Annotated in this window: 55 protein-coding genes and 2 tRNA genes (2 of these 57 cut by a window edge); 32 read left to right on the top strand and 25 right to left on the bottom strand. The window is 60.8% G+C overall.

Going from position 1 to position 57,118, the window contains the following annotated elements:
• Window positions 1-671 carry the 5' portion of a redox-regulated ATPase YchF gene (gene ychF / locus Q390_RS0106820; RefSeq protein ID WP_027995389.1) on the bottom strand. The gene continues 421 nt to the left of window position 1, outside the view, so 671 of the gene's 1,092 nt are visible here — the first part of the coding sequence; its start codon is at window positions 669-671; the stop codon falls past the left edge of the window.
• Between the two features lie 109 nt (window positions 672-780).
• On the opposite strand from ychF, the gene Q390_RS0106825 reads away from it, so the two are divergent.
• From Q390_RS0106825 to Q390_RS0106915, 20 genes are all read left to right on the top strand, one after another.
• Window positions 781-1,908 (top strand): FAD-dependent monooxygenase, encoded by a 1,128-nt coding sequence (locus Q390_RS0106825; RefSeq protein ID WP_027995390.1) that lies wholly within the window; start codon window positions 781-783, stop codon window positions 1,906-1,908.
• A gap of 35 nt (window positions 1,909-1,943) precedes the next feature.
• A complete protein-coding gene (locus Q390_RS0106830; RefSeq protein ID WP_027995391.1) occupies window positions 1,944-2,684 on the top strand; it encodes a DsbC family protein in 741 nt (246 codons plus the stop codon).
• Between the two features lie 5 nt (window positions 2,685-2,689).
• Window positions 2,690-4,519: a M61 family metallopeptidase gene (locus tag Q390_RS0106835; protein WP_027995392.1), complete on the top strand. Its 1,830-nt coding sequence runs from the start codon at window positions 2,690-2,692 to the stop codon at window positions 4,517-4,519.
• A gap of 58 nt (window positions 4,520-4,577) precedes the next feature.
• Window positions 4,578-5,357, top strand: a complete 780-nt coding sequence (locus Q390_RS0106840; protein WP_027995393.1) for an enoyl-CoA hydratase — start codon at window positions 4,578-4,580, stop codon at window positions 5,355-5,357.
• Between the two features lie 24 nt (window positions 5,358-5,381).
• Window positions 5,382-5,458: transfer RNA gene (locus Q390_RS0106845), tRNA-Met, on the top strand.
• Between the two features lie 195 nt (window positions 5,459-5,653).
• The gene (gene miaB, locus Q390_RS0106855; RefSeq protein ID WP_027995394.1) at window positions 5,654-6,985 is read left to right on the top strand and encodes a tRNA (N6-isopentenyl adenosine(37)-C2)-methylthiotransferase MiaB; all 1,332 of its coding nucleotides are present in this window, start codon (window positions 5,654-5,656) and stop codon (window positions 6,983-6,985) included.
• 232 nt (window positions 6,986-7,217) lie between these two features.
• A complete protein-coding gene (locus Q390_RS0106860; RefSeq protein ID WP_027995395.1) occupies window positions 7,218-8,369 on the top strand; it encodes a methyl-accepting chemotaxis protein in 1,152 nt (383 codons plus the stop codon).
• A 9-nt stretch (window positions 8,370-8,378) separates the two neighbouring features.
• Complete coding sequence (locus Q390_RS0106865) at window positions 8,379-8,747, top strand: response regulator (RefSeq protein ID WP_027995396.1); 369 nt, start codon at window positions 8,379-8,381, stop codon at window positions 8,745-8,747.
• Complete coding sequence (locus tag Q390_RS17810) at window positions 8,744-9,091, top strand: STAS domain-containing protein (RefSeq protein WP_051603096.1); 348 nt, start codon at window positions 8,744-8,746, stop codon at window positions 9,089-9,091. Before Q390_RS0106865 ends, Q390_RS17810 begins: the two co-directional genes overlap by 4 nt.
• The gene (locus tag Q390_RS0106875) at window positions 9,081-11,282 is read left to right on the top strand and encodes a chemotaxis protein CheA (RefSeq protein WP_027995397.1); all 2,202 of its coding nucleotides are present in this window, start codon (window positions 9,081-9,083) and stop codon (window positions 11,280-11,282) included. Before Q390_RS17810 ends, Q390_RS0106875 begins: the two co-directional genes overlap by 11 nt.
• 73 nt (window positions 11,283-11,355) lie before the next feature.
• Window positions 11,356-14,226: a methyl-accepting chemotaxis protein gene (locus Q390_RS17815; protein ID WP_084153821.1), complete on the top strand. Its 2,871-nt coding sequence runs from the start codon at window positions 11,356-11,358 to the stop codon at window positions 14,224-14,226.
• 11 nt (window positions 14,227-14,237) lie between these two features.
• The gene (locus Q390_RS0106885; RefSeq protein WP_027995398.1) at window positions 14,238-14,807 is read left to right on the top strand and encodes a chemotaxis protein CheW; all 570 of its coding nucleotides are present in this window, start codon (window positions 14,238-14,240) and stop codon (window positions 14,805-14,807) included.
• Between the two features lie 24 nt (window positions 14,808-14,831).
• Window positions 14,832-15,641: a CheR family methyltransferase gene (locus tag Q390_RS0106890; RefSeq protein ID WP_027995399.1), complete on the top strand. Its 810-nt coding sequence runs from the start codon at window positions 14,832-14,834 to the stop codon at window positions 15,639-15,641.
• 2 nt (window positions 15,642-15,643) lie between these two features.
• A complete protein-coding gene (locus Q390_RS17820) occupies window positions 15,644-16,177 on the top strand; it encodes a chemotaxis protein CheD (RefSeq protein WP_245606875.1) in 534 nt (177 codons plus the stop codon).
• Window positions 16,174-17,244 carry a protein-glutamate methylesterase/protein-glutamine glutaminase gene (locus Q390_RS0106900; RefSeq protein ID WP_027995400.1) on the top strand — a complete coding sequence of 357 codons (1,071 nt, stop codon included), beginning with the start codon at window positions 16,174-16,176 and terminating at the stop codon, window positions 17,242-17,244. The genes Q390_RS17820 and Q390_RS0106900 overlap by 4 nt, the downstream gene beginning before the upstream one ends.
• A gap of 69 nt (window positions 17,245-17,313) precedes the next feature.
• Window positions 17,314-17,697, top strand: coding sequence for a bacteriohemerythrin (locus Q390_RS19065; protein WP_051603098.1), 384 nt, complete (start codon window positions 17,314-17,316; stop codon window positions 17,695-17,697).
• A gap of 508 nt (window positions 17,698-18,205) precedes the next feature.
• Window positions 18,206-18,613 carry a hypothetical protein gene (locus tag Q390_RS19900; RefSeq protein ID WP_156949848.1) on the top strand — a complete coding sequence of 136 codons (408 nt, stop codon included), beginning with the start codon at window positions 18,206-18,208 and terminating at the stop codon, window positions 18,611-18,613.
• Entirely contained in the window at window positions 18,592-18,906 is a 315-nt protein-coding gene (locus tag Q390_RS19070; RefSeq protein ID WP_156949849.1) for a hypothetical protein, read from the top strand. The genes Q390_RS19900 and Q390_RS19070 overlap by 22 nt, the downstream gene beginning before the upstream one ends.
• Window positions 18,903-19,481: a transposase gene (locus Q390_RS19075; RefSeq protein ID WP_169737267.1), complete on the top strand. Its 579-nt coding sequence runs from the start codon at window positions 18,903-18,905 to the stop codon at window positions 19,479-19,481. Before Q390_RS19070 ends, Q390_RS19075 begins: the two co-directional genes overlap by 4 nt.
• A gap of 373 nt (window positions 19,482-19,854) precedes the next feature.
• Window positions 19,855-21,117, top strand: coding sequence for a porin (locus Q390_RS0106915; protein WP_027995401.1), 1,263 nt, complete (start codon window positions 19,855-19,857; stop codon window positions 21,115-21,117).
• A 424-nt stretch (window positions 21,118-21,541) separates the two neighbouring features.
• Here Q390_RS0106915 and Q390_RS0106920 read toward each other — a convergent pair whose 3' ends face one another.
• The 19 genes from Q390_RS0106920 to ffh all read right to left on the bottom strand — a co-directional run bounded on the left by Q390_RS0106920 (window position 21,542) and on the right by ffh (window position 36,738).
• The gene (locus Q390_RS0106920) at window positions 21,542-21,856 is read right to left on the bottom strand and encodes a phage head closure protein (protein WP_027995402.1); all 315 of its coding nucleotides are present in this window, start codon (window positions 21,854-21,856) and stop codon (window positions 21,542-21,544) included.
• Window positions 21,853-22,128 carry a head-tail connector protein gene (locus Q390_RS0106925; protein ID WP_027995403.1) on the bottom strand — a complete coding sequence of 92 codons (276 nt, stop codon included), beginning with the start codon at window positions 22,126-22,128 and terminating at the stop codon, window positions 21,853-21,855. The genes Q390_RS0106920 and Q390_RS0106925 overlap by 4 nt, the downstream gene beginning before the upstream one ends.
• A gap of 8 nt (window positions 22,129-22,136) precedes the next feature.
• Complete coding sequence (locus Q390_RS0106930; protein WP_027995404.1) at window positions 22,137-23,639, bottom strand: terminase large subunit; 1,503 nt, start codon at window positions 23,637-23,639, stop codon at window positions 22,137-22,139.
• Window positions 23,636-24,097: a hypothetical protein gene (locus tag Q390_RS0106935; RefSeq protein ID WP_027995405.1), complete on the bottom strand. Its 462-nt coding sequence runs from the start codon at window positions 24,095-24,097 to the stop codon at window positions 23,636-23,638. The genes Q390_RS0106930 and Q390_RS0106935 overlap by 4 nt, the downstream gene beginning before the upstream one ends.
• Window positions 24,094-24,549 (bottom strand): HNH endonuclease, encoded by a 456-nt coding sequence (locus Q390_RS19080; protein ID WP_084153811.1) that lies wholly within the window; start codon window positions 24,547-24,549, stop codon window positions 24,094-24,096. Before Q390_RS19080 ends, Q390_RS0106935 begins: the two co-directional genes overlap by 4 nt.
• Window positions 24,546-25,748, bottom strand: coding sequence for a phage portal protein (locus Q390_RS0106945; protein ID WP_027995406.1), 1,203 nt, complete (start codon window positions 25,746-25,748; stop codon window positions 24,546-24,548). The genes Q390_RS19080 and Q390_RS0106945 overlap by 4 nt, the downstream gene beginning before the upstream one ends.
• On the bottom strand, window positions 25,745-26,305 hold the full coding sequence (locus tag Q390_RS17840; RefSeq protein ID WP_051603101.1) for an HK97 family phage prohead protease: 561 nt from the start codon (window positions 26,303-26,305) through the stop codon (window positions 25,745-25,747). The genes Q390_RS0106945 and Q390_RS17840 overlap by 4 nt, the downstream gene beginning before the upstream one ends.
• A gap of 3 nt (window positions 26,306-26,308) precedes the next feature.
• Window positions 26,309-27,523, bottom strand: a complete 1,215-nt coding sequence (locus Q390_RS0106955; RefSeq protein ID WP_027995407.1) for a phage major capsid protein — start codon at window positions 27,521-27,523, stop codon at window positions 26,309-26,311.
• Between the two features lie 246 nt (window positions 27,524-27,769).
• Window positions 27,770-27,970: a hypothetical protein gene (locus Q390_RS0106960; RefSeq protein ID WP_027995408.1), complete on the bottom strand. Its 201-nt coding sequence runs from the start codon at window positions 27,968-27,970 to the stop codon at window positions 27,770-27,772.
• Window positions 27,967-28,299 (bottom strand): TubC N-terminal docking domain-related protein, encoded by a 333-nt coding sequence (locus tag Q390_RS0106965; protein ID WP_027995409.1) that lies wholly within the window; start codon window positions 28,297-28,299, stop codon window positions 27,967-27,969. The genes Q390_RS0106960 and Q390_RS0106965 overlap by 4 nt, the downstream gene beginning before the upstream one ends.
• On the bottom strand, window positions 28,300-29,679 hold the full coding sequence (locus Q390_RS17845) for an AAA family ATPase (protein ID WP_425423937.1): 1,380 nt from the start codon (window positions 29,677-29,679) through the stop codon (window positions 28,300-28,302).
• Window positions 29,676-30,134 (bottom strand): CHC2 zinc finger domain-containing protein, encoded by a 459-nt coding sequence (locus Q390_RS0106975; protein WP_027995410.1) that lies wholly within the window; start codon window positions 30,132-30,134, stop codon window positions 29,676-29,678. The genes Q390_RS17845 and Q390_RS0106975 overlap by 4 nt, the downstream gene beginning before the upstream one ends.
• Complete coding sequence (locus Q390_RS0106980; RefSeq protein WP_027995411.1) at window positions 30,134-30,553, bottom strand: hypothetical protein; 420 nt, start codon at window positions 30,551-30,553, stop codon at window positions 30,134-30,136. The genes Q390_RS0106975 and Q390_RS0106980 overlap by 1 nt, the downstream gene beginning before the upstream one ends.
• A gap of 9 nt (window positions 30,554-30,562) precedes the next feature.
• Window positions 30,563-30,772: a helix-turn-helix transcriptional regulator gene (locus Q390_RS0106985; protein WP_051603120.1), complete on the bottom strand. Its 210-nt coding sequence runs from the start codon at window positions 30,770-30,772 to the stop codon at window positions 30,563-30,565.
• Window positions 30,773-31,272: 500 nt separating this feature from the next.
• Window positions 31,273-32,193: a tyrosine-type recombinase/integrase gene (locus Q390_RS17850; protein WP_342666087.1), complete on the bottom strand. Its 921-nt coding sequence runs from the start codon at window positions 32,191-32,193 to the stop codon at window positions 31,273-31,275.
• Between the two features lie 49 nt (window positions 32,194-32,242).
• On the bottom strand, window positions 32,243-32,434 hold the full coding sequence (locus Q390_RS20630; protein ID WP_342666088.1) for an Arm DNA-binding domain-containing protein: 192 nt from the start codon (window positions 32,432-32,434) through the stop codon (window positions 32,243-32,245).
• A 206-nt stretch (window positions 32,435-32,640) separates the two neighbouring features.
• Window positions 32,641-32,728 (bottom strand) — tRNA-Ser (locus Q390_RS0106995).
• A gap of 67 nt (window positions 32,729-32,795) precedes the next feature.
• Window positions 32,796-35,096, bottom strand: coding sequence for an NADP-dependent malic enzyme (locus Q390_RS0107000; protein ID WP_037472407.1), 2,301 nt, complete (start codon window positions 35,094-35,096; stop codon window positions 32,796-32,798).
• A 268-nt stretch (window positions 35,097-35,364) separates the two neighbouring features.
• A complete protein-coding gene (gene ffh / locus Q390_RS0107005; protein WP_027995414.1) occupies window positions 35,365-36,738 on the bottom strand; it encodes a signal recognition particle protein in 1,374 nt (457 codons plus the stop codon).
• 91 nt (window positions 36,739-36,829) lie between these two features.
• Here ffh and Q390_RS0107010 point away from each other — a divergent pair, with 91 nt between their 5' ends.
• The 8 genes from Q390_RS0107010 (at window position 36,830) to Q390_RS19425 (ending at window position 48,159) form a co-directional block, all read left to right on the top strand.
• Entirely contained in the window at window positions 36,830-37,627 is a 798-nt protein-coding gene (locus tag Q390_RS0107010) for a cytochrome C assembly family protein (RefSeq protein ID WP_027995415.1), read from the top strand.
• Window positions 37,624-37,845, top strand: coding sequence for a PP0621 family protein (locus tag Q390_RS0107015; RefSeq protein WP_027995416.1), 222 nt, complete (start codon window positions 37,624-37,626; stop codon window positions 37,843-37,845). The genes Q390_RS0107010 and Q390_RS0107015 overlap by 4 nt, the downstream gene beginning before the upstream one ends.
• A gap of 50 nt (window positions 37,846-37,895) precedes the next feature.
• The gene (locus tag Q390_RS0107020) at window positions 37,896-39,572 is read left to right on the top strand and encodes a sensor histidine kinase (protein WP_027995417.1); all 1,677 of its coding nucleotides are present in this window, start codon (window positions 37,896-37,898) and stop codon (window positions 39,570-39,572) included.
• Between the two features lie 15 nt (window positions 39,573-39,587).
• Window positions 39,588-41,117: a sigma-54-dependent transcriptional regulator gene (locus Q390_RS0107025; RefSeq protein ID WP_027995418.1), complete on the top strand. Its 1,530-nt coding sequence runs from the start codon at window positions 39,588-39,590 to the stop codon at window positions 41,115-41,117.
• Window positions 41,098-41,721, top strand: a complete 624-nt coding sequence (gene ampD, locus Q390_RS17855; RefSeq protein WP_037472409.1) for a 1,6-anhydro-N-acetylmuramyl-L-alanine amidase AmpD — start codon at window positions 41,098-41,100, stop codon at window positions 41,719-41,721. Before Q390_RS0107025 ends, ampD begins: the two co-directional genes overlap by 20 nt.
• 279 nt (window positions 41,722-42,000) lie before the next feature.
• Window positions 42,001-45,960 (top strand): ribonucleoside-diphosphate reductase subunit alpha, encoded by a 3,960-nt coding sequence (locus Q390_RS20290; protein ID WP_027995419.1) that lies wholly within the window; start codon window positions 42,001-42,003, stop codon window positions 45,958-45,960.
• 206 nt (window positions 45,961-46,166) lie between these two features.
• The gene (locus Q390_RS0107040) at window positions 46,167-47,321 is read left to right on the top strand and encodes a ribonucleotide-diphosphate reductase subunit beta (RefSeq protein WP_027995420.1); all 1,155 of its coding nucleotides are present in this window, start codon (window positions 46,167-46,169) and stop codon (window positions 47,319-47,321) included.
• A gap of 199 nt (window positions 47,322-47,520) precedes the next feature.
• Window positions 47,521-48,159 (top strand): histone, encoded by a 639-nt coding sequence (locus Q390_RS19425; protein ID WP_425423938.1) that lies wholly within the window; start codon window positions 47,521-47,523, stop codon window positions 48,157-48,159.
• A gap of 90 nt (window positions 48,160-48,249) precedes the next feature.
• Here Q390_RS19425 and Q390_RS0107050 read toward each other — a convergent pair whose 3' ends face one another.
• From Q390_RS0107050 to Q390_RS0107075, 5 genes are all read right to left on the bottom strand, one after another.
• Complete coding sequence (locus Q390_RS0107050; protein WP_027995421.1) at window positions 48,250-48,987, bottom strand: amino acid ABC transporter ATP-binding protein; 738 nt, start codon at window positions 48,985-48,987, stop codon at window positions 48,250-48,252.
• 23 nt (window positions 48,988-49,010) lie between these two features.
• Window positions 49,011-49,682 carry an amino acid ABC transporter permease gene (locus Q390_RS0107055; protein WP_027995422.1) on the bottom strand — a complete coding sequence of 224 codons (672 nt, stop codon included), beginning with the start codon at window positions 49,680-49,682 and terminating at the stop codon, window positions 49,011-49,013.
• A gap of 2 nt (window positions 49,683-49,684) precedes the next feature.
• Window positions 49,685-50,443, bottom strand: coding sequence for an amino acid ABC transporter permease (locus tag Q390_RS0107060; protein WP_027995423.1), 759 nt, complete (start codon window positions 50,441-50,443; stop codon window positions 49,685-49,687).
• Window positions 50,444-50,523: 80 nt separating this feature from the next.
• Window positions 50,524-51,426, bottom strand: a complete 903-nt coding sequence (locus Q390_RS0107065) for an amino acid ABC transporter substrate-binding protein (protein WP_027995424.1) — start codon at window positions 51,424-51,426, stop codon at window positions 50,524-50,526.
• Window positions 51,427-51,596: 170 nt separating this feature from the next.
• Complete coding sequence (locus tag Q390_RS0107075; protein WP_027995425.1) at window positions 51,597-52,535, bottom strand: LysR substrate-binding domain-containing protein; 939 nt, start codon at window positions 52,533-52,535, stop codon at window positions 51,597-51,599.
• A 175-nt stretch (window positions 52,536-52,710) separates the two neighbouring features.
• On the opposite strand from Q390_RS0107075, the gene Q390_RS0107080 reads away from it, so the two are divergent.
• From Q390_RS0107080 to Q390_RS17865, 4 genes are all read left to right on the top strand, one after another.
• Complete coding sequence (locus Q390_RS0107080; RefSeq protein ID WP_027995426.1) at window positions 52,711-53,301, top strand: TRAP transporter small permease; 591 nt, start codon at window positions 52,711-52,713, stop codon at window positions 53,299-53,301.
• Entirely contained in the window at window positions 53,298-54,596 is a 1,299-nt protein-coding gene (locus Q390_RS0107085) for a TRAP transporter large permease (RefSeq protein WP_027995427.1), read from the top strand. Before Q390_RS0107080 ends, Q390_RS0107085 begins: the two co-directional genes overlap by 4 nt.
• A gap of 58 nt (window positions 54,597-54,654) precedes the next feature.
• On the top strand, window positions 54,655-55,686 hold the full coding sequence (locus tag Q390_RS0107090; protein ID WP_027995428.1) for a DctP family TRAP transporter solute-binding subunit: 1,032 nt from the start codon (window positions 54,655-54,657) through the stop codon (window positions 55,684-55,686).
• A 136-nt stretch (window positions 55,687-55,822) separates the two neighbouring features.
• Window positions 55,823-57,118, top strand: partial view of an efflux RND transporter periplasmic adaptor subunit gene (locus tag Q390_RS17865; RefSeq protein ID WP_425423939.1) — the 5' portion only. Its footprint extends 84 nt past the window's final position; the window shows 1,296 of its 1,380 coding nt (coding positions 1-1,296); the start codon lies at window positions 55,823-55,825; its stop codon lies off the right edge, out of view.

The raw sequence follows: 57,118 nt of genomic DNA on the forward strand, positions 1-57,118 counted from the left end.
TCGCGCAGGCGGTCGAGGAAGGGGTTGTTCTCAAACCCATCTTCAGCGACGTTGGCGACAAACATCGCCGGCTTGGCGGTGATCAGCGAAAACTGCTTCACCAAAGGCTGGTCTTCTTTGCTGAATTCCAGCGCGCGCACCGGGATGTTCTCGTTCAGCGCGGCCTGGCATTGCTCCAGCAAGGCCACCAGTTTGATGGCGTCCTTGTCACCCGAACGGGCGGTTTTGGTGTGGCGGTGCAGCGCTTTTTCGACTGTCGCCAGATCGGCCAGGCACAGCTCGGTCTGGATGACTTCGATGTCGGAGATCGGATCGACCTTGCCGGCGACGTGGATCACGTTGTCGTCTTCAAAGCAGCGCACCACGTTGACGGTGGCGTCAGTTTCGCGGATGTGGGCCAGGAACTTGTTACCCAGGCCTTCTCCGGTGCTGGCACCGGCCACCAGGCCGGCAATATCGACGAACTCGACGATGGCCGGCACGATGCGCTCGGGAGTGATGATTTCAGCCAGTTGGTGCAGACGCGGATCGGGCACTTCGACCACGCCAGTGTTCGGCTCAATGGTGCAGAAGGGGTAGTTTTCGGCGGCGATGCCGGCCTTGGTCAGCGCGTTGAAAAGGGTGGACTTGCCGACGTTGGGCAGGCCCACGATGCCGCATTGGAGGCTCATGGCAGGGCTTTCTAGGTTTCGGGAGACAAACCCGGCATTTTAGGCCGCTGCGCCAGCCCCCTCCTTTGCTGGCGCTCAAGCCGGCAAAGTGCCCTCCTACAATGCCGCCATGCCGCAATCCTTTGATGTCTGTATCCGCGGGGCCGGCGTTGTCGGCCGCACCCTGGCCCTGTTGCTCGCCCGCGAGCGCCTGCGCGTGGCGCTGGTTGCACCGCCGCCCCTCCCCTCTGCCCTTGCCGATGTGCGCGCCTATGCGCTCAACACCGCCTCGCGCCAGGTGCTCGAATCGCTGCGAAGCTGGCCCGACGCCGCCCATGCCACCGCCATCACGCAAATGCAGGTGTGGGGCGACCAAGGCGCCAGCGTGCGTTTTGACGCCGCCGCGCAGGGTGTGCCGGCGCTGACCTGGATTGTCGATGTGCCAGCGCTGGAAGCGCGCTTGGCCGAGGCGGTGCGTTACCAACCACAGGTGGAAGTGGTCAGCGCGCCAGTACCGGCCACACTGACCGCCATTTGCGAAGGCCGCGCCAGCCGCACGCGCGCCGAATGGGGTGTGGACTTTGACGTCACGCCCTACCCGCAGCACGCCATTGCCACGCGCCTAGTATGCGAGCAAGCGCATGGCCAGGTGGCACGTCAGTGGTTTTCGCAGGGCAGCATCCTGGCTTTTTTACCGTTGGGCGGGGCCGAGGGGAACTCTGTCGCCGTGGTCTGGTCAGTCCCTCCGGAGCAAGTGGCCGGTTTGCTGGCCTTGGACGCCGATACTTTTGCACAACGCCTGAAAGCGGCCAGCCATGGAGTCTTGGGCAGCGTGCGCCTGAGCAGTGAGCGCGCCACTTGGCCGCTGCAACTGGCGCAAGCGCGCCAATGGTGCGGTGCCTTGGCGCCCGAGCAAGGCAGCGGCAGTTGGGTGCTGGCCGGTGATGCGGCGCACAACGTGCATCCGCTGGCCGGACAGGGGCTGAACCTGGGGCTGGGCGACGTGCAGGCGCTGGCGCAAATTTTGCGTGAGCGCAGCAGTTGGCGCAGCGTCGGCGACCTGCGTCTGCTGCGCCGCTATGAGCGCCAGCGCAAGGCGGCCATCTTGCCCATGGGGCTGACAACCGATGGGTTGCAGCAATTGTTTTCTCGCCCCGAAGGTCCATTGCAGATGCTGCGCAATTGGGGCATGACCAGCTTTGAACACAGCGGCCCACTGAAAGACTGGCTTGTCCGCCGCGCCATGGGGTCGCACTGAACCGCACCCCGCACCTTCCACCCCATTGAATATCCATGAAACTGCTTCCCTCCCTGCTTGCCGCTGCCGCCGTGGCGCTGGCGTTTTCCGCCCCCGTCTCCGCCCAGGAGAGCACCATCCGCAAAACCCTGGCTGAGCGTATTCCGCAGCTAGAAAAAATCGATGAAGTACGCAGCACACCGATGTCCGGGCTGTATGAGGTGCGTGTCGGCACCGATGTGTTCTATACCGACGCCAAGGGCAATTTCTTGATCCAGGGCGAGTTGATCGATACCAAGGCGCGGCGCAATCTGACCGAAGATCGCATTGCCAAACTCAGCGCGGTGGACTTCAGCACCCTGCCCCTGAAAGACGCCTTCATCACGGTGCGCGGCAATGGCAAGCGCCAGCTGGTGGTGTTTGCCGACCCCAACTGCGGCTACTGCAAGCGCTTTGAACGCGATCTGCAAAAGATCGACAACGTCACCGTCCACACCTTCCTTTACCCCATCCTGAGCCCGGACTCGGCCGAAAAATCGCGCAACATCTGGTGCGCCAAAGATCGCAGCAATACCTGGGACGACTGGATGCTGCGCGACAAGACCCCCGCCGACGCCAGCTGCGACACCGCCGCACTGCAGCGCAACCTGGCCTTTGGCAAGAAGCACAAGATCACCGGCACACCCACACTGATCTTCAGTGACGGCAGCCGCGTGCCTGGTGCCATCGCTTCTGCCGACTTGGAAAAACGCCTGACCGACTCGGCCAGTGCTGCCAGCACCTCCAGCGCCCGCTGATCGCCATGCCCGCTCGCCACCACCCCGCCAGCGCCGTCCACTACCGCGTCGAAATCGCCGACCTGCACGCGCACCTGTTTCGCGTCACGCTGACGGTGGCGGCACCGCAGCCGCTACAGGCACTGTCTTTACCGGTATGGATTCCGGGCAGCTACCTGGTGCGCGAGTTCAGCAAAAATTTGCAGTCGTTGCGCGCCCAGCAAGGCGGCATGTCCGTGCCGGTGCTGCAACACGACAAGCAGCGCTGGCATGTCGCCTGCGACAGCACGCAGCCGCTGGAGGTGCAATACGAGGTCTACGCCAACGACCCCTCGGTGCGCACCGCCAGCCTGGATGCGACGCGCGGCTTTTTTAATGGCACCAGCCTGTGTCTGGCGGTTGAAGGGCAGATCGACCAGCCTTGCACCCTCGACATCGTTGCTCCTGAAAACATAGCTAATACCGCAGACTGGCATTGCGCTACAGGCCTTTTTTCTTTAAATATTGATGCGAGCGGCTTTGGTCTATACCAAGCGGCGGACTACGACGAACTGGTCGATTGCCCGGTCGAAATGGGCAGCTTCTGGAGCGCCAGCTTCCACGCTGGTGGCGTGGCGCACCGCTTTGTCGTGAGCGGCGCGGCGCCGTCGTTCGATGGCAAGCGCCTGCTGGCCGATGCGCGCAAGATTTGCCAAACGGCCATCGCCTTCTGGCACGGCAAGGGCAGGCCGCCATTCAAAAATTACCTGTTCCTGCTGAACGCCGTGCACGACGGCTACGGCGGGCTGGAGCACCACAATTCCACCGCGCTGATTTGCGCCCGCAGCGACCTGCCGCGCAGCAACGCACCACATACCAACGACGGCTACCCCACGCTGCTAGGCCTGATCAGCCACGAGTATTTCCACGCCTGGAACGTCAAGCGCCTGCGCCCGAGCGAGTTTCGGCACTACGACTACACGCAAGAAAATTACACCGAGCTGCTGTGGTTCTTTGAGGGTTTCACCAGCTATTACGACGACCTGTTGCTGCGCCGCGCCGGCCTGATCGACGATGCCGCCTATCTCAAGCTGCTGACCAAAGCCGCGCACCAGGTGTTGCAGGCCCCGGGGCGCCACGTACAGACCGTGGCCCAGGCCAGTTTTGACGCCTGGGTCAAGTTCTACCGCGTGGACGAGAACACGGCCAACGCCACCATCAGCTACTACACCAAGGGCGCGCTGGTCGCCCTGTGCCTCGACCTGACGCTGCGCCGCGAAAGCAATAACAACCACACGCTGGACGACGTGATGCGCGCGCTGTGGCAGCGCTGCCAGGGTGGCCCGATGGCCGAGAGCGATGTGCGCGCCGTGCTGCAAGAGGTGTCAGGCCGCTCCTTCGACGCGGAGATCGACGCCTGGGTGCACAGCACCGCCGAGCTGCCACTGGCTGAACTGCTGGCCGCGCACGGCGTCACGCTGCAAGCCGAAGCGCCGCAGCCGGCGCAGCGCCTGGGCCTGCGCGTGACAGAAAACCACGCGGTACAGATCAAGGCCGTACTGCGCGGCGGTCTGGCCGAGCGCGCCGGCATGGCCGCTGGGGACGAATGGCTGGGTATCGAGGTCGAAGGACAGGGCTGGCGGCTTCAGAAGTTGGAACAACTGGCGCTGCTAGCTGGCAACACCACCCCAGTCACTGCACTGGTCGCGCGCGATGGGCGTTTGCTGCGCCTGCCGCTGCAGCTCCCCAACCCGGCCACATCAGCCACCAGCCGCCCACGCAAAAGTCGCACCAGTGCCGCCGCTCCGGTCAGCGACACTGTGTCCCTCTGCATCACCGACGCAGCCGCCGTTCAGCGCTGGCTGGCCGCACCCTGAACAAGCGGTTTGGTGCTTGGTTATAGTGATCGATTCACAACTACAACCGGAGAACACCTTGGTCTACGAATGCATTGAAGTTCGCACTGAAGCCGAAAAAGTCGGCATCGTCACGCTCAACCGCCCCAAGCAACTCAACGCTCTGAACGACCAGCTCATGAACGAGCTGGGGCAGGCACTCCAAGCCTTTGATGCCGACGAAAAGATCGGCTGCATCATCATCACCGGCAGCGAAAAAGCCTTTGCCGCCGGCGCCGACATCGGCGCCATGGCCACTTACAGCTTTGCCGACGTCTACAAGGGCGACTACATCACCCGCAACTGGGAACAGATTCGCAGCATCCGCAAGCCCGTGATTGCTGCTGTCAGCGGCTTCGCCCTGGGCGGCGGCTGCGAACTGGCGATGATGTGCGACTTCATCATTGCCGCCGACAACGCCAAGTTTGGCCAGCCCGAGATCAAGCTCGGCGTCATCCCCGGCGCCGGCGGCACGCAGCGCCTGCCCCGCGCTGTCGGCAAGGCCAAGGCCATGGACATGGCCCTCACCGGCCGCATGATGAACGCCGCCGAAGCTGAAAGCGCTGGCCTGGTCAGCCGTGTGGTCGCCGTGGACAAGCTGCAAGAAGAAGCCCTGGGCGCTGCGCTGATCATCAGCGACTTCTCGCAAATCGCCGTCATGGCCGCCAAGGAATCCGTCAACCGCGCCTTTGAAGGCACGCTGGCCGATGGTGTCATGTTTGAGCGCCGCCTGTTCCACGCGCTGTTTGCCACGCAAGACCAAAAAGAAGGCATGGACGCTTTCGTCAACAAGCGCAAAGCTTTATTCACACACCAGTAAAAATACCCTATAATTTGCGGCTTCGGTGATATAGCTCAGTTGGTTAGAGCGCAGCATTCATAATGCTGATGTCGGTGGTTCAAATCCACCTATCACCACCAAATACCAAACCCGCACAGTGCAAGCTGTGCGGGTTTTTTATTGGGCCAGGGGTGCCCCGGTAAAATCGGCACCCTCCCCGCCTTTCCTACAGCCACTGGATACACACCATGATTCGCTGCATGGCACGGCTTCGCGCTATCTGCTCACCGCCTGGATCCTGAGCCCCGCGAAGCCGCGCAAAAGCGCTCCACACCATGACCAAAAAAGTATTTATCAAGACCTTCGGCTGCCAGATGAACGAGTACGACTCGGACAAAATGCTGGACGTGCTGCACGCCGCCGAAGGCTACGAAACCACACAAGACGTCGAAGAAGCCGACCTGATTTTGTTCAACACCTGCTCGGTGCGCGAGAAGGCGCAAGAGAAAGTCTTTAGCGACCTGGGCCGCATCAAACACCTCAAGGCCAAGGGCGTGAAAATTGGCGTCGGCGGCTGCGTTGCCAGCCAAGAAGGCGCCGCCATCATCCAGCGCGCGCCCTATGTGGACGTGGTGTTTGGCCCACAAACCCTGCACCGCCTACCTGAGCTGCTCAACCAGCGCACGCTGCAAAACCGCGCGCAGGTCGATATCAGCTTTCCTGAGATTGAAAAGTTCGACCACCTGCCACCCGCGCGCGTCGAGGGCTCCAGCGCTTTTGTATCGATCATGGAAGGCTGCAGTAAATATTGCAGCTACTGTGTGGTGCCGTACACGCGCGGCGAAGAAGTCTCACGTCCGTTTGACGACGTACTGGTCGAAGTCGCCGGCCTGGCCGACCAGGGCGTGAAAGAAGTCACGCTGCTGGGCCAGAACGTCAATGCCTACCAAGGAAAGATGGGCGACAGCGCAGAGATTGCCGACTTTGCGCTGCTGCTGGAATATGTGTCCGAGATTCCCGGCATCGAGCGCGTGCGCTACACCACCAGCCACCCGAACGAATTCACGCCGCGCCTGATTGCCGCCTATGCCGAGCTGCCAAAATTAGTCAGCCACCTGCACCTGCCGGTACAACACGGCAGCGACCGCATCCTGATGGCGATGAAGCGAGGCTATACCGCTATGGAATACAAGAGCACCATCCGCAAGCTGCGCGCCATCCGTCCGGACATGGCGATGAGCAGTGACTTCATCGTCGGCTTTCCAGGCGAAACCGAAGAAGACTTTGCCAAGATGATGAAGCTGATCGACGACATCCACTTCGACAACAGCTTCAGCTTCATCTTCAGCCCACGCCCCGGCACACCGGCCGCCAACCTGCACGACGACACACCACACGACGTCAAACTGCGCCGCCTGCACACCTTGCAAGCGGCGATCAACGCCAACATCAAGTCCATCAGCGAAAGTCGCCTGGGCACGGTACAGCGCCTGTTGGTGGAAGGAGCTTCCAAGCGCGATGCCAGCGAGCTGATGGGTCGCACCGAGTGCAATCGTGTCGTCAACTTCGTCGGCCAGCAGCGCCTGGTGGGACAAATGGTGGACGTGACGATTACCGAAGCCAAGGCCTACACGCTGCGCGGCGAGGTACTGACCTTGGCCGCCTGAGGTCTGGCGGGGGCTGCGCTGCGAGATTCCATGAACGATGGAAGGGACGCAATCACGTCCCGCTCTATCACCGGGTGCGCAGTGGGCAGCAAACCTTATCTGGCAAACCCCTCAGTTTGGCCTGTTACTACTTGTGATGGTTTAATTCAAAAAGACACAACCATAGGTTGTCAAAAAAGAAACCGCAACCTATGCAAGCCACCGGCAGGCCCCTTGTTTACATTCGATTTTCATGAACACGATTCAACGTTTTAAGCCGCCGTTTCTGGCCTGCATGGCCGTGGGGCTGTTGGGTGCGGTGGCTGTCCTGCTGACGGCGGATGGGGGTGGGTTGGCCATCGGCCTAGCCGTTGTGCTGGTGGCCGTCGGCGCCGCCGTGGGCCTGTGGGTGGCTCGTGGCCAGGCCCAGTTGCTTGAGCAAATTCAGTCTTATGTTGCCGACCAAGCCCAATTCACCAGCGAAGTAGTGCCCATCTGGAAAAGGCATATCGACACCTCGCGCGAGCAAATGGAGACCGCCATCAATGCCCTGTCCGAGCAATTTGCCGGCATCGTTGACAAAATCGATGCCACCATCCAGGCCACCTCCCTTGAAACCGATGACCTGGCCAGCGGTGACAACAGTTTGGCGGCGGTGTTTGGGCGCAACGAGGCCCAGCTGGGGGCCTTGGTAGCGGTGCAAAACGATGCCACCCTGCGCATGGATGCCATGGTGATCAAAGTGCAGGGGATGGATCGCTTCATTGTGGAACTGCAAGACATGGCCACCGATGTGGACCGGATTGCACAGCAAACCAACCTGCTGGCACTCAATGCCGCCATCGAGGCTGCCCGTGCCGGTGAAATGGGCCGTGGTTTTGCCGTGGTGGCCAAGGAATTTCGCATGTTGTCCAACCAGTCAGGCGAAACGGGGCGGCGCATTGCCGAGAAGGTCACCGTCATCAGCGCAGCTATTTTGGAAACCTGCGAACTGGTCAAGGGGTCGGTCACACAAGAAGAGCATTCGCTGACCACTTCCCAGGCCACCATTGCCAAGGTACTGGCGGATTTCAAGTCCGTCATCGACACCTTTCAAAACTCCAGTGAAGTGCTCAGGCAGGAAAGCATGGGCATTCAAGACCAGATCAACCAGGCGCTGGTGGCGTTTCAGTTTCAGGACCGGGTCAGCCAAATTCTGACCCAGGTGATCAAAAACATGGAGCTGATGCCCACTGTGCTCGGCGAATCGCAGCAGACCTACGCGGCTACCGGGGTACTGCAGGCCGCAGACCCTCAGCGTGTGCTGGGTGAGTTGCAAAAAACCTATGTCATGGCCGACCAGCACGTCGTCCACCAAGGTGGCAAGCTGGCACAGCAGGCAGCATCAGACATCAGTTTTTTTTAAAGGTTTGACATGAGCAAAACGGTCATGATCGTGGATGATTCAGCCTCGGTTCGCCGCGTGGTGGGCATTGCGCTCAAGGGGGCGGGTTATACCGTCATCGAGGGATGTGACGGGCGCGATGCCTTGACCAAGCTCACGGGACAGAAGGTGCATCTCATCATCAGCGATGTGAACATGCCCAACATGGATGGCATCACGTTTCTCAAAGCCGTCAAGCAATTGCCCGCCTACCGGTTTACGCCGGTCATCATGCTGACCACCGAATCGGAGGAATCCAAGAAGCGCGAGGGCCAGGCCGCTGGGGCCAAGGCCTGGGTGGTCAAGCCGTTCCTGCCTGAGCAACTTGTGGGTGCCGTTCAACGCTTGTGCCTGCCATGACCACCGGGCAGACGCTGCGTATCGAGGGTGAGTTCAACATTTACCGAGCCATGGAGCTGAAAGCGGTGTTGTTTGCCGAGCCTCCGGCGACAGAGATTGATCTGTCAGGCGTCACCGAGTTGGACAGTTCAGGTCTGCAACTACTGATGCTGGCCAAAAAAACCGCGCTGGCCCAAAACCGGCCGCTCAGCCTGGTGGCGCACAGCCAAGTGGTCATCGACGTGTTCGAGTTGCTGGATGTGGCCGGTTACTTTGGTGACCCGCTGGTCATGCGCTCCCGTGCGCCCATCGGTACAGAGAGTGGCCCGGACACCGCCACCCCAAGGAATTCCGATGGATCTTGACGAAGCCCTTCAGCTGTTCATCGTCGAGTGCCGCGAACTACTCGAAGACATGGAAGCTGGCTTGCTGGCCGTGGAGAACGCCCAGGAAAAAAGCGAAATCATCAACGCGGTGTTTCGCGCAGCGCACACCATCAAAGGGTCGTCGGGCTTGTTCAGCCTGGACCACATCGTGGCTTTCACCCATGTGGTGGAAAGCGTGCTGGACCGCGTGCGCAGCGGAAAACTGGCATTAAATGGGCCACTGGTGGCGCTGCTGCTGGCCTGTGGTGATCACATGCGTGCCCTGGTGGACGGAGTGGCCAGCGGTGAACAGTCGGGTACACCGCAGCTGACCGAATCCGGCGAGCCGCTGGTGCGTGGGCTGCAAAACTACCTGGATAGCGGCGCGGCTGCCCCACCGCCCACAGACCCCTCAGGGGTGCCAGAGACCGGTTCTGTGCGCCGCATCAACGGCATCCAGGTGGATACAGACCATTGGCACATCTCGGTACGCTTTGGGCCAGACGTGCTGCGCAATGGCATGGACCCGATGTCGTTCATCCGCTACCTGGCCACGCTGGGACAGATCACCGCCATAACCACTGTGGCTGACGCACTGCCTGATGTAGCCACCATGGACCCCGAGACCTGCTACCTGGGATTTGAAATCGCCTTCAAAGGCCACGCAGACAAGGGCAACGTCGATAAAGCGGCCATCGAGCAGGTATTTGAGTTTGTGCGCGAAGACAGCCACCTGTTCATATTGCCGCCGCACAGTCTGGTATCGGCCTACGTGACCCTACTGGAGCAGCAAGGCGATTCCGTGCGGCTGGGCGAAATGCTGGTACGCTGTGGCTCCCTGACGCGGCAAGAGCTGGACAGTGCGCTGAATCAGCAAGTGGAAACCCCCGCCGCCCTCATTGGTGCCATTTTGGTCACCCAAGGATCGGTACAGCCGGAGGTGGTGGAGGCGGCGCTGCAAAAGCAAAAGCACGCCAAAGAAACAATGGTGGCCGAAAGCCGCTCCATCCGCGTGGATGCCGATAAGCTGGATCAGTTGATCAATCTGGTGGGTGAACTCATCATTGCCGGGGCCAATGTCAACATGATTGCCCACCGCGCCAAGGTGGTCGAACTGGAAGAAAGCACCTCCAAACTCTCGACCCTGGTGGAAGAGGTGCGCGACAGCGCCTTGCAGATGCGCATGGTCAAAATTGGCGCCACCTTCAACCGCTTTCAGCGCGTGGTGCACGATGTCTCGCGCGACTTGGGCAAGGACATTGCGCTGGTCATCGAGGGCGAAGATACGGAGCTGGACAAAACCGTGGTCGAGAAAATCGGCGACCCCCTGATGCACCTGATCCGCAACTCGATGGACCACGGCATCGAGCCAGCCGAGGTGCGTCGAGCCCAGGGAAAAGCTGAGCAGGGCATGGTCCGCCTTAATGCCTTTCACGACTCAGGCTCCATCGTCATCACCGTGGAAGACGATGGCGGCGGCCTCAAGCGCGACCGCATTCTGGCCAAGGCTATCGAGCGCGGCTTGGTCGAACCCGGTCACAGCCTGTCCGACGCCGAGGTGTACAGCCTGGTTCTGGAGCCGGGGTTTTCCACGGCCGACAAGGTCTCGAATCTGTCGGGCCGTGGCGTCGGCATGGACGTAGTCAAACGCAACATCGCCGCGCTGCGCGGCACGGTCAGCATGACCAGTGAAGAGGGACGCGGTACGACTGTGACAGTGCGACTGCCCCTGACGCTGGCGATCATCGATGGTTTTCTGATAGGGGTGGACAAGGCGGTGTATGCCATTCCCCTGGACATGATCGAGGAATGTGTGGCCTTCTCAGCCGAGCCCGACCACGACTACACCAACCTGCGCGGCGAGGTACTGCCGTTCATTCGCTTGCGCCAGCTGTTTGGTATGCGTGGCGAGCCCACCCGAGGCGAAAACATCGTGGTGCTCAAGCATGGCGAGCAGCGGGCGGGCCTGGTGGTAGATACGCTGCTGGGCGAGTTCCAAACAGTCATCAAACCGCTGGGCAAGATGTTTTCCCAGGTCAGGTGCGTGAGCGGTTCGACCATTTTGGGCAGCGGGGATGTGGCCTTGATTCTGGATGTGCCCTCACTGGTGCAGCAGGCCATGGCGAGTGCCGAGGCTAGTGTGACTGCAGCGTGCCGGCGGTCAAGGGATGTGGCGTTGCCGGCCTCGTGAGGAGCTTTCGCAAGCCGTGGCACGGTAGAACTATTGGGTTGTAGTGGGTTTGGTGGAATTGAAAGGAAAAAACATGTTTGGAAACTTGAAAATCGGAGTCCGCTTGGCCATTGGCTTTGCCTTGACGCTGGTGTTGCTGATCGTGGTAGCCACACTGGGAGTGACGCGGATCAATGCACTCGACAACGAGGTTGCCGGCTTGGTGCAAGACAAATTCCCGAAAACCATGGCGACCAGCGATATGGTAGGAGCGATCAACGTGATCGCTTGGCGTCTGCGCAACGCGTACATCTTCCCTGCCGCAGAGGCGCAAAAAGAACTGGACGCCATTTCCGAGCAGCGCAAGATCATTTCTGATCGCATCGAGACTCTCGAAAAAACCATTACCAGCGATACCGGCAAGGCATTACTGAAGAAAGTGACCGATACACGCGAGCTGTATGTGCCACAGCAGGAGCGATTCATTGAATACCTGCGCTCCGACAAGAAAGACGAAGGAGCCTTGCTGCTGACGAACGAATTGCGCCAAACGCAAGCCGATTACATCGGTGCCATCGTGAAGCTGAGTGACTACCAGGACACACTGGTCAAGCAGGCCGGTGCTAATGCCGAAGCACTGGCTAATGCTTCACAGAATATGTTGATGCTCCTGGCCATCGCCGCATCGCTGTTAAGCGCAGTGATGGGCTGGCTCATTACCCGCAGCATTACCCGGCCTACGCATGCGCTGATGACCGCTGCCGATAAGATGGCGGTAGGCGATTTCAGCTTCAAACTCGACATCAACAACAAAGACGAAGTGGGCCAATTGGCCAACTCAGTGAAAGCCATGCAGGCCGCCGTACAAACCATGGTGGCCGATGCAGCCCTGCTGTCCAAAGCGGCCGTCGAAGGCAAGCTGGCGACCCGTGCCGACACTTCCAAACACCAGGGTGATTTCCAGAAAATCGTAGTGGGCGTGAACGACACGCTGGACGCTGTCATCGGCCCCTTGAACGTGACGGCCAAGTACGTGGATGACATTTCCAAAGGAACCATTCCTCCGGTCATTACCGACAACTACAACGGCGATTTCAATGTCATCAAAAACAACCTGAACAACGTCGTCAAGATGATGACCGAGTTGTTGCAGCAAACTGACCTCATCATCAAGGCCGCTGCAACCGGTGAATTGAGCAAGCGGGCCAATGCCGATTTATTTGCTGGCGGCTGGAATCAATTGGTCAGAGGGGTGAATGACACCATCACTAACATCGTCAACCCATTGAACGTGACGGCCACTTACGTGGACCGCATTTCCAAAGGAGACATTCCGCCGAAAATTACGGACGTCTACCTGGGTGACTACAACATCATCAAGAACAACCTGAACACCTGCATCGATGCTGTCGATGCACTAGTGGCCGATGCGGCCCTGCTGTCCAAGGCCGCCGTCGAAGGCAAGCTGGCGACGCGTGCCGATGCCACCAAACACCAGGGAGACTTCCGCAAGGTAGTGGCGGGTGTCAACGAAACGCTGGACGCGGTGATCAGGCCGCTAAACGTAGCGGCTGATTACGTCGCCAGGATTTCCGTGGGCGATATTCCACCGGTGATCACCGATAGCTACAACGGTGACTTCAACACCATCAAAAACAACCTGAACGTCTGCGTCGAAGCCATCAGCCAGCAAACAGCGGCCGCCAAGGGCATTTCTCAAGGCGACTTGACCGCAGTAGTGAAGATCCGCTCGGAAAACGACGAGATGGCCAAGGCATTGATCGGTGTGGTCAAGGCGGTGAATGGTCTGGTGGTCGATGCCAACCGACTGTCCAAGGCGGCAGTGGACGGCGATCTGGAGCTGCGCGCCGACACCGCCCACCACATGGGTGATTTCCGCAAGGTGGTCGAGGGTTTGAATGAGGTGATGATCGCCGTCAACACCCCAGTCTCCGAGCTGCGCGAAGTGCTGGGGGCCTTGGAAAGTGGCGACCTGACTCTGAGCATGAAACACGCGTACGCGGGCACATGGGATGATCTGAAGTCGGCCGTCAACAACATGTTGACCAAGCTGACCGAAGTAGTGACGGACGTGAACAGCGGTGCACAGGCCTTGGCCGGTGCCTCTGAAGAGGTGAGTGCCACAGCGCAGTCGCTGTCACAGGCGGCCAGCGAGCAGGCGGCGGGGGTGGAGGAGACCAGCGCCTCCATCGAGCAAATGACCTCTTCGATCGCGCAAAACACCGAAAACGCCAAGATCACCGATGGCATGGCCAGCAAAGCTGCCCGCGATGCGGCCGATGGCGGCGAAGCGGTGCAGGCCACGGTCGCGGCTATGAAGCAGATTGCCCAAAAAATCGGCATCATCGATGACATTGCCGCCCAAACCAACTTGTTGGCGCTCAATGCCGCCATTGAGGCGGCCCGTGCGGGCGAGCACGGCAAGGGCTTTGCCGTAGTGGCTGCCGAGGTACGCAAGCTGGCTGAACGCAGTCAGGTGGCCGCCCAGGAAATTGGCCAAGTGGCCAGCAGCAGCGTGGAACTGGCCGAGAAGGCCGGCAAACTGTTAGCCGAAATCGTGCCCAACATCCGCAAAACGTCTGACTTGGTGCAGGAGATCACCGCTGCGTCCACTGAGCAATCCTCTGGCGTCGGCCAGATCAACTCCGCCGTCAACCAGCTAAACCAGACCACGCAACAAAACGCCTCCAGCTCCGAGGAACTGGCGGCCACCGCTGAAGAAATGAGCGGGCAAGCCGAGCAGTTGCAACAGACCATGGCGTTTTTCAAGCTGGACGATGATCGGCGTTCGCCAGGATCGGTGGCCGCAATGGCGCGCAAACCTAAGTCTGCGCTGCAGCGGATCGACACGCCCTCGCGTCGTGGCTTTGCCAAAGTACCCACGCCAGCCATAGCGCATGCCTCTGCGCTGGAGCTGGACGAAGCCAAGTTCACCAAGTTCTGAAAGGCATCGCCATGCCTGCTCTGGTAAAGACCGACAAAAAATCCCTGTCCGATCTCAAGGCAACAGGGATCAAGGCAGTAAACGACAACAAGCAGTACCTGACCTTCATGCTGGGAGGGGAGATGTTCTCCCTCAGCATCCTGGCCATCAAGGAAATCATTTGGTACGCCAACCTGACCGACGTACCCATGATGCCGGCATGCATCCGGGGTGTCATCAACCTGCGCGGGGCGGTGGTACCCGTGATGGACTTGTCGGCCCGGTTTGGCAAACCGCCCACGCCGGTGACCAAAAGCACCTGCATCGTCATCATCGAGATGGCTGCTGACAATGAGGGCGATCACCAGCACATGGGCGTGGTGGTCGATTCAGTCCAAGCGGTGCTGGAAATTCCAGCGGCAGAAATTGAACCCGCCCCGACCTTCGGGGCAAAAATCCGCCCCGACTTCATCGAAGGCATTGCCAAGGTGAATGGCAAATTCGTCATCCTGCTCAATGTGGACAACGTCATGTCCACCGAAGAAATCAGCCAGATGGGCCGTTTGGCGGCATCGGCTGACGTGTCCCCAGCGCCCACCTGACATGCGCGCGCCCGGTTGCTATCCATGTCGATAAGGTCCATCACCGACACGGAGTTCGCCCACTTCCAGCGGTTCATCTTCGATGCAGCCGGCATCTCCATGGCCGATGCCAAAAAAGCCCTGGTCATGGGGCGGCTCAGCAAGCGGTTAGCGCGGTACGACCTTGACAGCTTTGGTGCGTACTTTCAGCTGCTGACATCGGGTCACCACCCTGAAGAGGTGCAGATGGCAGTGGACTTGCTGACCACCAACGAGACTTATTTTTTTCGCGAGAACAAACACTTTGAATTTTTGCGTGCTCAGGCATTGGCCGCCCGGGTACGCTCCCAGCCGTATCGGGTGTGGAGTGCCGCCAGCTCTAGCGGCGAAGAGGCCTACACCATGGCCATGGTGTTGGCCGATGTCATGCCGGGCTTGCCGTGGGAAATCATCGGCACCGACATCAGCACCCGCATGCTGGAGGGCGCGTGCCGTGGGCTCTATACCCTTGAGCGTGGGCGCCACATTCCCGTGGCATATCTGCAGCGCTTTTGCCGCAAAGGTATCCAAGAGTACGACGGCCATCTGTTGATCGACCGCAGTCTGCGCAGCCACGTCAGCTTTGTGTACGCCAATTTGAATGCACCCCTGCCCGAACTGGGCCAATTCGACATGGTGTTTTTGCGCAACGTGATGATTTACTTCAACTTGGCCACCAAGCGCGAGGTGGTGGCGCGTGTGCTGGCCACCCTCAAACCGGGAGGCTACTTTTGCGTCGGCCATTCCGAAAGCTTGAGTGACATCACGCAGGCCGTTCAAGCCGTGGCACCGTCCATTTACAGAAAGCCGGACTGAGCATGCGCGAGATGCCTTTGATGGACATTTTTTTGCTGCCCGGCGAGTACTTCGTCGGCGATGCAACTTTTCAGGTGCGCACCATTCTGGGGTCTTGTGTGTCCATCACGCTGTGGCACCCCGGTGCGCGTGTAGGAGGCATGTCGCACTTTCTCTTGCCCGCACGCGGCAGTGCCAGCACCGCCGACAGCGGTTTGGACGGCCACTACGGCGACGAGGCCCTGGCACTGATGCGCCAAGACCTGCAAGCGCTGGGGGTGGACCCTCGGCACTGCCAGGCCAAGCTGTTTGGTGGTGGCAACATGTTTCCTGGGCGGGTGCGAGCCGAGGGTGCCCATGTGGGTCAGCGCAACGGCGAGGCGGCTCGAGAACTACTGCAGCAGCACGGTATCTCCATCATGACCGAGAGCCTGTTCGGCATGGGGCACCGGCAAATCATTTTTGACATCAGCAAGGGCGATGTCTGGTCTAGGCAAGTCAGGCCATCGGCCATGGAGCTGGCCGCCGAGGCCGATGCACAAGGAGCCATTGCGTGAGCCGCATCAAAGTCATGGTCGTGGACGACTCCGCTGTAGTGCGACAGGTGGTGACGGCACTGCTGGCGCGCGACCCTGGCATTGAGGTGGTAGCCGCTGTGGCCGATCCGATTTTTGCCATGAATCGCATGCGGGTGCAGTGGCCCGATGTGCTGGTACTGGATATCGAGATGCCGCGTATGGACGGCATCACGTTCCTGAAAAAAATCATGGCTGAACGGCCTACGCCGGTGGTGATTTGCTCGACCCTGGCAGAACAAGGCGCCGAAATCTCCATGGCCGCCCTGGCTGCGGGGGCAGTCGCCATCATTACCAAGCCCAAACTGGGGCTCAAGCAGTTTCTGGAGGATGCATCGGACGATCTGGTGTCGGCGGTCAAGGCGGCTGCACGCGCCAACGTGGCGGTGCTGCGCGGCGCCTCTGCACGGCACACCGCCGATGTGATCCTGCCAGCCTTAGACAAACCATCGACCCTGATCCAGACCACCGAGCGGGTCGTGGCCCTGGGCACTTCCACCGGCGGCACGCAAGCACTGGAAGAGGTATTAACCGCGCTGCCACGGGTGACGCCAGGCATTGTCATCGTGCAGCACATGCCCGAGAAGTTCACGGCAGCGTTCGCGCAGCGGCTTAACGGCCTATGCCAGATCGAGGTCAAAGAGGCCCAGAACAACGACCGCGTGATCAATGGCCGCGCGCTGATTGCGCCGGGTGGCAAGCACATGCTGCTCAAGCGCAACGGCGCGCAGTACCACGTCGAAGTGATCGATGGCCCCCTGGTCAACCGCCATCGCCCGTCAGTGGACGTGCTGTTTCGCTCGGTGGCTAAGTGTGCAGGAGCCAATGCGTTGGGGGTCATCATGACGGGTATGGGCGACGATGGCGCCGCAGGATTGTTTGAAATGCGCCAAGCAGGTGCCCGCACCCTGGCACAAGATGAAGCCAGTTGCGTGGTCTACGGCATGCCCAAAGAAGCCGTCAAACGCGGCGGTGTCGAAAAAACTGTTCCCCTGAGCGCCATTGCCCGCGAAATCATGCTGCAGCTATCGGGCGTGATGGTGCGCTGAGCACCAACGGCCTGATTGTCTGACTGTCTTACAAAGTACCCCCCCCACATACCAAAATTGGAGTCGCACATGACACTGAAGTGGAACGACCGCTACGCCACGGGGTACGCCGAAATGGATGCCCAGCATCGCCATCTGTTTGAGTTGATCAATCGCATGATGGCAGCCAATACGGCGCAAGAGATCAAGCCCCTGCTGATGCAGTTGTACAAACACACACATGCGCATTTTCAGCAGGAAGAAGATTTGATACGCAGCACCGGCTTTCCCGGCTTGTCTGCGCACATTAACGGACACAACCGCTTGCTTGACCGGCTCAATGCGTTCAGTAGCGATATCGGTCGCGAAAATTTCAACAAGACCGCACTGGTGGCACTGATGAGCGACTGGGCCATGAACCACATCGTTCATGATGACATCAATGCCTTGAACTACCGGGCGCAAAAGGACTGAGCCACTGCTGCTGGCCCTAGAGCGCTTTCACACTGAGCGGCCATCACCGCAGTGGCTGACCACCACAGACCACCGCATGGGGCCAAGCGCTCAAGCACAAGCCAGTTGGGTTGAGTACCACCCAACCCACAGTGCAAATTTATGCTATTTTTGGCCTCTAAGCCTTTAAATATGTGCGTTAGTAGCTATCAATTTTGATACGATGCATTCCTCAGTCAGCGCGAAAACGCTCTATTTACAAGGAAGGCCGGCAAGATTTTTTGTGAGATTCAGTCAAATGGGGCCCTTTTTATGGCTACCAACTGTGGCAGGCCATGGGATCAGAGTTCATAGCTGGAACCGCACGCCCAGCAAGCGTTAGAGGCTAATTTGATCCAATTTAATTGGAATCTGACCCTCATGGCACAAGGATAAGCGCCCAAGCAAGGATTCGAAGGTGGACTGAAGCCCCGACAGTGATAGGCTGAAGTTGCAAAACGGACAGCAAATCACAAGGACATCAGCCCGGATGAAGGATAACAAAGTCAAGAATTTTCAGCAGGCGCTGAGCATCCAAGACATCTGCTGTGTGGTTGAGCACCACAGCAAGCCCACGGCACGCCATCGCCTGTATCCGCCCTTGAAGACTTTGAGCCTGTTCATCTGGCAAATTCTGGCTGGCGCACGAACGTGCCAGGATGCCGTGGTGCGCAATCTATCCGAGCGCGTGAGCCTGGGGGTATCCCCCAGCTCCCTGAACACTGCAGCCTACTGCGAGGCCCGAATGCGCCTGCCAACAGCCATTGCAGCAACCCTTGGCAGTTTGCTCAGCGAGCGATTGGAATGCCTGACACGCCGAGCAACCAAGCGGCGTTTCCTCAAAGCAAAACACAAGCGCCTGGCCTGGGCTTTCCCATGGTTCGTATTGGTGCCCTGATCGGGCTGGCCAGCGGTGCGGTACTGGGCTATCAACTGACACCTTTGCAGGGCAAGGGCTCGGGCGAGCAGACGGTGCTGCGCGCCTTGAGCGACAAGATACTGCCGGGCGATATTGTTCTGGCCGACGCCTGGTTGGCCACATGGTGGCTCATTCATGCCATCAGCTGTCGCGGCGCAGATGTGCTCATGGCGCAGCATGGCAGGCGAACCAGCGATTTTTCGCAAGGCGAGTCCTTGGGCAAGAAAGACCATATTGTTGAATGGGCGCGCCCCCAAAACCCCAATGGATGAGTGCGCAGGAGTATGCAGGCTGCCCGCCAAGGCTGCGAATGCGAGAAATCGAGGTCGATGGCCGGGTGCTGGTGACAACGCTGTTGCAGCCGGCCTACGCCAGCGCGCTGGCGCTGGATCGGCTGTACGCCATGCGCTGGAATATCGAGGTGGATTTTCGCGCCATCAAAGCGACGCTGGAGCTGGATGTGCTGCGCTGCAAGTGCAGAGAGATGATTGAGAAGGAAATCGCAGTATCCATGCTGGCTTACAACCTGGTGCGCTGGGCCATCAGCGCCAGTGCAGCGCCGGCGCAGGTGCTCGCGCGTGCGTTAAGTTTTGCAGGGGCCAGGCGTTTGCTGGCAAGTTTCAGCCTTCGATTCGTGGGCTGTGCAAGCGGCAGTATTGCCGCTTTGACTGAAGTCTTGCTCAAGAGTATTGCCAAGCTCAAATTGCCGACGCGAACTGGCCGAATCGAGCCGCGTGCCAAGAAGCGGCGTCCGAAAAACCTACCGTTGTTGAGCATGCCCCGTCATGTCGCGCGCCAGCGCCATTCGCATCAAGCGGGGGCTTATCCTTGTGCCATGAGAATCTGACCCCTATTAATTCTGACCCCTATTAATTCCGACCCGATTTGAGACGTCCACGGAAACCGGAACCTCTTCCTTCAAGTCAAAGCGCCTGAGGAGTTGCAAAGGCACAACGGTTTACACCAACCAACACGCAGAGAAAGTCATACTAGCCGCACGCGTCACGGCACAGCGCCCGCCCCTGTCTAGAGAGGAAAAACCGAGCCTAGAGACACTGTTGGCCACCGCACCTCTCCGAGGGTATTCCCCTGTCTCCAAAGCGTCAAAGAAGGGATTTCCACTCTTTACCGCTTGAAACATTGCACCTAATCTTGGCCGCTGAAAAGCCCTCAACGTCTGTGGGCTTCCATCCATTGCATGCAGCAGTAGGAGCGACCTTATGAAGAAAATGCGCATCTTGTCAGCAGCCATGTTCGGCTGCGTTTCATCGTTGGCCATGGCGCAAAGCACGATTGGCACCAGCAGTGTCACGATATACGGACTCATCGACGTCGGTATCAACCACGTTACCGGCGCGCCCGGCGGTTCCGTGACCAGCATCACCAGCGGAAACATGGAAGGCTCACGCCTCGGCTTCAAAGGCAATGAAGACCTGGGCGGCGGATACCGTGCCATCTTCACACTGGAATCGCGCCTCGAAGCCGATACCGGCTCGCTCAGCAACCGCCCCCTTTCCGGTGGTCGGCTGCCTGACCGGCTCAGCACCGCGACGTCCCTCGGTCTGCCGGCCGCACTGCAGCCCGCCGTTTCCGCCGTCGCCGCCCAGATCGGCTCGTCCGTCGGCGTGAACCTGGGCAACGGCATGTTCGACCGGCAGGCCTTCGTCGGCATGGTCACGCCGTTTGGTGCCTTCACGGCGGGCCGGCAGTACACGCCGGGCTATCTGGCCTCCGCCAGCTTCGACGTGATGAAGACCGAATCGAGCCTTGCGCTGGGGCAACTGGTCGCCATTCCGGCCTCGTTCGACATCCGCGTGAGCAACTCGCTCCAGTACGGCTTGAAGTTGAACGGCCTGACGGCCACCGCCATGTACGCAGCCGGTGAAATCGCCGGTCGGGCAAACGCTGGACGCCTGCTGGGCGTCATGGCCATGTACCAGGGCAACGGCTATTCCTTCGGTGGCGGCTACAACACGCGCAACAACGAACTGGGTGAAAAGTCGCTGACGAACGTCATCCTAGGCGCGACGGTGGACGTCGGTCCGGGCACGCTGACTGGCCAATTCACCACTATCAAGGATGACAACCCCAGCGGCCTGTCCAGCATCAGCGCCGCCCTGTCGGCAAACCCGGCGACGGCACCTGTCGCCGGTCTGGTGCAGAACGCCTTCATCCAGGGCTTCCGGCAAGACGCCCGCCTGTTCCAGGTCGGCTACCGCATCACCAGCGGCGTGCACACTGTGTCCGTGGCTTACAACAGCATGAACGACAAACGTCCGTTCAATGCAGACCGCGTTTCGTATGGCGCGGCTTACACGTATGCCCTGTCCAAACGAACCGACCTGAATGCAGTTTTGACACATCTGAACAACAAGAACACGTCGCAAGACATGCTGGGTGGCAACGGCTTCTTGGGCGGCGTAGCTGCAAAACCGGGCCAGGATGTGAACAGCTTGGCACTGTCGATTCGCCACCGCTTCTGAGACACGAGCCCGGCTTGCGAGCATGACCAAAATCCCCCGCAAGGGGTAATACCAGTCAGTCAAGCACCCGACGACCTCGCTCTCCTGTCAAAGGCAACCTGTGTCAACACGTTGCCTTTTACTTTTGATAAGCCTCTCGCAATGTGCTTTGCGCGAGACCCTGCCCTCAACCTCACCGGCAAGTTCTCCATCCGCAGGCAAGCTGCCTCTGTGGCACGTCGTGCAGCAACTAAACGCCTTACTGGCGTCTTTGGTCAAATAAAAAAGCGCCTCAAAGGGCGCTTTTTTATATTCTGGCGGAGGCTGTGACCGCCTACTATCTAGCATTCATGCGGGTTTCAAGCCATTTACTAGATTTATCCCACCATCATTCCCACCTAAAAAAAGTGGCTGCAAAATAAAGTGCTTTAGCTAGTCTGGCTAATCAGCCGCGCACCAGCAATTGCAGCTCTTGGCGGGCGCTTTTGACGTGGATCACGCTGTCGATGCCGTATACCTTGCCATCGTGTCGCACCCGGTCAGCCGACGTAATGCCGGGGCGGTAGCGCAGTCGCACCCGTGCCGACACTTCGCTTTGCGCTTGCAATGCGGCCATGAATTCGCGCCCCACCAGCGGCTCAAAAGCGCACCAGACAGTGCAGACAGGCACCCAGGCACCGGGGATGGGGTCGCCGTACTTGTCCACGCCTTCCTCCATGCGCTCAATCGTCACCCGTCGGTCTAGCTGGCCCGACTTCACTGGTACACCCGGTACGGTGCCAACAGCCGCTCAAACGCACGGTTATCGGTCAGGGGCCGGTCTGTTTGGCTCTCGCGCCACAGGTACAGGTCACCCACCAGCAGCAGCGCGGCAGACTTAATCGGCGCGGGCGCGGTGTTGTCCAACGGCACAGGGCTGTTGATGTGGTCGCCTACGGCAAGGGTCGCCGCAGCGATCAGGCCCAGCAGCAGCGCATCTTCGGCGTCGTCGTCAACCCGAAGGTGAAGTTTGGTTTCTTGCAGTGTCAGCATTTGAATGTTCAAACAAAAGTAAATGAATCAAAAGAGGTGCCCACGGCAGCCTCAGCGCGGGCGGCAGCACCCATAGCCATGGCAAGGGCCTGCATCCCGTCAATGCGGCCCGTGCTGCGGCTCTTGTCCAGCTTGCGCGCGCCGGTCGGGTCTTTGGTCACAGTGGCGTTAGCCGCGCACATGGTCAACACGGGGTGTCCACCGTGGGCAAGCCGGCCATTCAGCAATTCGGCCTCCAGCGCATCCAGGGCGCCGCCCATGTCTTTCCAGCCTTGGCCCCAAGGGATCAGCGGCAGGTCAACATCAATGCGGTCGAACTCGCGTTTCAGCTCGGCCATCTTCCAGCGGTCGAACGCCACCGCGTGCACGTCTAGCCCGCTCAGAATCTCGGCAATGTCGTGGGCCACGTAGGCGTAATCCACCGTGGCCCCCGGCGTGGTGCGTAGGTGGCCTTGCCGGTGCCACACGTCGTAGGGCGCACGGTCACGGCGGGCGCGGTCTAGCAAGCCTTGTTCAGGCGTCCAAAAGTGGGGTTGCACGTGCCAAACGCCATCGATCTGGCCAATCACGACAAGCGCGGTCAGGTCAGTCCGCATAGACAGATCAAGACCGCACCAGACGGGCGCATCGTCCAGCGGCTGAACCCTTGCACTGCAAGCCTTCCACACCCCCGGCGAGACATACGGGCTATCGGTGCTGACGCGGTTGTTCAGCAGCAGGTTGCGCGCGCTGTTTTCCATGCTCGGCATCCGCTGCGCTTGCGTCATCTGCTCGCGTAGGTCGTCCAGGCTGCGGAACAGACCCAAAGCGGGATTGGCCGCTTTCCACGCTGATTCGTCCATCAAGTCGCAGCCCTCGGGCGCGGCGTACAGGTGGCACACAATGCGCGGGTCTTGGCTGGTCTTTGCGTCGTCGATCCACACGCTCAATAGGTCGGCGTCGCTGGCAGATTGGGTGCTTATAGCTATCAATAAAGGAGCATCATGGGCACCTTGACTTGTCGTAATGGCATCGATGAAGTCGCTTTGCGGGCCTCGCACCTGGCCGATTTCGTCAAGGATGGCCAGCACCGGGGACAGGCCGTGTGCCGTCTTGCCGTCAGCAGCAAGGGCGCGGTATTCGGTATTGAGGGGCAGGCCCAGCAGGCGCTTGCCGGATGGCACGATCCGCACCACGCTGGACAGCTTCGGGGACAACTGCACCATCTTGCTGGCCAAGTTGAAAACGAGTGCGGCTTGGTCGCGGCTCATGGCACCAGACACGATCTGGCTGTTTTGCTTGGCCTCGGGGCCGACCAGGTGGGCCAGCAGCAGGCCGGCGATCAATCCGCTCTTGCCGTTCTTGCGGCTCACGCTCAGGATGGCGCGGCGCGTGCCGGCTGGGTTGTCGTACACGTCACGGATGAACTGCTTTTGAAACTCTGCCAGCTCCATGGGCTTGCCGACGTGGGCGCCATCTGGGGTCAGGCAGTGCGTTTCAATGAAGCGGATGACGCGGGCGGCGCGGGTCACTTCACCGCCCGCAATGTTGGGATCAGGTCGTCGCCGTCGTCTTGGCGTGCCTGGCGCTCCAATGCCGAACCCTTGGCGATGTTTTCGGACTGGCCTACGGTGGCCAGCGTGTGAACCATCAGCAGGCGGGCAAGCGTCACGGCACGGCGCGTCAGGTTTTCCACGATGGCGGCAAGCGGGTGGGCCTTGTCACCCAGCAGATAACCCTCAGCGTCTAGCGTGGCTTGCAGCGCTTCAATGTCTGCCTGACACCGCGCCAAGTTTCCAGCCGTCACCAGGTCGGAGCCCGTCCAGGTATCGCGGGGACGGGCCGTCACGATGGCATCCCAAAACGGGAGATCACCCGGGCGCAAGTTGACGTGCGCAGGTGGCGGCAGTGGCCCCAGCGCGGCCGCTTGGCTGGCAGCGATGGCAGCGGCAGCACTGTCGGAGCGGGCACGGCGGGGGGTGATTTTCACAGGGCGTTTTTCCAGTTAGCGGTTGCGTTGTGGGAAGGGTCGGTCTGGTGCGCAGGGTCGCTGTCGATTTCTGGCGCGTCAATGGCCCGTGCAGCCACCAGATCAGCCCGTATCGCGTCATACCAGCCGTGGCAGGGGTCTAGCGGCATACCGTCTGCGTCGCAGCCGTAGCGCACCGTCTTGCCTTGCTCCTTTGCCGTTTTGCGCGAGTGGCATTCATGGCACAGCGGTTGCAGCGACTCGGGGCGGTTGTCGTCCGCACCGTTCATGTGATCCACGTCGGTGGCAATGACAGTCAACCCACGGGCGGTGCAGTGGCGACACAGCGGTTCACCGGCCAGCACACTGGCGCGCAGCTTTTGCCATGCGTAGCCGTTGAGCTTGAGCGTGCGCCGTGGGTCAGCATCCCGCCCGGTGCGCTTGGTCGCGGACTTGAGTAGTGCGGCTGTCATTGTTTGCTCGGGTACGGTTGGGCGGCAGGCACGGCGGTGGTGGTGCTCACCATGTCGTCCAGGCCGGGGATAGCGTCGAGGTTTTCAAAGGCGCGGGCCTCAGACGGCAGCATCCAGCCAGACGCAATGCCGCTCGAATAGAACGCGGCGCGGGTGGTGGTGTCGCCGCGAAGCAGTCCTTCAAGCGAAAACTCGCTGTACAGCGTGCGGGCGGCGGCGGGTGTCAGCAGTTGGCGGTTAATCGCGCCTTCAATCGCGCTCAGGTGGCGGCCCAGCGTGTGAACGGCGAACCAGCGATTCATGCTCTCACTGACGCTGTAGTTGGCATTGGAGAGGTCCCCGATCATGATGGGCGGCACCTTGAAAATGCGCGCCACTTCCTGCACCGTGTGTATGCGTGAGGCGATGTAGTCGCTGTCTGCCAGCGACATTGATATGGGCGTGTACTGGGTGCCCTCTTCGAGAATAGGGACCTTGCCGGCGTTCGATCCACCTGCGTGCTGGGTCTGCCAGCTTGCCGCGATGGCAGTGCGTTGCTCAGGGCGCAGCTTGCCGGCGAAGTTCAAGATGCCGCTTGCGCGGGTGCCGTTGTCCCACGTGCTTTGGCCATGCTGTGCCTCAGCTTGGGCCAGCTCAATCACAGCGCGCGCGGCTTGGATGGGACTGACGCCGATCAGTGGGTCGGTGCCAGCACGGTGGCGCAAGTGGAACACCTCGGCGGGCAGCAGGCGCTCACGCCGGCCATCCCGGTCGGTGTAGTCGTAGCCCCCGATGGCCTCACCCCGGCGCAGCACCTGCACCCGGTCGGTCACCAGTGGCCACAGCGAGGCAACTTGGCCGGCGTTGTCGCGGGTGACGCGGGCGTAGGCGTTGCCAGTCAGCAGCATGGATGAAACCATCCACTCCCAGAACTCGGTGGCGCACTGTTGATCGTTGGGCGTGCGGTGCAGTACCGATGCCAGCGGGTGCCCAGCGGCGATGGTGCGGTCGCCGTTGTCGCCGCGCTGGTACAGGCGCAAGGGCAGCGATCCGATGGACTCAGCGATCAAAGCCACAGCGGCATACACGGCGGCGATGGATTGGGCGGACTCAGGCGTGACGTGGCCAGCAGCGGTAAGGCTAGGCCAGCCACCGACGCCGATGGGGGCACTGCGGCGCTCTAGGCCGATGGCAGACAAGGCACGGGTGATGATGCTCATATGCAGGTATCCAGCCAGCGCAGCGCGTTAGGGCGGTGGCTGAAAATGAAGCTGTTGAGGTCGCGGGCGTCCTCGATGGCCTTGCGACTGCGCAGCGCGACTTCGGTCGATTGGTAGGCGGGCCACGCTTGCACCACGCTGATTTCATGCAGCTCTACGCTGCGCAGCTCGCGTGTGTCGCCGTTCCACGATTCTTCGGTCGCAATGAATCCGAAGCTCATCCCGCCCAAGTCGCCGCGCTCGGCCAGTGCGATCACGTCGCGTGCGGCAGCGGTGTCGGGGAGGTGCAGCTCAAACTTCAAGCCCTTGCTGTCTTCGGACAGCCTCAAAGAACCGCTGCGGGTGCGGCCCAGCAACACATCAGCGCGGTGGTCGAGTAGTGCCAGCACGTCCCGGCCACTGGCAAGCGTCTTGGCAAAGGCACCGGGGGCGATGCGCTCAGTAAAGCCACCGATGGCCGTGGGCACGCCGTAGGTCGCTGCATATCCGCTCAAGGTGCGGCCACTGGCAGTTACGCCAGCAGCGGCACCCCGGCGCTCAATGTCCGGGGCGCTCATGGCTTAGGCGATGGCCAAATCGTCGATCACGACAAACGCATCTTCACGGCGCGGCACCATGTCCAACGTCGTGAGAATACGCACCTGCACCGCGCCGCGTGAGAACGGGCCTTCCGCGTACAAATTGGTTACCACGTCCAAACTGCCCCACGTGCCCAAGAACATCTCGGAAAAGTCGCCCAAAATCATGCGGCCTTTGGCAGGCGTGCCGGCCTTTTTAGCCAGTTGGTTTGTGACTGCCACCGGCACGCCGGCCAATTGGCCACCGTCCAACAGGTAGCCGGGGAGGCCAGCTTCGCGCAGGGTTTTGCGCAGCACGGTCGCCACTTCGGGATGGGTCAGCCATGCGTTAGGCGTGATGTTTTTGAGGGCCAAACCTTGCAGCACTGCCAGCACCGTGGCCCAGCTCAGGGTGGCCAGCGTGCCGGTGCCGGTGGCAGCAGTCAGCAAGCCCTTGGGCTCTTTCACGCCGTCGCCGTGGATCATTGCCTTGTCCACTGCCAGCGACACGACGTTGATGAAGTCGTCGCGCACCAGTTGTTCAATCGCTGGATTGGACTGTTGCAGGAGCTGGCGGCTCAGTTCGGTAATCGCGCCGACGTGCTTGGGGCGCAAGTTGATGCTGTTGAACGTCAGGCCGCTATCGGTCAGGGCGTCACCCTCAGCAAGCCATTGGGCGGAGCTAGTGGTGGCTTGTCGGGGAATGGTCACGTCGCCGCGTAAGCCGGGCAACACGCGGGCACCCAGCGACTGCACCACCATGCTGTTGCGCAGCAAGCCGACAAACTGGTCGGGGCGGAAGTCGGGCGGCACTACGCCAGCGGCGGTGGTGGTTGTCTGCGCAGCGCGGCTTTCAAACAACGACGTGGGGATCAGCACGCCCTTGGCTTGGACACCTTGGCGCTTTTGTTCCTGGTTGAACTCAGCCAGTGCGCCGGTCAAGCTGCGGTTTTCCGAGTGGGCGGCGATGGCGTCAACCAGACTGATATGGCCTTCCAGCTCGGCGCGGCCCTTGTCAGCCACGGCGCCTAAAGAACGTCGCTCGGCATCTTCGACAAACACGGCGCGGGCCTCTTGGCTTTCCAGCGACACGATCTCAGCTTTCAGCTTGTCAAAGGCGGCAGTGGCTTCGGGCGTCAGGTTAGGCGTGCTGGCCAGCAGGGCGCGGGCTTCGGTGACTTTGGCGGCGCGGGCTTCGCGGATGGCGTGCAGTTGCATGTGGGCAATTCTTTCTTGGTGTTGCCCAGATACGGGCGGTTGAAACACTGTTAGAAAACACAGTTATTGAAAGAATTATCCACTATCAGGCCATTTATTGAAAGAATCTTTCACAGAAACCCGCCTTTTCATTGATTTATTGCCGTCCTTTGTGCTATGGGCGGTGGTTTCTTGCGCGAAGTGGGCGGCGGGCGTAAAAAAACCCGCTCGGGGCGGGCTGGTGTGGTCAACTTGACCGGGCGTCTATTAACTGGCCTCGGCTTCGGTCTGGTGGTGTTCGCAGCGGAACTTTGGATAAGGCTGTTTCCGGATGACCATGGGGCGGTCGTATTCGTCAAGGTGGTGGATGACGATGCTCACCAGGTTGAAGCATGTCGGCTCGTTCTCAGCGGGCGCGGCATTGAAGGCTGCACAGTTGGCGCAGGTGCGTTTGGCGATGGATTTCATGGTCGGTCTTTCTGGTTGATTTCGTTGAAGTAGTCGAGGAGGTCTTGGCGCAGGTGCAGCGGCGTGGCCAGCACGTCCAGGCGCATTTGCTCGCGTGCGACTTCGCCGTCGTTGAAGTGGTCGCAGCGGCGCATAGCGGCGGCCAGCAGGCGGTGGGTGGTGCGGCTCGAATCCAGCAGCAGTTGAATCAGGGCGGCTTTGTGCTGGCGAATGTCGGCGCGCATGGCGTCAGTAAGGCGGTCAGCGCGCCCTACGACAAGCCCGTCGCCGTCAACGCTCAGGACAACACCGGCGCGGTGCAAGTCTTTGTAGAGGTCGAAGGCGATCATTTAGAAGCGCTCCTCCTCAATCACGTAGGCCCGTCCATGCGCGTCAACTTGCTCAACTTGTCCAACTTGTCCAAGATTTGAAGGTTGGACAACATGGACAAGTTGCTTGGACAAGTTCGATTTTTCGGGCAACTTGTCCATCATGTTGTCCAACGCCTGAAAGTTGGACAAGTTGGACAACATGGATTTTTCAACAGGCGGCAGTGGCAGAGATTCCGGCTTAAACCAGTACCACGATCCATCAAGCTTTCGCTTCTTGATGCCAAGGCAATCGGAGGCGCGGCGCACAGTGCGCCATGCGATGCCAGCGCCTTTTGCTTCGGCCTCTACGTGCTTGGATGGGGCGGAGCCATCCTTCAGCAATTCCAGTAAGAATTCTTCGGTCTCATCTTTGGCTGAATTGTCTGCACTGTCCTGCGGCGTGTCGTCTGGTTCGGTCAGCAGCTCGCGCGCGGTGCCCTCCACCGCCTTGCCCCATGCAATGCGCGAAGCCTGAATTCCAGGCAGTGGCTCGCACTGTTCCAAGTGGTACTGGAAGCCGCCATCGTCGGGGCCGATATTGGACTTGCTTCGCGCCAAAATGCGGGTGTCTTGGTTGTCGTCGTCCTGCACTTTGGCTGCCACCAGCACCACGCGCGCCACGGCGGCAAAGGCCACGCTGCCGATAACGCGCTGCGCTGGGTCAGTGCCTTGTCCGCCCTTGGAAAAGTGGGTAATGCCCAGCACGGCGCAGTCGCACGCGGCGGCCAAGTCCACCAGCGGCTGCAATGCGCGGCGCACTTCGGTGTTTTTGTGACTGTCGCCAGTAACAGCGCTCACCACCGGGTCGATCACCAGCAGCTTGATACCGCCGATTTGTTCAATCGCGGCCAGCAACTGCCCCAAGTCGCGGGATGGGTCAAACGGCACCACCTCACCGTCGCGGCGCGCGCCATCAATAAAGAAGCAGCGATCCTTGTCGGCACCAGCGGCCAGCAGGCGGGGTAGCAGCGTGTCTGCTGGGTCATCCTCTCCACTCCAAATTAGGATGTTGCCCGTGTCGCTACGCGATCCATCTGGCCAGCGCCCGCCGATAGTCAGGGTTGCAGCGATGGCCAGCGCGATAGTGGTCTTGCCTTGGCCGGGGGCACCCGCCAATAGGTGAAATTTGCCCAGTGCAAGCCAGTGCGTCCACAGCCAGCGCACGGGCTGCGGGGTCAGGTCAGCGCCGCATTTCAGGATGACGCTATCGCGCATCAGGCGCGGTGCAGCAACAGGCGCAACGTCATCAAAGCCGTCGTCCAAAGACGCAAGCGGAGGGAATGCGGGGTAACTGCCCTCAGCGTCCAAGCGTGCGGCCAGTTCGTTGATGTGGTCTTGTTTTTGTTTATTGGTTTTCACTTGAACATCTCCACCACGCGAGTGATGCGGCCAGCGCTTTGCAGTACGCGCTTGCGTTCGTCATCGGAAAGAACCACGCCAAAAGCCACGTTGCCGGCGGCGACTGCCACCAGCATTGCTTCGCGCTCCAAAAGCTGCAAAGCGTCACGCGGCGACATTGCCGTCGGCTTGTGTTGGACGGCGGGGCGCCCATCGTCAACCCACGCGCCCAAGGCTTTGGCCGCGTCGATAAATTCCAAGCCATGCGCGGCTTGGTGGTAGGCCAGCACGTCGCCGCCTTTTTCGTCGCAGGCCATGCACATGAAACCCCCGGTTTCAGTGTTGACGCGCATGGAATCGCTGCCGCCGTGGAATACGCACTTGGTGGTGCGCCACTTGCCGCGACTGGTGAAGATCAAGCCTTCGGATTCGTAGTAGCTGACGGGGTCAGGCAGTTGGTTGCGGTCGAAGCTCATTACTGGCCCTTTTCCATGCGCCCGGCCTGCATTGCGGCTTGCTCCATGTGACGGTGGGCGGCACTGCCAGCTTGGACGCGCTGCGCCATCGGGAAAATGCGGCCACTGGCAGCGGCATCAACTACCTCAGCACAGCAGGCAATGGCGGACAAAATCCCAATGGCCACGCTAGGGCCGAATTTGCATGGCGCCTCCAAGCCAATTTCAGAATCAAGCTCGCGCTGGCCCAACATGGCGGTCAAGGTGTGAATGCCTTGCACGGCACTGCTCAGGCGGGCCACTGACTGCGGGCACAGATAGACAGCGCTGTCGCCGGCCAGTGCCTCGAAGCTGTCAGCAAAGGGGAAGGTGGGGAAGGTCTCGGGCGCGGCTTCAGGTACACCGGCGGCTGGCGTTGCGCCATTTGTGAATGCTTGCATGGTGTCCCCTTACTTGCCGATGGTGGCAATGAGGGAGTCGATATCGCTTGCGCGCCAGACGGTCACTCGCGGGGACAGCTTGATCCCTGCCGGGTACTTGCCAGCCTTCACGCCGGCCCACCAGGTAGAACGGCCAATAGGGAGGATTTCGAGGATGCTCGGCTCGCGCAGGAAGCGGTCGCCTTGGATAGAGCGGTTGCGCTCAGTGGTTGCAGTCATGTTGTGTCTTTCAAACGATTTATGAAAGTCACCCATGCCCTAGCGCACGGCAAAGCTTACTGTTTACAAGTACAGCATTGCTTTATCGGAACGCCGTATTAGAATCTGAGCCGTCCCTCTCACAAGACATCTCAAACCCTTTTTGGGCTTGGGTAACAAGGCCCCCTATGCGTTGACGCGCTTAGGGGGTTTTGCTTTTTGGGCGGACGAATAACGTCCAATTGCAAAAAGCAGGGCGAATGCTAGCAGAGTTTTTAACGAGCTATTTGCCTCCTGAAAAATAAAGTTGGCATGTGCATCACATTTTCAACATCTTGTTTAATTCCATTTACATCAACCACTTAGCCTAGCCTAATAACGGTTGATTGTTGTGCTCTATTAATCAACCAATATGGCTTGTCACAGCTTTATGAACATTGTTCAGTTATTCCCATTGATGCCCCTTGATGCCCCTTGATTCAAGATTGCACTCAAATTGAATACAAATCTCATTAGCCGCATTAGCCATTAGCCACACCCTCGCAGTAGTTCGCCCACGCTTGCATCAAGGCGCGCCGCCTCTCCAGTGCGTCGCCGCGCCGATAGGCTGCCTCCACCTTTGACTCCAACGCGTGCGCCAGCGCTTGCTCGGTTAGGTCACGGGCGAAGTCGGTATGTTCAAACGCCCAGTCACGAAAAGAACTGCGGAACCCGTGAGGCACGCACACATCACCCTCAGCGTCCTTAAACGCCATGCGCCGGGTGATAGCCGTCAGGCTCATGTCTGATAGTTGACCGCCACGGGGCGCAGGAAACAGCAGTTCGGTGCCCTCGATACGCGGCAGGCTCTCCAGCAGTTGAATGGCGGGTTGGCTTAACGGGACGCGGTGCTCCTTGCCCGCCTTCATGCGCTCGCCTGGCACAGTCCAGACAGCCGCCTCCAGATCAATCTCGGCCCATGTGGCACCACGCACCTCTGCGCTGCGTGCGGCTGTCAGGATGACGAACTCCAGGGCGCGGGGTGATATGCCTTCACGCTCGCGCAGTGCAGCCAGGAATGCCGGCATGTTTGCTACTGGCACGGCGGGATGGTGGCGCACCTTGGCAATCTTGCCTGGCGCGGGGAGTAGCTGGTCTAGGTGGCCTTGCCAGCGCGCTGGGTTGTCGCCTTGTCGGTAGCCTGCTGCGCTTGCCCAGGCCAGCACCTGCTCTATGCGGCCTCGAACGCGGGTGGCGGTGGCTGTCTTGGTTTTCCAGATTGGGCGCAGCACCTCCAGGACGTGGGACTGCCTGACTTCATGCACCAGGGTGCTGCCAAAGGTGGGATAGACGTAGGTCTCGAACGTCGAGGGCCACTGTGCCCGATGCTTGGCATTGCGCCAGGAATCAGAATGGGCCTCGATGTAGGCAATTGCGCATTGCTTGAATGTTTTTTGTAGCACTGCCTGCGCTTCACGCTCACGGCGGGACTGTTTGCGCTGCGCTACTGGGTCAACACCATGGCGGCTCTCTGTACGGGCCCGCCCGTGCCTTTTGTCGTGCTGTAGCCAGTGTGACTAGAGGGAAGCCTCCCAGGCCCATTTCACGGCGCTTGCCGTCAACATTGACGCGCACCAACCAGGAACGAGCGCCAGACACAGACACGCACAGGTACAGGCCAACAGCACCGCCTACAGCGTGCATGCCCGGCTCAGTCAGGTTAGAGACTGCCAGCGCAGACAGCTCTTTTGCGATACGTGCCACCAAATCCCCCCATTGATCCCACCTAAAAAAGGTGGATTGGGTGGGATTGTATGGGACTAACTTGGACTAACGCTAGACCCATTCCCTCTGTAGCTATGGAAATCAACCACTTACGGGACTAATTGGGACTAACTTTTATGGTCATCTGGCGGAGGCTGTGAGATTCGAACTCACGGACAGTTTCCCGTCGGCAGTTTTCAAGACTGCTGGTTTAAACCACTCACCCAAACCTCCGAATGGCAAGCGCGTATTCTAGCCGCCTGCCGAGGGCCTCAAAGGCAATTGCTACAACGCGCCCTGCTTAGCCTTTCTGGTTCGCCGCCGCATCGGCCGCTGCCAGCGCCGTCATGTTGAGCACGCGGCGCACGGTGGACGAGGGCGTCAGCACATGGGCGGACGCAGCACAGCCCAGCAAGATCGGGCCAATGGTGGTGCCATGTCCGCCGGTGGTTTTAAGCACGTTGAACAAGATATTGGCCGCGTCTAGGTTGGGGCAGATCAGCACGTTGGCTTCACCGTGCAGCGTGGCTTCCTCGACGATGCGACCGCGCACAGTCTCAGACAGGGCGGCGTCACCGTGCATTTCACCATCGCATTCGATGTGCGGTGCAGCCTCGACGAACAGGTCACGGGCGCGGCGCATCTTGAGCGCGGAGGGGCGGCTGGACGAGCCGTACATCGAGTGCGACAGAAACGCCACCTTGGGCGGCACGCCAAAGCGCTGCACTTCTTCGGCGGCCATCAAGGCAATGCTGGCCAGCAGTTCGGCGTCCGGGTCTTCGTTGATATAGGTGTCGGCAATGAACAGGGTGTGCTTTTCCAGCATCAGCGCGTTCAGGGTGGCAAAGCCTGGTGCGCCCTCTTTCAGACCCAGCACCGCCTGGACATGGGCCATGTGGCCATCAAACTTGCCGACCAGGCCGCACAGCATGGCATCGGCATCGCCGACATGCACCATCAGGGCGGCAATCAGCGTGTTGGAGCGGCGCACCGCCGCCTTGGCCGCTTCGGGCGTGACGCCGTTGCGCCCCATCAGGCGGTGGTAGGTTTCCCAATATTGGCGAAAACGCGGGTCGTCATCGGGGTCGCACACCTCGATGTTCACACCCGGCTGCAGGCGCAGGCCCGCAGCGGTGATGCGCGCCTGGATGACGGCGGGACGACCAATCAGGACCGGCCGGGCCAGGCCGTCGTCGATAGCGGTTTGGGCGGCGCGCAGCACACGCTCGTCTTCGCCTTCGGCGTAGGCGACGCGCTTGAGGTTGGCCTTGGCAGCGGCAAACACCGGGCGCATGAACATGCTGGTCTGGTAGACAAAGCGCTTCAGGCTGTCGCGGTAGGCCTCGATGTCGGCAATCGGGCGCGTCGCCACGCCGGACTCGGCAGCGGCCTGGGCCACGGCGGGGGCAATGCGCAAAATCAGGCGGGTGTCAAACGGCGTGGGGATCAGGTAATCTGGGCCAAAGCTGAGCTCCTGGCCGACGTAGGCGGCAGCCACTTCGGGGCTCATTTCTTCCTTGGCCAGGTCGGCGATCTGGCGCACGCAGGCCAGCTTCATGGCCTCGGTGATCTTGGTGGCACCGCAGTCCAGCGCGCCGCGGAAGATGTACGGGAAGCACAGGACGTTGTTAACCTGGTTCGGGTAGTCCGAGCGGCCAGTGGCCATGATGCAGTCCGGGCGCACCGCCTTGGCCAGCTCGGGACGAATCTCGGGCTCGGGGTTGGCCAGCGCCAGGATGATCGGCTTGGCGGCCATGGTTTTCAGCATGTCGGCGGTGAGCACGCCCGGGGCCGAGCAGCCCAGAAACACGTCCGCCCCATGCACCGCATCGGCCATGGTGCGCGCCTCGGTCTTTTGCGCAAAACGCGCCTTGGACTCGTCGTAACCGCCGGGGCGGCCTTCGTAGATCACGCCCTTGGAGTCGCACACATAGACGTTCTCAATGCGCACGCCCAGGCCGACCATGACGTTCAGACAAGCCAGCGCCGCTGCGCCGGCGCCGGAGACGGCAATTTTGACGCTGCCAATGTCCTTGCCGACCAGTTCCAGGCCATTGAGCAGGGCAGCGCTGGAGATGATGGCGGTGCCGTGCTGGTCGTCATGGAACACCGGGATGTTCATGCGTTTGCTGAGTTCGCGCTCGATGTAGAAGCACTCCGGCGCCTTGATGTCTTCGAGGTTGATGCCGCCCAGCGTGGGCTCCAGCGCAGCAATCATGTCGATCAGCTTGTCCGGGTCGTTCTCGGCCAGCTCAATGTCGAACACATCGACCCCGGCGAATTTCTTGAACAGACAGCCTTTGCCTTCCATCACCGGCTTGCTGGCCAGCGGGCCAATGTTGCCCAAGCCCAGCACCGCCGTACCGTTGGTAATGACGCCAACCAAGTTGCCGCGTGCCGTGAAGTCAAACGCCAGCGATGGGTCGGCCTGGATGTCCAGGCAGGGATAGGCGACGCCAGGGGAATAGGCCAACGAGAGGTCACGCTGGTTGGACAAGGGCTTGGTCGGGTTGACCGCAATCTTGCCCCGCTGGGGGCTGCGGTGGTATTCGCGGGCGGCTTCGCGCAGGGCCAGTTCGGCGGCGGAGAGGGTGTTATCCACAAGAAACTCCTGATGACGTCAACAACAAAAAAAGGGGGAAAGCGCGGCGAATGCAGAAGCAAAAACGGTGCAGGGGGCTGCAATTTTCTACCTAAAAGGGCGTGCACGGCACACAAATTCCGCAGTTTTTCAGCAGCAGCAGCGCTTTTCAGCTATTGAAAAAATAGCATTCAGCGCTGTAAAGCAGACTATTTCAGATGGTTTTATCTGTGAAACTATTGCACAGCAAGCGCTTGAAGCTCCTATTTAAATAGCACGTAGTGGCTACTCAAAAAGGCATCTTGGGCATACCGCCCAGGCCTTTCATGCCGCCCATCTTCTTCATCATCTTCATCAAACCGCCGCCCTTCATCTTCTTCATCATGTCCTGCATCTGCTCGAATTCTTTCAGCAGGCGGTTGACTTCTTGCACCTGCACGCCAGCGCCGTTGGCAATGCGTTTTTTGCGCGTGGCCTTGATGACTTCGGGCTTGCGCCGCTCCAGCGCAGTCATGCTCTGGATGATGCCTTCCTTGCGTTTGATGTCTTTTTCAGCCTTGTCCATGTCCATGGTGCCGGCCTTGGCGCTGAGTTGCGCCGGCAGTTTGTCCATCAGGCTGGACAAGCCGCCCATCTGCTTCATCTGCTGTATCTGGCCGAGAAAGTCGTTCAGATCAAAGCCGCTGCCGCTTTTGACCTTGGCGGCGAGCTTTTGCGCCGCTTCCATATCGACGCCGGCTGCGACTTGCTCGACCAGCGCGACGATGTCGCCCATGCCCAGAATGCGCCCGGCGTGGCGCTCGGCATCAAACACTTCCAGACCGTCGATTTTTTCGCTGGTGCCGGCAAATTTGATCGGCGCGCCGGTGATCTGGCGCACCGACAGCGCCGCGCCGCCGCGCGAGTCGCCGTCTAATTTTGTGAGCACGATACCGGTCAGCGGCAGTGCTTCCTTGAACGCCTTGGCGGTGTTAATAGCGTCCTGGCCCTGCATAGCATCGACGACAAACAGGGTTTCCACCGGTTTGAGGATGGCGTGCAGTTCCTTGATTTCCTGCATCAGCACATCGTCGATGGCCAGGCGGCCAGCGGTATCGACCAGCAGCACATCAAAGTAATGCTTTTTGGCGTAGTCCAGCGCCGCCAACGCAATGTCGCGCGGCTTTTGCTCAGGTGTGCTGGGAAACCATTCGGCACCGGCCTGCTTGGTCACCATCTTCAGCTGCTCGATAGCGGCCGGGCGGTAGACGTCGCCCGAGACTGTCAGCACTTTCTTTTTGCGCTTTTCAATCAGGTGCTTGGCGAGTTTGGCGGTGGTGGTGGTCTTGCCCGCGCCTTGCAGGCCGGCCATCAGGATGACGGCGGGCGGCTGGGCGTTGAGGTTGATGTCGCTGACGCCCTCGCCCATGGTGGCGGCGAGTTCGCGGTTGACGATGCTGACCAGCATCTGGCCGGGCTTGAGCGAGCCGAGCACTTCTTCGCCCAGCGCCTTTTCTTTGACGCGGGCAATGAAGTCACGCACCACAGGCAGGGCCACGTCGGCTTCGAGCAGCGCCATGCGCACTTCGCGCAGCATGTCCTGGACGTTGGATTCGGTGATGCGGGCCTGGCCACGCATCTCCTTGACGAGACGCGTGAGTTTGTCGGTAAGGGCGGAGGCCATGTCAGTAATTCCGGGTAGACCCGCGGCCAGGCGCTGGCAGGCGGGTGGGGGGCCCGGCTGCAGGCAGCGGGCGAAAGGTAAACTGTGACCCATGATTTTACCCAGTGCATCCCCGATCAGTCTGCTGCTTGGACTGGCCGCAGCCGCCGCCTACGCGGTGCCGGCGCTGGCGGCCGCGCGTTTGCAGGCCAGCGGCGCCCGCGTGGCTTTATGGACGGCGTGGGTCTTGCACGCCGCCACGCTGGCCTGGAGCATGGTCGGCAGCACGCCGCACTTTGGCTTTGCGCCAGCGCTGTCGATCACCGCGTGGCTGGTGCTGACGGTGTATGGCGTTGAGCGCCAGTTATTTCCCCAATTGCAGGCACGCCGCACGCTGGCCGCCCTAGGCGCCTTGGCGGTGCTGCTGGCGCTGGTGTTTCCCGGCCAACCGCTGCATGGCGCGGCCTCACCCTGGCTGCCCCTGCATCTGGCGCTGGGCATTGCCTCTTACGGCCTGTTTGCGGCGGCCGTGGTGCATGGCGCCATCATGGCGCGCGCCGAGCGCCGTATGCGCCTAGCCGTCGATCCCGACAGCGGTATGCCACTGCTGACGCTGGAGCGCTTGACTTTCCGTTTTGTCACCGCCGGTTTTGCCCTGCTCACGGCCACGCTGGTGGCGGGTCTGCTGTTCAGCGAGGCGCTGTATGGACGCGCCTGGCGCTGGGACCACAAAGCCGTGTTCTCCGTGCTGTCATGGCTCACCTTCGCCGCCCTGCTGCTGGGGCGCTGGCGCTTTGGCTGGCGCGGGCGCACCGCCCGGCGCATGTTGTACGTCGGCGCGCTGCTGCTGCTGCTGGCGTATGCCGGCTCGCGCTTTGTGCTGGAAGTGTTGCTGGAGCGCAGCCTGTGAAATATCTGGTGTTGTTCCTGGTGCTGGCCTTGGTCTATGCCGTCTGGCGCAGCCAGAATCGTCCCAGCGCCCCGCCCCCGCGCGCGCGTCCACCGCTGCCCGCACCGCAGGACATGGTGGCCTGCCAGCGCTGCGGCCTGCACCTGCCGCGCTCAGAGGCTGTGGGCAGCGGCCAGCGCCACTATTGCTGCGCCGAGCACCAGCGCAGCGATGCTTAACAACCTGTTGACGCTGGCGCGCGCCGGCGTCCCGTCAGTGCCCGGTACGGATGCGCGCTGAAGACCCGTCTTTTTTGCGCCTGTGGCATGGCTTTCTGACCGGGCGCATCCTGGTCGCCCTGGCTTTGCTGCTACTGCAGGGGCTGGGTCAAGCACTGAGCCACAACACCCAACCGCTGGAGTTGTCGGTGTCCCTGGCCTACTTGGCGGCCACGGTGCTGCTGCGCTGGCTAGGCCACGCCACAGCACCAGCGCCCTGGGCCGGGCCGCAGTGGCTGCCCTCCCTCGGCGTCGATTTGCTGGCCGTGTCCGCACTGCAGCTGCTGCACACCGGCGGTCTGAATTTCACGCCGCTGTTTGGTCTGCCGATTTTGATGGCCGCCGTGCTGGGGTCGCTCACGCTGGCACTGGGCACCACGGCAGCGGTGACGCTGCTGCTGCTGGCCTGGGCGTGGTGGCTGGGCGCGCAAAGCGGGGGCGACGCCACATCGCACTACCTGCAATCGGCGCTGACGGGGACCGGTTACTTCATCCTGGCCTTTCTGGTGCACCACTTGGCCACCCGCCTGGTGCGCGAGCAGCAACTGGCGCAACACAGCCAGCGGGCGGCGCTGGTGCAAAGCCAGGTGAGTGCACTGGTGATGCAGAACCTGAGCGATGGCGTACTGGTGGTCGATGCCGAACACACCGTGCGCGTGGCCAACCCGGCAGGACTGCAGCTGTTGGGCAGCACCGGCAGCGTGGCACTGCCTTTCACCCTCGCGCAGACCGAGGTCTGGCAGCCGCTGCTGGAGCTGGTACGCCACACCTTTCATCAAAGCGCACCACAGGCCGCAGACGCCACCCTGCTCTCGCCCGGCCAAAGCCCGGTCGGCCTGCATATACGCACCTGCCTGACAGCACCACACAACGCCCTGGGCGAACCGTCCGGCGAACGCCTGTGCGTGATGTTTCTGCACGATCTGCGCGAAATGCAAGCGCGCCTGCGCACTGAAAAACTCGCCGCCATGGGACGCATGTCGGCCGCCGTGGCGCACGAAATTCGCAACCCCTTGGCCGCCATCGTGCAGGCCAATGCACTGCTGAGCGACGACCTGCACGACCCGATGCACCAGCGCCTGTCGGGCATGGTGCAAAAAAACGCCGATCGCCTGATGCGTATTACCGAAGAAATTCTGGACATTGCGCGCGTGCAGCACCAGATCGGCCACAGCACGCCCAGCGCCGTGGTGCTGGACGAGGCGGTGGCACACATCTGGCGCGACTGGCATGAGCACGACCCGAGACAGCGCATGGCCGAGGTGGCGTTCAGCACGGCCCAGACGCATGTCGAATTCGATCCCGAGCACCTACGCCGGGTGCTGTTCAACCTGCTGGACAACGCCTTGCGCTACCGCAGCGGTGCCCCTCAGTCGCTGCAACTGCTGACCCGCGTCAACCTGGCCGGCCAGGCCAGCGTGCAGGTGTGGAGCGATGGGGCACCGATGGACCAATCGGTCGAGCGCCACCTGTTTGAGCCGTTTTTTTCCTCCGAGAGCCGCTCCAGCGGTTTGGGCCTGTACATCTGCCGCGAACTGTGCGAGCGCCACGGCGGCGCCATCAGCTACCAGCGCCTGACGCGGCAGACACCGCGTGGTGATATCGATGGCAATGCCTTCACCATCCACTTTCGCAAGCCCAGCAGCCTGCAAGAATCGGCCTCGCTGTTTGACACCCTGGTGATCTGACCCACACTTCCTGCCATGAATGCCTCTGCTGCCTCCATCCTGGTGCTGGACGACGAACCCGACCTGCGCACGCTGTACGAACTGACTCTGCTGCGCGAGGGCTACCGCGTGGCCACGGCCGGCACGCTGCAGGAGGCGCGTGCGCAACTGCAGACGCAGCGCTTTGACGTGGTCATCAGCGACATGCGCCTGCCCGACGGCTTTGGCATGGAGTTGCTGCAAGAGCTGCGCGCGCAGCAGCGCAGCGAGCGTTGCATCGTCATGACCGCCTATGGCTCGGCAGAAAACGCCGTCGAAGCCCTGCGCTCGGGCGCTTTTGACTACCTGACCAAACCGGTCGATCCGAAGCAGTTTCGTCTGGTGGTGGCCTCGGCCGTGCAGGGCAGCGGCGGCATGTGGGCGACACACAATGCGGCGCGGTCACCCCAGGCCCGCCCCAGCCATGACAAACCCGACTGCCCGGACAACGCCAACGACGCGCTGGCCCGTCTGGTCGGCACGTCCGAGGTGATGCGCCATGTCAAGCAGCGCGTGCTGAAAATCGCCCACAGCATGGCGCCGGTACTGGTGCGCGGCGAGTCGGGCACCGGCAAAGAGCTGGTGGCGCAAGCCCTGCATGCCAGCAGCCAGCGCGCCAAAGGCCCGTTGATTGCTGTCAACTGCGGCGCCATCCCGGAAAATTTGCTCGAAGCCGAATTCTTTGGTGCGCGCAAAGGCGCCTACACCGGTGCCACGCAAGACCGGCCCGGCTATTTTCAGGCAGCGCAGGGCGGCACCCTGTTTCTGGATGAGATTGGTGACCTGCCGCTGGCCATGCAAACCAAACTGCTGCGTGCAATCCAGGAGCGCAGCGTGCGCCCGATTGGCTCAACCCAAGAAGAAAATGTTGATGTGCGCATCATCAGCGCGACGCACCGCGACTTGGCTGAAGAAGTGCAGAGCGGGCGCTTTCGGCAAGACCTGTACTACCGCCTCAACGTCATCGAGATCGTCATCCCGCCACTGCGCGAGCGCCGCGAAGACCTGCCCGCACTGTGCACCGCCCTGCTCGACCGCATTGCCCACGAATCAGGCTTGGTCGCGCCGGCACTGACACCTGCAGCACTGGCCGCGATTGCCACGCAGCCGCTCAAAGGCAATGTGCGCGAACTGGAAAACCTGCTGCACCGCGCCGTGGCCCTAAGCGACGGCGAAACGCTGCAACTCGAATGCGCAGCGCCGGCCGACACACCGCCAGCCACCCGCACCACAGCCGCAGCCCCGCTATCCTCTTCACCCCCTGCAGCGCCCGGGCAGCGGCCACCCGCTGGCGCACCCAGCGATTCCGGCGCTCTGGCCGACGCCGACCTGCCGCATGACCTGCAGGCCTGGCTGGACCAGCAAGAGCGCGACATTCTGGTGCGCGCTCTGCACGCAGCCGGCTTCAACCGCACCGCCACCGCCGCCCGGCTGGGCATCAGCCTGCGCCAGATACGCTACCGCATCGCCCGCCTGAACATTGCCGCGCCCCAAGACACCGAACCCCATGCCGACACCGAGCATTGATCCAACAGCTTCATCTGCCGCAGCGCCATGGGACGGCGGCTGGCACACCAGCGCCGTGCGCCAGCCCTCGCCCAACTTCGGCCCGCGTCCAGCCGGTGCGGTACTGGATTTGCTAGTGCTGCACTCGATCAGCCTGCCGCCCGGCGAATATGGCGGCGGCCAGGTGCAGGCACTGTTCGCCAACACCCTGGACTGGGACGCGCATCCGTACTTTCAGAGCATCCGCGGCTTGGCGGTATCAGCGCATTTTTTCATCACCCGCAGCGGCGAACTGTGGCAGTTTGTCGATTGCGAACAGCGCGCCTGGCACGCCGGGCGCTCGTGCTACCGGGGCCGCAGCCAGTGCAATGACGACTCGATTGGCATCGAGCTGGAAGGTCTGGAAGGCGATCCGTTTGAGCCGGCGCAATACACCACTCTGGTGCATTTGTGCCACGACCTGGCCGCGCGCTACCCGGTAGCGCACATCGCCGGCCACGAGCACATCGCCCCTGGCCGCAAGGCCGACCCCGGCGCGGGGTTTGACTGGCAGGCTTTGCGGCAGCAGTTGCAATGGGACGCCGCATGCTTTCCGAGTGCAGCGCCACCCCATAAACGCTATTAAATAAATAGCTAATACCGCACGTATCTCAAAGGCTAGAGGCTATTTTTATATGAATTGTGATTTTTGAATGCTTTTGGAGCGCAATAGCACATATTTGCCTTTGATTTAGGCGTCGAAAAAACTACGGCAAAACACCCATACACACTACAGGTAGCGTTTTGGGTGCAAAATACGGCTATATTTAGCGTGCGGAGTGAACCCCAATTCACCCGTGCGTTTTCTTTTGAGGGCGGCCCGCATGGCGCACGCTCTCCTCCTCACCCCTTGAACGAAAACGCCATGCCGTCAGCCCTGAACCCCCTTTCCACGCCCCTCGCCACCACCGCGCACGACAGTGCGCCTGGTGCGTTACCGGACTACCAAATCCTACGCCGCAACGGCGCGGTGATGCCGTTTGAGCCGCAAAAAATCGCCATCGCGCTGATGAAAGCCTTTTTAGGTGTGCATGGCACACAAGGCGCAGCGTCGGCCAGCGTGCGTGAAACGGTGGAAACGCTGACGCACAACGTCGTGCGTGCGCTGATGCGCTCGCGCCCCGGCGGCGGCACCTTCCATATTGAAGACGTGCAAGACCAGGTCGAACTCGGCCTGATGCGCGGCGGCCACCACGAAGTGGCCCGCGCCTACGTGCTGTACCGCGAGCGCCACGCCCAAGAGCGCGCGCGCCAACTGGCCGCCGCTGCGCCCGCGCACCCGGTGCTGCATGTGGTGGATGGCGCCAAGCGCTATCCGCTGGACATGGCGCGACTGCAAGCGCTGATTGCCGACGCCTGCTCGGGCCTCGGCGCCGATGTCCACGCCGCGCCGATTCTGAGCGAAACCCTGCGCAACCTGTACGACGGCGTGCCGGTCGATGAGGTCTACAAGGCCGCGATTTTGGCTGCGCGCACACTGATTGAAAAAGACCCGGACTACACCTACGCCACCGCGCGCCTGCTGCTGCACACCATCGCCAAAGAGGTGCTGGGCAAAGACGTGACACAGGCCGAATTGGTGACGGAATACACCAACTATTTCCCCCCATTCATCACCAAAGGCGTGGACGCCGAACTGCTCGACCCCGAACTGCTGACCTATGACCTGCCGCGTCTGGCCAAGGCGCTCAAGCCGGCGCGCGACTTGCAGTTTGACTACCTTGGCCTGCAAACGCTGTTTGACCGCTACTTTTTGCACATCCAAAAGACCCGCATCGAACTGCCGCAAGCCTTCTTCATGCGCGTGGCTATGGGCTTGGCGCTGAAAGAATCTGACCGCGAAGGCCGGGCGATTGAGTTTTATGAAGTGCTGTCGTCGTTCGACTTCATGTCCAGCACCCCCACGCTGTTCAACAGCGGCACGCTGCGCTCGCAGTTGTCCAGCTGCTACCTGACCACCGTGCCCGACGACTTGGGCGGCATTTACGACGCCATCAAAGAAAACGCCCTGCTGTCGAAGTTTGCCGGCGGCTTGGGCAACGACTGGACGCGCGTGCGCGCTTTGGGTGCCCACATCAAAGGCACCAATGGCGAGTCGCAAGGCGTGGTGCCGTTTTTGAAGGTAGTTAACGACACCGCCGTCGCCGTCAACCAATGCTTTGCGCCCGACACCGGTGTTTACACCGCGCAAGGCGTACGCCCGATCCGCGACATCCATCCCGGCGACTTGGTGCTGGGCCACAGCGGCCAATACCGCACCGTGACCGAGCGCATGGTCTACAACCAGCACGAAGCCATGCTGGCGTTGGACGTCAAACACAGTATCGAACCGCTGGAAGTGACTGACGCCCACCCGTTCTGGGCGATTCAAGGCGTGCCGCTGGGGCAAGCCAACGCCCGCAGCGACGCTTGGCTGAACAAAGGCAAAGTGCGGGCGCAGTGGGTCGAATCGGGCCAACTGCAAGCGGGCGACTACATCGGCTTTGCCATCCCGACGGAAGTGGTGCCGGTGGCGGGCTTCACCGAGGACGATGCGCGCCTGTACGGTATCTTGCTGGGCGATGGCCATCTGTCCAAAGAGGGTATGCAATGGGGCGTTTCCGGCAATCCGCAATCGGATGTGCATCTGGAGTTTGTGCGCGGCTATCTGCAAGAGCGCGGCATCCACAGCTGGGAAACTGGCCGGGGCACCACCTACGTGCAAATCCACTGGGCCTCTGGACGAGGCGTGCTGCGCGATGGCACCACCGGCCGCATCAGCTGCGCCGGTGCGCCCACGCTGGCGCTGGGCTATGACGACTTGTACGACGACGCGCACCAAAAGCGCATTGCCCCGCGCCTGAGCCACCTACCGCGCCAACACATGCTGGCCATGCTGCAAGGCTTGTTGGAAACCGACGGCTGTGTCTCGCGCGGCAAAGAACTGACCTTTACCTCCAGCTCCGAGGCGCTGGCGCACGGCGTGCGCTACCAAATGCTGCGCTTGGGGGTACCGGTTTCGGGCCAAAAGCGCACCCGCCAGCACCAGCACACCAACCTGCGCTCGGATGGCTCCAGCGCGGTGTTTGACCACACCGGCACCAGCATCGACCTGCGCATCCCCGCCGTAGGCGAGCTGGCCAAGCAGCTGGGTTGTCAGTCCGTCAGCAAGCGCAATTGGTTGGTGCGCGATGGCATGGTGTTCTCGCGCATCCGCGCCGTGCGCCCTATGGTGACCAAGCCGCTGGTGGTGGACTTGAAGGTGGACGTGGACGAGTCGTACCAAACCGTGGCCGGTTTGGCACACAACGGTGGCAAGCGCAAGGGCGCTGTTTGCACCTATTTGGAGACGTGGCACCTCGACATCGAGGAGTTTCTGGAGCTGCGCAAAAACACCGGCGACGACCGCCGCCGCACGCACGACATGAACACCGCCAACTGGATTCCCGACCTGTTCATGCGCCGCGTGATGGAAAAGGGTTCGTGGACGCTGTTCTCGCCCAACGACGTGCCTGATCTGCACGACCTGTTTGGCGCCGAGTTTGAGACTGCCTATGTCGCCTACGAAGCCCAAGCCGCGCGCGGTGAAATCAGCCCCTCGCGCACCATTCCCGCCAGCGACCTGTGGCGCAAGATGCTGACCATGCTGTTCGAGACCGGCCACCCGTGGATCACGTTCAAGGACGCGTGCAACGTGCGCTCACCGCAGCAACACGTTGGCGTAGTGCATTCGAGCAACCTGTGTACCGAAATCACGCTCAACACCAGCGACACCGAAACAGCGGTCTGCAACCTCGGCTCCATCAACCTGCCCCAGCACTTGAAGAACGGCAGCTTGGACCACGCCAAGCTGCAAAAAACCATCACCACCGCGCTGCGGATGCTCGACAACGTCATCGACATCAACTACTACGCGGTGCAAAAAGCCAAAGACTCGAACCTGCGCCACCGCCCGGTTGGCTTGGGGTTGATGGGTTTTCAGGACAGCTTGTACCAGCTGCGCATTCCCTACGCCTCAGAGCAAGCGGTGGAATTTGCCGACCGCTCAATGGAAGCGATTTGCTACTACGCCTACTGGGCCTCGACCGAGCTGGCGCGCGAGCGTGGTCAGTACGAGACCTACCCTGGCTCGCTGTGGAGCCAAGGCATTTTGCCGTTCGACACCATGGACATGCTGCAAAAAGCCCGGGGTGGCTATGTCGAAGTCGATCGCTCATCCACCTTGGACTGGGACGCGCTGCGCCAAAAAATTGCCCAAGACGGGATGCGCAACTCCAACTGCACCGCGATTGCGCCGACTGCCACCATCTCGAACATCGTTGGCGTCGATGCCTCGATTGAGCCGTGCTTTGGCAACCTATCGGTCAAATCGAATTTGTCCGGCGAGTTCACCATCATCAACGGCTACTTGGTGCGCGACCTGAAAGCGCTCGGCCTGTGGGACGACGTGATGGTGATGGACTTGAAGCACTTTGACGGCTCGCTGCGCCCGATTGACCGCATCCCGCAAGACATCAAAACGCTGTACGCCACCGCGTTTGAAGTCGAAACCACGTGGCTGGTCGAAGCCGCAGCGCGCCGCCAAAAATGGATTGACCAAGCCCAGTCGCTCAACATCTACATGGCTGGCGCCTCGGGCAAAAAGCTGGACGAGACCTACAAACTGGCGTGGCTGCGCGGTCTGAAAACGACGTATTACCTGCGCACCACCAGCGCCACGCACGCTGAAAAATCGACGGTGCAAAGCAGCAAGTTGAATGCAGTGTCGTCGAGCCAAGCTGCTGCGCCAGCCACCGACGTGAAGTTCTGCGCCATCGACGACCCTGGCTGCGAGTCCTGCCAATAGAGCGCTTTCGCGCTGACTGAGACAGATGTTGGGTTGAGTACAACCCAACCCACCAATACTACCAATCAAAAACAATAGCTGCTAGCGCACGTATTTAAAGGGCTAGATGCCAAAAACAGCATAAATTTGCACCGTAGATTGGGTTGTACCCAACCCAGCTGGCTGCTGCCTATCCACCGATCAGATCTCCAAACTGGAAAAAAACCATGTTGAATTGGGACGAAGAAGTCACCACCGCCTCACCAGCCGATGTAGAGTCATTTAGCCCTTTAGCCCAAGCAGAGTCTGCGCTAGCAGCTCCTGATTCGATAGCAGAACCCGCGCCGCCCGCCGCTCCCCTGCAACGCCGCGTCAACGCCGCTGACAAACGCATCATCAACGGCCAAACCGACGTCAACCAGTTGGTGCCGTTCAAATACAAATGGGCGTGGGAAAAGTACCTGGCCACCTGCGCCAACCACTGGATGCCGCAGGAAGTGAACATGACGCGCGACATCGCGCTGTGGAAAGACCCCAACGGCCTGACCGAAGACGAGCGCCGCATCATCAAGCGCAACCTCGGCTTTTTTGTCACCGCTGACTCGCTGGCGGCCAACAACATCGTGCTCGGCACCTACCGCCACATCACCGCGCCCGAGTGCCGCCAGTTCTTGCTGCGCCAGGCGTTTGAAGAGGCCATCCACACCCACGCCTACCAGTACATCGTCGAGTCGCTCGGCTTGGACGAGGGCGAAATCTTCAACGCCTACAACGAAGTCCAGTCGATTCGCGACAAAGACGAGTTTCTGATTCCGTTCATCAACGCCATCAGCGACCCGCTCTTTGCCACCGGCACGCACGAAAACGACCAGACGCTGCTCAAGTCGCTGATCGTCTTTGCCTGCCTGATGGAAGGGCTGTTTTTCTACGTCGGCTTCGCGCAAATTTTGGCGCTGGGGCGGCAAAACAAAATGGTCGGCGCGGCCGAGCAATACCAATACATCCTGCGCGACGAGTCGATGCACTGCAACTTCGGCATCGACCTGATCAATCAGCTGAAACTGGAAAATCCGCATCTGTGGACGGCGGAGTTCAAAGAAGAAATCAAGGCGCTGTTCATGACTGCCGTCGAGCTGGAATACAAATACGCTGAGGACACCATGCCGCGCGGCGTGCTGGGCATGAACGCCTCGATGTTCAAAGGCTACCTGCGCTACATCGCCAACCGGCGCGCCACGCAAATCGGCCTGGAGACGCTGTTTCCGAATGAAGAAAACCCGTTCCCCTGGATGAGCGAAATGATCGATTTGAAAAAAGAACGCAACTTTTTTGAAACCCGCGTCATCGAGTACCAGACCGGCGGCGCGCTGTCCTGGGATTGAGTGCTGCGCATGGCCTATGAGCCAAGATAGCCAAGATTTCTTACTCCCGCCCCTGTAGCACGCCACCATACTGTGGTGTGCGCGGCGTTTGCATAGTGAGGGGCGTGGATCGTATTTCGCATTTCATCACCATGGACGCTCCATACCCATAGACAATAGACGCCATGAAGAGCTATTTGATCATTGACCCAAGGAGAACATGATGGCATCTGCGAAAAAATCGGCCACTAAAACGGCCCCTGTTGCAAAAAAGACGGCGCCCGCCGCCCCAACCACAGCGCCCAAGACGGCCAGCGTGAAAACGGCGGCACCGGCGAAAAAGGCCGCGCCTGCAAAAAAGGCTGCGCCCGCCACCAAGGCCACGGTAGTGGCTGCAGCACCTGCAGCATCTGCAGCACCCGCCAAGAAAGCCGTCGCCGCTAAAAAAGCACCGGTGACCAAGGCAGCTCCAGCCAAAAAAGCGGCACCTGCGGCCAAAACCTTCGCCGCCAAGGAAGTAGCACCCGCTGAAAAAGCTGCCGCCGTGAAAAAGAAAGCCACGCCGGCAGCCGAGCCAGCAGCAACCAAAGCAGTCGCGGCCAAAAAGGCCGCCCCAGTGAAAAAAGCGGTATCTGCTGCACCAGCCCCCGTCGCTGCTGCAGCAGCGCCCGCCAAAAAAACAGCACCGGCCAAAAAGACCGTAGCCGCCCCTAAAGCGGTTGCAGTGAAAGCGGCACCCGCCGAGAAAAAAGCGGTGCCTGCCAAAAAATCAGCCAAGCCATCCGCAACGCCCGCCGCACCCAAGACCACGCTCAGCCCCCAAGCCAAGTGGCCTTTCCCAACGGGCGACAAGCCTTAACCTGCTTGAAGGCATGGCGCTCGTCTGAGTGCCACAGGCAACCCGGTGCCAGACACCGGGTTTTTTATGTCTGCACGGCTCTGCGGTGGGTCAGTGCTGCAAGATCTTGTTCAGGAAGTCCTTGGTGCGTGGCTGACGCGCTTCGGGATGGTTGAAGAATTCTTCACGCGAGCAGTCCTCCAGGATTTTGCCGCCCACATCCATGAAGATGACACGGTGACTGACCTTGCGTGCAAAGCCCATCTCATGCGTCACGCACATCATGGTCATGCCCTCGTTGGCCAGGCTGACCATGACATCGAGCACTTCTCCGACCATTTCAGGATCGAGCGCCGAGGTCGGCTCATCGAACAGCATGACGATGGGGTCCATGCTGAGGGCGCGTGCAATCGCCACGCGCTGCTGCTGTCCACCCGACAGCTGCCCCGGAAATTTGTCCTTGTGCGCTGACAGGCCCACCCGGTCGAGCATCTTGAGGCCGCGCTTGAGGGACTCATCGGCGCTGCGGCCCAGTACCTTGACTTGCGCGATAGTCAGATTCTCGGTCACCGACAGGTGGGGAAACAGCTCGAAATGCTGGAACACCATGCCGACGTGACTGCGCAGTTTGGGTAGGTTGGTTTTAGGGTCGTGTACCGGCACGCCATCGACCCAGATTTCACCTTTTTGGATCGGTTCAAGCGCATTGATGGTCTTGATCAGCGTCGATTTGCCCGAGCCAGACGGGCCGCACACCACCACCACTTCACCCTTTTGAATGGTGGTGGAGCAATCGGTCAGCACCTGAAAGCTGCCATACCATTTGGAAATATTTTTGAGTTCAATCATTGGAAATTCCTCTGCCTTTCCGCTCAGCGGATGATGGCAATTTTCTGGTGCAGGCGCTTGACGGACCACGACAGCGCGTAACACATGACAAAGTAAACCACGGCGGCGGCAAGGTAGGCTTCAATCGGGCGGCCAAAATTCTTGCCCGCCACTTCAAAGCCCTTGAGCATGTCGTAGGCGCCAATGGCATACACCAGCGACGTATCCTGGAACAGGATGATGGTCTGCGTCAGCAGCACCGGCAGCATGTTGCGAAAGGCCTGCGGCAAGATGACAAATTGCATGTTCTGGCCGTAAGTCATGCCCATGGCCTGGCCCGCAAGCACCTGCCCGCGCGACACCGACTGGATGCCGGCGCGCATGATTTCGCTGAAATATGCCGCCTCAAACGCAACGAAGGTGATGTAAGCCGAAACCTCAGCGCCAATCGGCCGGCCAATGAGGGCCGGCATCAGCAGGAAGAACCACAAGATCACCATCACCAGCGGAATACTGCGCATGCCATTGACATACACCACAGCCGGCCCCGCCAGCCAGGGCTTGCCCGATAGGCGCATCAGCGCCAGCAAGGTACCCAGCAGCACCCCACCGAACGTGGCCACCACCGTCAGCATGAGACTGAAATACAGGCCCTTCAGAACAAAGTTGCTGATCAGATCCCAGTTGTAAAACGAGAAATCAAGATTGAGCGCCATGTTTAATGCCCTCCGCCAGCGCTGCTGGCCACCATCAGGCCCGGCACCCGAGCGCGTTTTTCAATGAACGCCATGATGCGGTTGATAGCAAACGCTGAAATGACATACAGCGCGGTGACGGCCAGATAGACCTCAATCCCACGCGAAGTTTCTTCCTGCGCCTGCATGGCAAACATGGTCAACTCAGCCACCGACACGGCAAACGCCACCGATGAATTTTTAAAGATGTTCATGGCTTCGCTGGTCAGCGGTGGAATGATGATGCGCAGCGCCATGGGCAGCAGGATGTAGCGGTAGTTTTGAAACATGCTGAAGCCCATCGCCATACCGGCGTAGCGTTGGCCGCGCGGCAATGTTTCAATGCCCGAGCGCACCTGCTCGGCAATACGCGCCGAGGTAAAGAAGCCCAGCGCAAACACCACCAGCACAAAACCCGGTACCACCCGCATCGCCGGAAACAGCGTCGGCACGACGTGGTACCAGAGAAATAACTGTACCAACAGCGGGAGATTGCGAAACAACTCCACCCACGCGCTACACAACCTGACCACGATGGGCCGCTCTGGCAGAGTGCGCAGCGTGCCTATCAATATCCCCAACACCAATGCCAGCGCCAGCGACAGCAGCGACACCGAAATCGTCCAGCCCCAAGCGGACATCATCCAGTCGAGGTACGTGACCTCGCTCCCTTTACCAAAGCAGCCTGGAACAGCCACCCGATCCAACGTGTCCTCGCAGAACACTTGCCAATCCCAGCTCATAAGAGCCCCCATTTCTTAGATGCCATAAAAAAAGCCCCCTCAAACCCAGCCGTTTGAAGGGGCGCTGTCATAACAGCGGATTACTTCTTGGCGTAGTCTTCCATGGGCTTGTCGTTGGGGTGCGCCCAGGCATCCTTGGTCGCTTCAGACATTGGCAGACCCACCTTGGTGCCCGTGGGCGGAATCGGCTGCATGAACCACTTGTCGTACAGCTTGGCGAGCGAGCCGTCAGCGATCTGGCGCTTGATGGAGTCGTCCACGGCCTTCTTGAAGGCCGGATCGTCCTTGCGCATCATGCAGGCGATGGGTTCCACCGACAGCACTTCGCCAACGATCTTGTAATCGGCTGGATTCTTCGCCTTGGAGATATTGCCCGCCAGGATCGAGCCGTCCATCACAAAGGCATCGGCGCGGCCCGTCTCCAGCAGCAAGAAGCTGTCGGCGTGGTCCTTGCCAAGCACTTCCTTGAAGTTGACGCCATTGGCGCGCTCATTCTTGCGCAGCGTTTGCACCGACGTGGTGCCCGTAGTGGTGGCCACAGTCTTGCCGCTCAGGTCCTTGATCGACTGGATGCCGGACTTGGCCTTGGTGGCAATGCGCACTTCTTCCACGTAGGTGGTGACGGCAAAGGCCACATCTTTGGCGCGCGTAGCATTGTTGGTGGTCGAGCCGCACTCCAAGTCCACCGTGCCGTTGGTGACCAAGGGCACGCGGTTTTGCGAGGTGACGGGCTGGCGCTTGATATCGAGCTTGGCCAAGCCCAGCTGCTTCTGGATGTCGTCCAGAATGCGTTCGGCCATTTCGGTGTGAAAGCCGACATATTTGCCGTCGCCCAGCGTGTAGGCCAGCGCACCGGAGGACTCGCGCACCCCCATGGTCACGCTGCCGCTGGATTTGATTTTGGCCAGTGTGTCATTGGCCTGGGCAAATGCACTGCCTGCAGCCAATACGGTGATCGCGATAGCGAGCAAGTGTTTTTTCATTAGTGTCTCCTTGTGGGTGAAATGAAAAGGCAGACTCTGCGAAAGGAAAGTCAGGGCTGGAAAATATCCCAGACGCCGTGGATACGCAAGCAGGACTACCCTATAAAACCTGTCACCAACCTGTCTGCCGCCAAAGAGAACTTGTGACGGTGTAAAAGCGTAAAGCGCACTCAAATTTTTTCTGACTGCAGAAAATCCCACAGCGCATGGGCCGGGTTTTTACTCTGCTCGCGGTCACTGTCTTTACCAGACGGTTTCTCGCGGCACGCACGCACATCCATGGTAATTTCCAGCCCCGGCAAACCGGGCGGCGCAGCACGCACCAATTTGCGGGTACGCAGGTCTTTTTTGACGGCGCTGTGCGGCAAAAAGGCAATGCCGTGGCCTTCTAAAGCCATGGCTTTCAAGCCCTCGGCCATGTCGGTTTCATAAACACGGTCCAGGTGCAAGGGCGTGCTGGACTCTTTCAGGATCAGATCCGTCACCCGCCCCAGGTAAGCGCCCGGCGCGTAGCCCAAATACGGCAGCGGCTGGTTGGCGCGGCCGGGAAGTTGGTAGAGCGGCAAACCGTCAGCGTCAGCCTTGACGTAAGGCGCCAGCACCTCTTGCCCCAGGCTGACCATTTCATAGCGGTTGGCATCGAGCTGAAACGGCTGCGATGCGTGGTGGTAAGTGATGAGCAGATCGCAACTGCCCTCGACCAGGCGCATGACGGCATCGTGCACATTAAGGGCAATCAGCCGGCTTTTGAAGGGGCCAAATTTTTCGCGCAGGCTCGACACCCAAGCCGGAAAGAACGTGAAGGCCAGGGTGTGCGGCACAGCAAATTCGATCATGTCCTGGCTCGACGTGCTATGCGCGCGCAGCGTGGCGCGGGTGTTGTTCAGCGCTTGCAGCATTTCTAGCGACTGGTCGTAGAGCGTTTTACCAGCCGGCGTCAGCGACGTGGGGTACGAGCTGCGATCGACCAAATCGGTGCCAGCCCAAGCCTCCAATGCCTGAATGCGGCGCGAGAATGCCGGTTGCGTCACATGGCGCAGCTGCGCCGAACGGCTGAAACTGCGCGTCTCAGCCAAACTGACAAAATCTTCAAGCCACTTGGTTTCCATCCCCACATTATCGGGGGTTGGATTCGGGTTAGCCCGATGCCATGGGGCTCTTTGCAGCAGAATGCAGGCCGCATAATCAACAGTACGCCCGCCTGCCGACGCCGACAGAACGCACTGCACCCCAGCGCTCGCAGCATGACTTCTGCGCCGCCCTAATCTCCCATTTTCTGCTTCCATGCTCCCTTCCCCAGACCTCGGGCCAGAGACTGCGCCTTCTGATCCTGCCTTGCCTATGGCACCCGAGCCGCGCTCGCTGCGCGTCGAAGACTGGCTCACCGTGCTGGTGATGGGGGCGCTGGCCCTGATCACTTTCGTCAACGTGCTGGTGCGCTATTTCACCAACTCCTCTTTCGCCTGGACCGAAGAAATTTCCGTCTTTCTGATGATCGTGCTGGCGCTGGTCGCCGGCTCAGCCGCCGTGGCGCGTGACCGCCATATCCGCATTGAGTTTTTCTGCGACAGCGGCAGTGCCGCCCGCCGCCGGCGTCTGGCGCAGCTGGGGGCACTGATGGTGGCACTGCTGTTTGCGCTGATTGCCGCACTGAGCGTGCGCGTGGTCTGGGACGACTATCGCTATGGCGAAACCTCGCCCGGCATTGGCGTGCCGCAGTGGTGGTATTCGATCTGGCTACCGGTGTTTTCCGCCCTGATTGCCACGCGCGCCATCGGCCTTTTCGTGCACCGCAGCCGCCAGCCGGACATGGAATTTTTGCCACCGCCCAGCCCAGGCACGCCCGCCGCGACGCACACGGAGCGCCAGCCATGATCCCGACGCTGCTGTTTGTCGCCTTCATTGGCCTGATGCTGGCAGGCGTGCCAATTGGCGCCGCGCTTGGTCTGGCCGGTGCCACTGCCATTGCGCTGGCCAATCAGGACACCCAGTGGTTTGGTCTGCTCGCCATTCCACAGAATTTTTACGCCGGCCTGGGCAAGTACCCTCTGCTGGCAATTCCCATGTTTGTCCTGGTGGGCTCCATCTTCGACCGCTCAGGCGTGGCACTGCGCCTAGTCAACCTGGCCGTCGCCATCGTCGGGCGCGGCCCGGGCATGTTGCCGCTGGTGGCCATTGGCGTAGCGATGTTTTTGGGTGGCATTTCCGGCTCGGGTCCGGCCACGGCAGCCGCAGTGGGCGGCGTGATGATTGCCGCCATGTCGCGTGCCGGCTATCCAGCGGCGTTTTCCGCCAGCGTGGTAGCCGCAGCAGCGGCCACCGACATTCTGATTCCACCGTCGGTGGCCTTCATCGTCTATTCGGTACTGGTGCCGGGCGCCTCGGTGCCGGCCCTGTTTGCTGCAGGTCTAATCCCCGGCGTGCTGGCTGGCCTGGCGCTGATGGTGCCGGCGGTGTGGTTGGCACGGCGCCACGGCATGGGCAAATTGGAGGCCCATCTGCCGCGCCCGCCGTTCTGGCGCAGCCTGCGCGAGGCAGCCTGGGGGCTGGCGGCTCCGGTATTAATCCTAGGCGGTATGCGCGCTGGTTGGTTCACGCCCACCGAGGCCGCCGTGGTGGCAGTGTTTTACGGTCTGTTTGTCGGCATGGTGATCCACCGCACGATTGGCGTACGCGATCTATTTGTCATTCTGCGCGAATCCGGCGAGTTGTCAGCGGTCATTCTGCTGGTGGTATCGCTGGCCGGTATTTTTGCTTTTTCGCTGTCCACGCTGGGCGTGATCGACCCGATCACCCGCGCCATCGTCGAGTCGGGCCTGAGCGAGCACGGCGTGCTGGCACTGCTGATTGCCATGTTGCTGGTGCTGGGCATGTTTCTGGACGGTATCTCGATCTTCCTGATCTTCGTGCCGCTGCTGATGCCCATCATGGACCACTACCACTGGAGCCCAGTGTGGTTTGGCGTGGTACTGACGATCAACGTCGCGATTGGCCAGTTCACCCCGCCGATGGCGGTGAACCTGATGGTGTCCAGCCGCATCGCCAACGTGCGCATGGAAGAAACCACGCGCTGGGTGTTGTGGCTGGTGGCCGGCATGGGCGTGGCACTGCTGCTGGTCATCATCTGGCCGCAGCTGGCGCTGTGGCTGCCAACGCGGCTGGGCTATTGATGTCGATTGTTGTAGCGACTTTTGTCGTTGTTTTTGCTGACCCAAGGAGACTGAAAAAATGAAACTGCGTACCTTTCTGACGACTGCTGTGGCAGCCGCTGCGGCCCTGGCCTTTTCGGCACCCACCATGGCGCAGACCTACAAGAACGAATACCGCATGTCGCTGGTGCTGGGGACGGCCTTTCCGTGGGGCAAGGGCGGCGATCTGTGGGCCAACAAGGTACGCGAGCGCACCAATGGCCGCATCAACATCAAGCTCTACCCCGGCGTCTCGCTGATCCAGGGTGACCAGACACGCGAATTTTCTGCCCTGCGCCAGGGCGTGATCGATATGGCGGTGGGCTCGACCATCAACTGGTCGCCCCAGGTCAAGCAGCTCAATCTGTTCTCGCTGCCGTTCCTGATGCCCGACTACGCTGCTGCCGATGCACTGACGCAAGGCCCGGTCGGCAAAAGTCTGTTCCAGACGCTGGAAAAAGCCGGTGTGGTGCCGCTGGCTTGGGGCGAAAACGGTTACCGTGAAATCTCCAACTCCAAGCACGCCATCAAGACGCCAGCTGACTTGAAAGGCATGAAAATTCGCGTCGTCGGCTCACCGCTGTTCCTCGATACCTTCACCGCCCTGGGCGCCAACCCGACCCAAATGAGCTGGGCTGACGCACAGCCGGCCATGGCCAGCAGCGCTGTGGACGGACAGGAAAATCCGATGTCGGTCTACATGGCAGCCAAGCTTTACAGCGTGGCGCAAAAGCACGTCACCATGTGGGGCTACATCAACGACCCACTGATCTTCGTCGTCAACAAGGATATCTGGAACAGCTGGACACCCGCCGACCGCGAGATCGTCAAGCAGGCCGCCATCGACGCCGGCAAGGAAGAAATCGCCCTTGCGCGCAAGGGCATGGTCGAGCCCGGCAAGCCGCTGCTCAAGGAAGTCGCCAGCCACGGCGTGACCGTGACCGAGTTGACGCCAGCCGAGCGTGACGCCTTTGTCAAGGCCACGCGCCCCGTAGTAGAAAAATGGAAGGGCCAGATTGGCGCCGAGCTGGTGAATCTGGCAGAAAAATCCATCGCTGAACGCAAGCAATAAACTCCCCGCACAGCACTTTGGCAAGCCTCGCACTGCGGGGCTTTTTTATGGCCGTTCACCCCAGCTTTGAGCCATCTTTATCATTCGTACACATCTGCCTGCCAAAATTTGCGCCCCATCCTGGACTGTTTCCGCCATGTTTTTTTATCCGTCTGACAGACTGCCGAATACGCCCGCACACTCAGCCTCCCGCTGTCAGACCACAGCCCCCGCAGCCGCACCACAGCGCATGCGCTGGCGGCCGCTGGCACTGGTAATGGCACTGACGGGCGCGCTGGTGGCCTGCTCCGACAAGGCCACGCCTGCGGCCCCAGGGGCGGGCAGCGGCGGCGGCGAACCGGTCAAGGTGGGCGTCATCACGCTGCAAGCGCAAAGCCAAGTCCTGACCAGCACCCTGCCCGGGCGCACCAGCGCCTTTCTGAGTGCCGAGATTCGGCCGCAAATCAGCGGCATCGTGCAAAAACGCCTGTTCACCGAAGGCGCCCTGGTCAAAGCCGGGCAAGCGCTCTACCAGATCGACCCGGCCCCCTACGAGGTGGCCGAAGCGTCGGCCAAAGCCGCTTTGACCAAGGCACAGGCGCAGGCGCGCAGCGCTACATTGAACGCACAGCGCGCCGCCGAACTGGTGCAAATCGATGCCATCAGCCGCCAGTCCTACGAAGAAAGCCATGCCAGCGCGCAGCAAACCGCCGCCGACGTGGCAGCCGCTCAAGCATCGCTGGCAGCCGCGCGCATCAACCTGAAATACACCCGCATCAGTGCACCCATTGCCGGGCGGACCAGTCTGTCCACCGTGACGCCGGGCGCCTTGGTCACCGCCAACCAGGCGGGCGTGCTGACTACCATTGCGCAACTGGATCCGATGTACGTGGACATTCCACAATCGAGCACCGATGTGCTGGCGCTCAAGCGCGAGCTGGCGCAAGGACACTTTGAGCGTGTGAACGAAGACAAGGGCGCAGTGCGTATTACCGTGCAACTGGAAGACGGCAGCAGCTACCCGCACGCCGGACGGCTGCAATTTTCTGGCGTCCAGGTCAACCCCGGCACCGGCGCCGTGACACTGCGCGCTGTGGTGCCCAACCCCGAGGGCACGCTCTTGCCGGGCATGTTTGTCCAAACGCTGCTGCCCACCGGCGTCTCCAGTGAGGCCTTGCTGCTGCCCCAGCAGGCGGTGACGCGCGACATTGCCGGCAAAGCCAGCGTGCTGGTGGCCAATGTCAACCACAAGGTCGAACGGCGCCCAGTCGAGGTCGGCCGCGCCATTGGCAGCTACTGGCTGGCCAGCGCCGGCGTAGCACCGGGCGATGTCATCATCGTCGATGGCTTTCAGCGCATCAAGGTCGGCGACACGGTGAACCCACAGCCGGTGTCCTTGCCCGGCACCGCGCCGGCCGCAGCGCCCGCGACCACACCCGCACCTGCACCGGCG

Source organism: Simplicispira psychrophila DSM 11588 (assembly GCF_000688255.1).
In the GTDB taxonomy this organism is placed as follows: domain Bacteria; phylum Pseudomonadota; class Gammaproteobacteria; order Burkholderiales; family Burkholderiaceae_C; genus Simplicispira; species Simplicispira psychrophila.

Excerpts from the sequence above, each read along its gene's own strand:
- Q390_RS0106865 (WP_027995396.1), top strand. The coding sequence starts at position 8,379 with ATGAGCAAAACGGTCATGATCGTGGATGATTCAGCCTCGGTTCGCCGC.
- Q390_RS0106980 (WP_027995411.1), bottom strand. The coding sequence starts at position 30,553 with ATGCAAGCATTCACAAATGGCGCAACGCCAGCCGCCGGTGTACCTGAA.
- Q390_RS0106965 (WP_027995409.1), bottom strand. The coding sequence starts at position 28,299 with ATGATCGCCTTCGACCTCTACAAAGACTTGCACCGCGCCGGTGTTGTC.
- Q390_RS0107090 (WP_027995428.1), top strand. The coding sequence starts at position 54,655 with ATGAAACTGCGTACCTTTCTGACGACTGCTGTGGCAGCCGCTGCGGCC.
- Q390_RS17820 (WP_245606875.1), top strand. The coding sequence starts at position 15,644 with ATGCGCGAGATGCCTTTGATGGACATTTTTTTGCTGCCCGGCGAGTAC.
- Q390_RS17810 (WP_051603096.1), top strand. The coding sequence starts at position 8,744 with ATGACCACCGGGCAGACGCTGCGTATCGAGGGTGAGTTCAACATTTAC.
- Q390_RS0107065 (WP_027995424.1), bottom strand. The coding sequence starts at position 51,426 with ATGAAAAAACACTTGCTCGCTATCGCGATCACCGTATTGGCTGCAGGC.
- Q390_RS17815 (WP_084153821.1), top strand. The coding sequence starts at position 11,356 with ATGTTTGGAAACTTGAAAATCGGAGTCCGCTTGGCCATTGGCTTTGCC.
- Q390_RS0106945 (WP_027995406.1), bottom strand. The coding sequence starts at position 25,748 with ATGAGCATCATCACCCGTGCCTTGTCTGCCATCGGCCTAGAGCGCCGC.
- Q390_RS0106915 (WP_027995401.1), top strand. The coding sequence starts at position 19,855 with ATGAAGAAAATGCGCATCTTGTCAGCAGCCATGTTCGGCTGCGTTTCA.
- Q390_RS17840 (WP_051603101.1), bottom strand. The coding sequence starts at position 26,305 with ATGAGCGCCCCGGACATTGAGCGCCGGGGTGCCGCTGCTGGCGTAACT.
- Q390_RS0106830 (WP_027995391.1), top strand. The coding sequence starts at position 1,944 with ATGAAACTGCTTCCCTCCCTGCTTGCCGCTGCCGCCGTGGCGCTGGCG.
- Q390_RS0107050 (WP_027995421.1), bottom strand. The coding sequence starts at position 48,987 with ATGATTGAACTCAAAAATATTTCCAAATGGTATGGCAGCTTTCAGGTG.
- Q390_RS0106825 (WP_027995390.1), top strand. The coding sequence starts at position 781 with ATGCCGCAATCCTTTGATGTCTGTATCCGCGGGGCCGGCGTTGTCGGC.
- Q390_RS0107085 (WP_027995427.1), top strand. The coding sequence starts at position 53,298 with ATGATCCCGACGCTGCTGTTTGTCGCCTTCATTGGCCTGATGCTGGCA.
- Q390_RS0106835 (WP_027995392.1), top strand. The coding sequence starts at position 2,690 with ATGCCCGCTCGCCACCACCCCGCCAGCGCCGTCCACTACCGCGTCGAA.
- Q390_RS19900 (WP_156949848.1), top strand. The coding sequence starts at position 18,206 with ATGAAGGATAACAAAGTCAAGAATTTTCAGCAGGCGCTGAGCATCCAA.
- ffh (WP_027995414.1), bottom strand. The coding sequence starts at position 36,738 with ATGGCCTCCGCCCTTACCGACAAACTCACGCGTCTCGTCAAGGAGATG.
- miaB (WP_027995394.1), top strand. The coding sequence starts at position 5,654 with ATGACCAAAAAAGTATTTATCAAGACCTTCGGCTGCCAGATGAACGAG.
- Q390_RS19065 (WP_051603098.1), top strand. The coding sequence starts at position 17,314 with ATGACACTGAAGTGGAACGACCGCTACGCCACGGGGTACGCCGAAATG.
- Q390_RS0106885 (WP_027995398.1), top strand. The coding sequence starts at position 14,238 with ATGCCTGCTCTGGTAAAGACCGACAAAAAATCCCTGTCCGATCTCAAG.
- Q390_RS0106925 (WP_027995403.1), bottom strand. The coding sequence starts at position 22,128 with ATGCTGACACTGCAAGAAACCAAACTTCACCTTCGGGTTGACGACGAC.
- Q390_RS0106860 (WP_027995395.1), top strand. The coding sequence starts at position 7,218 with ATGAACACGATTCAACGTTTTAAGCCGCCGTTTCTGGCCTGCATGGCC.
- Q390_RS0106875 (WP_027995397.1), top strand. The coding sequence starts at position 9,081 with ATGGATCTTGACGAAGCCCTTCAGCTGTTCATCGTCGAGTGCCGCGAA.
- Q390_RS0106960 (WP_027995408.1), bottom strand. The coding sequence starts at position 27,970 with ATGAAATCCATCGCCAAACGCACCTGCGCCAACTGTGCAGCCTTCAAT.
- ampD (WP_037472409.1), top strand. The coding sequence starts at position 41,098 with ATGCCGACACCGAGCATTGATCCAACAGCTTCATCTGCCGCAGCGCCA.
- Q390_RS19080 (WP_084153811.1), bottom strand. The coding sequence starts at position 24,549 with ATGACAGCCGCACTACTCAAGTCCGCGACCAAGCGCACCGGGCGGGAT.
- Q390_RS20290 (WP_027995419.1), top strand. The coding sequence starts at position 42,001 with ATGCCGTCAGCCCTGAACCCCCTTTCCACGCCCCTCGCCACCACCGCG.
- Q390_RS0107010 (WP_027995415.1), top strand. The coding sequence starts at position 36,830 with ATGATTTTACCCAGTGCATCCCCGATCAGTCTGCTGCTTGGACTGGCC.
- Q390_RS19070 (WP_156949849.1), top strand. The coding sequence starts at position 18,592 with ATGGTTCGTATTGGTGCCCTGATCGGGCTGGCCAGCGGTGCGGTACTG.
- Q390_RS0107055 (WP_027995422.1), bottom strand. The coding sequence starts at position 49,682 with ATGGCGCTCAATCTTGATTTCTCGTTTTACAACTGGGATCTGATCAGC.
- Q390_RS19425 (WP_425423938.1), top strand. The coding sequence starts at position 47,521 with ATGATGGCATCTGCGAAAAAATCGGCCACTAAAACGGCCCCTGTTGCA.
- Q390_RS19075 (WP_169737267.1), top strand. The coding sequence starts at position 18,903 with ATGAGTGCGCAGGAGTATGCAGGCTGCCCGCCAAGGCTGCGAATGCGA.
- Q390_RS0107025 (WP_027995418.1), top strand. The coding sequence starts at position 39,588 with ATGAATGCCTCTGCTGCCTCCATCCTGGTGCTGGACGACGAACCCGAC.
- Q390_RS20630 (WP_342666088.1), bottom strand. The coding sequence starts at position 32,434 with ATGCACGCTGTAGGCGGTGCTGTTGGCCTGTACCTGTGCGTGTCTGTG.
- Q390_RS0106890 (WP_027995399.1), top strand. The coding sequence starts at position 14,832 with ATGTCGATAAGGTCCATCACCGACACGGAGTTCGCCCACTTCCAGCGG.
- Q390_RS0106975 (WP_027995410.1), bottom strand. The coding sequence starts at position 30,134 with ATGAGCTTCGACCGCAACCAACTGCCTGACCCCGTCAGCTACTACGAA.
- Q390_RS0107060 (WP_027995423.1), bottom strand. The coding sequence starts at position 50,443 with ATGAGCTGGGATTGGCAAGTGTTCTGCGAGGACACGTTGGATCGGGTG.
- Q390_RS0107020 (WP_027995417.1), top strand. The coding sequence starts at position 37,896 with ATGCGCGCTGAAGACCCGTCTTTTTTGCGCCTGTGGCATGGCTTTCTG.
- Q390_RS0107075 (WP_027995425.1), bottom strand. The coding sequence starts at position 52,535 with ATGGAAACCAAGTGGCTTGAAGATTTTGTCAGTTTGGCTGAGACGCGC.
- Q390_RS0106985 (WP_051603120.1), bottom strand. The coding sequence starts at position 30,772 with ATGACTGCAACCACTGAGCGCAACCGCTCTATCCAAGGCGACCGCTTC.
- Q390_RS0106955 (WP_027995407.1), bottom strand. The coding sequence starts at position 27,523 with ATGCAACTGCACGCCATCCGCGAAGCCCGCGCCGCCAAAGTCACCGAA.
- Q390_RS0107080 (WP_027995426.1), top strand. The coding sequence starts at position 52,711 with ATGCTCCCTTCCCCAGACCTCGGGCCAGAGACTGCGCCTTCTGATCCT.
- Q390_RS0107040 (WP_027995420.1), top strand. The coding sequence starts at position 46,167 with ATGTTGAATTGGGACGAAGAAGTCACCACCGCCTCACCAGCCGATGTA.